General features: G+C 40.2%; 42 protein-coding genes and 1 pseudogene (1 of these 43 cut by a window edge). 19 read left to right on the plus strand and 24 right to left on the minus strand.

Annotated elements, in window-relative coordinates:
- The 3 genes from truC to cspD all read left to right on the plus strand — a co-directional run.
- Positions 1 to 7, plus strand: partial view of a tRNA pseudouridine(65) synthase TruC gene (gene truC, locus HEMROJRC1_RS10440; protein WP_226692849.1) — the end only. The gene continues 710 nt to the left of window position 1, outside the view; only the last 7 of its 717 coding nucleotides appear in the window; its start codon lies off the left edge, out of view; it ends in the stop codon at positions 5 to 7.
- A 3-nt stretch (positions 8 to 10) separates the two neighbouring features.
- Complete coding sequence (locus HEMROJRC1_RS10445) at positions 11 to 169, plus strand: YoaH family protein (RefSeq protein ID WP_226692850.1); 159 nt, start codon at positions 11 to 13, stop codon at positions 167 to 169.
- Between the two features lie 142 nt (positions 170 to 311).
- The gene (cspD, locus tag HEMROJRC1_RS10450; protein ID WP_194812021.1) at positions 312 to 521 is read left to right on the plus strand and encodes a cold shock domain-containing protein CspD; all 210 of its coding nucleotides are present in this window, start codon (positions 312 to 314) and stop codon (positions 519 to 521) included.
- 79 nt (positions 522 to 600) lie between these two features.
- Here cspD and matP read toward each other — a convergent pair whose 3' ends face one another.
- Positions 601 to 1,047 (minus strand): macrodomain Ter protein MatP, encoded by a 447-nt coding sequence (gene matP, locus HEMROJRC1_RS10455; protein ID WP_226692851.1) that lies wholly within the window; start codon positions 1,045 to 1,047, stop codon positions 601 to 603.
- A 127-nt stretch (positions 1,048 to 1,174) separates the two neighbouring features.
- Here matP and HEMROJRC1_RS10460 point away from each other — a divergent pair, with 127 nt between their 5' ends.
- Positions 1,175 to 2,938: a Lon protease family protein gene (locus tag HEMROJRC1_RS10460; RefSeq protein WP_226692852.1), complete on the plus strand. Its 1,764-nt coding sequence runs from the start codon at positions 1,175 to 1,177 to the stop codon at positions 2,936 to 2,938.
- 163 nt (positions 2,939 to 3,101) lie between these two features.
- Complete coding sequence (gene fabA, locus HEMROJRC1_RS10465) at positions 3,102 to 3,635, plus strand: 3-hydroxyacyl-[acyl-carrier-protein] dehydratase FabA (protein ID WP_226692853.1); 534 nt, start codon at positions 3,102 to 3,104, stop codon at positions 3,633 to 3,635.
- Between the two features lie 252 nt (positions 3,636 to 3,887).
- On the opposite strand, the gene ybaK is transcribed toward fabA, so the two are convergent.
- A complete protein-coding gene (gene ybaK / locus HEMROJRC1_RS10470; RefSeq protein WP_226692854.1) occupies positions 3,888 to 4,367 on the minus strand; it encodes a Cys-tRNA(Pro) deacylase in 480 nt (159 codons plus the stop codon).
- Between the two features lie 56 nt (positions 4,368 to 4,423).
- On the opposite strand from ybaK, the gene HEMROJRC1_RS10475 reads away from it, so the two are divergent.
- From HEMROJRC1_RS10475 to HEMROJRC1_RS10485, 3 genes are read left to right on the plus strand one after another with little or no spacing between them, the layout of a single operon-like run.
- A complete protein-coding gene (locus HEMROJRC1_RS10475; protein WP_226692855.1) occupies positions 4,424 to 5,377 on the plus strand; it encodes an oxidoreductase in 954 nt (317 codons plus the stop codon).
- A 14-nt stretch (positions 5,378 to 5,391) separates the two neighbouring features.
- Positions 5,392 to 6,687 carry an NCS2 family permease gene (locus tag HEMROJRC1_RS10480; protein WP_226692856.1) on the plus strand — a complete coding sequence of 432 codons (1,296 nt, stop codon included), beginning with the start codon at positions 5,392 to 5,394 and terminating at the stop codon, positions 6,685 to 6,687.
- Positions 6,688 to 6,741: 54 nt separating this feature from the next.
- The gene (locus HEMROJRC1_RS10485) at positions 6,742 to 7,098 is read left to right on the plus strand and encodes a DsrE/DsrF/TusD sulfur relay family protein (protein ID WP_226692857.1); all 357 of its coding nucleotides are present in this window, start codon (positions 6,742 to 6,744) and stop codon (positions 7,096 to 7,098) included.
- 172 nt (positions 7,099 to 7,270) lie between these two features.
- On the opposite strand, the gene HEMROJRC1_RS10490 is transcribed toward HEMROJRC1_RS10485, so the two are convergent.
- Both HEMROJRC1_RS10490 and HEMROJRC1_RS10495 read right to left on the minus strand, forming a co-directional pair.
- A complete protein-coding gene (locus HEMROJRC1_RS10490) occupies positions 7,271 to 7,474 on the minus strand; it encodes a YnbE family lipoprotein (RefSeq protein ID WP_226692858.1) in 204 nt (67 codons plus the stop codon).
- Complete coding sequence (locus HEMROJRC1_RS10495; protein ID WP_226692859.1) at positions 7,458 to 10,193, minus strand: YdbH family protein; 2,736 nt, start codon at positions 10,191 to 10,193, stop codon at positions 7,458 to 7,460. Before HEMROJRC1_RS10495 ends, HEMROJRC1_RS10490 begins: the two co-directional genes overlap by 17 nt.
- A 269-nt stretch (positions 10,194 to 10,462) precedes the next feature.
- Between HEMROJRC1_RS10495 and recB the strand changes: the two genes are divergently transcribed.
- Genes recB through grxB form a run of 3 tightly spaced genes read left to right on the plus strand, consistent with a single transcriptional unit; the run spans position 10,463 to position 16,675 of the window.
- The gene (recB, locus tag HEMROJRC1_RS10500) at positions 10,463 to 14,086 is read left to right on the plus strand and encodes an exodeoxyribonuclease V subunit beta (RefSeq protein ID WP_226692860.1); all 3,624 of its coding nucleotides are present in this window, start codon (positions 10,463 to 10,465) and stop codon (positions 14,084 to 14,086) included.
- Positions 14,086 to 16,026: an exodeoxyribonuclease V subunit alpha gene (gene recD / locus HEMROJRC1_RS10505; RefSeq protein ID WP_226692861.1), complete on the plus strand. Its 1,941-nt coding sequence runs from the start codon at positions 14,086 to 14,088 to the stop codon at positions 16,024 to 16,026. The genes recB and recD overlap by 1 nt, the downstream gene beginning before the upstream one ends.
- A gap of 1 nt (position 16,027) precedes the next feature.
- Complete coding sequence (gene grxB, locus HEMROJRC1_RS10510; protein ID WP_226692862.1) at positions 16,028 to 16,675, plus strand: glutaredoxin 2; 648 nt, start codon at positions 16,028 to 16,030, stop codon at positions 16,673 to 16,675.
- 47 nt (positions 16,676 to 16,722) lie between these two features.
- Here the strand turns inward: grxB and HEMROJRC1_RS10515 are convergent, their stop codons facing one another.
- Positions 16,723 to 17,205 (minus strand): Dps family protein, encoded by a 483-nt coding sequence (locus HEMROJRC1_RS10515; RefSeq protein ID WP_226692863.1) that lies wholly within the window; start codon positions 17,203 to 17,205, stop codon positions 16,723 to 16,725.
- 395 nt (positions 17,206 to 17,600) lie between these two features.
- Between HEMROJRC1_RS10515 and cdd the strand changes: the two genes are divergently transcribed.
- Positions 17,601 to 18,479 carry a cytidine deaminase gene (gene cdd / locus HEMROJRC1_RS10520; RefSeq protein WP_226692864.1) on the plus strand — a complete coding sequence of 293 codons (879 nt, stop codon included), beginning with the start codon at positions 17,601 to 17,603 and terminating at the stop codon, positions 18,477 to 18,479.
- Between the two features lie 25 nt (positions 18,480 to 18,504).
- Here cdd and HEMROJRC1_RS10525 read toward each other — a convergent pair whose 3' ends face one another.
- The 14 genes from HEMROJRC1_RS10525 to purE all read right to left on the minus strand — a co-directional run bounded on the left by HEMROJRC1_RS10525 (position 18,505) and on the right by purE (position 29,368).
- Positions 18,505 to 19,326, minus strand: a complete 822-nt coding sequence (locus HEMROJRC1_RS10525) for an urease accessory protein UreD (protein WP_226692865.1) — start codon at positions 19,324 to 19,326, stop codon at positions 18,505 to 18,507.
- Entirely contained in the window at positions 19,326 to 19,961 is a 636-nt protein-coding gene (ureG, locus tag HEMROJRC1_RS10530; protein ID WP_226692866.1) for an urease accessory protein UreG, read from the minus strand. Before ureG ends, HEMROJRC1_RS10525 begins: the two co-directional genes overlap by 1 nt.
- 3 nt (positions 19,962 to 19,964) lie before the next feature.
- Complete coding sequence (locus HEMROJRC1_RS10535; RefSeq protein ID WP_226692867.1) at positions 19,965 to 20,390, minus strand: type II toxin-antitoxin system VapC family toxin; 426 nt, start codon at positions 20,388 to 20,390, stop codon at positions 19,965 to 19,967.
- Positions 20,390 to 20,632 carry an antitoxin gene (locus HEMROJRC1_RS10540; RefSeq protein ID WP_226692868.1) on the minus strand — a complete coding sequence of 81 codons (243 nt, stop codon included), beginning with the start codon at positions 20,630 to 20,632 and terminating at the stop codon, positions 20,390 to 20,392. The genes HEMROJRC1_RS10535 and HEMROJRC1_RS10540 overlap by 1 nt, the downstream gene beginning before the upstream one ends.
- Positions 20,633 to 20,677: 45 nt before the next feature.
- Entirely contained in the window at positions 20,678 to 21,373 is a 696-nt protein-coding gene (locus HEMROJRC1_RS10545) for an urease accessory protein UreF (RefSeq protein WP_226692869.1), read from the minus strand.
- A complete protein-coding gene (gene ureE / locus HEMROJRC1_RS10550) occupies positions 21,358 to 21,915 on the minus strand; it encodes an urease accessory protein UreE (protein WP_226692870.1) in 558 nt (185 codons plus the stop codon). The genes HEMROJRC1_RS10545 and ureE overlap by 16 nt, the downstream gene beginning before the upstream one ends.
- Before the next feature lie 65 nt (positions 21,916 to 21,980).
- The gene (locus HEMROJRC1_RS10555; protein WP_226692871.1) at positions 21,981 to 22,463 is read right to left on the minus strand and encodes a pyridoxamine 5'-phosphate oxidase family protein; all 483 of its coding nucleotides are present in this window, start codon (positions 22,461 to 22,463) and stop codon (positions 21,981 to 21,983) included.
- A gap of 102 nt (positions 22,464 to 22,565) precedes the next feature.
- The gene (ureC, locus tag HEMROJRC1_RS10560; protein ID WP_226692872.1) at positions 22,566 to 24,284 is read right to left on the minus strand and encodes an urease subunit alpha; all 1,719 of its coding nucleotides are present in this window, start codon (positions 24,282 to 24,284) and stop codon (positions 22,566 to 22,568) included.
- 12 nt (positions 24,285 to 24,296) lie between these two features.
- Positions 24,297 to 24,602 carry an urease subunit beta gene (gene ureB / locus HEMROJRC1_RS10565; RefSeq protein WP_226692873.1) on the minus strand — a complete coding sequence of 102 codons (306 nt, stop codon included), beginning with the start codon at positions 24,600 to 24,602 and terminating at the stop codon, positions 24,297 to 24,299.
- A 142-nt stretch (positions 24,603 to 24,744) separates the two neighbouring features.
- Complete coding sequence (ureA, locus tag HEMROJRC1_RS10570; RefSeq protein WP_226692874.1) at positions 24,745 to 25,047, minus strand: urease subunit gamma; 303 nt, start codon at positions 25,045 to 25,047, stop codon at positions 24,745 to 24,747.
- A gap of 21 nt (positions 25,048 to 25,068) precedes the next feature.
- The gene (locus HEMROJRC1_RS10575) at positions 25,069 to 25,971 is read right to left on the minus strand and encodes an urea transporter (protein WP_226692875.1); all 903 of its coding nucleotides are present in this window, start codon (positions 25,969 to 25,971) and stop codon (positions 25,069 to 25,071) included.
- 184 nt (positions 25,972 to 26,155) lie between these two features.
- Positions 26,156 to 27,346 carry an amino acid aminotransferase gene (locus HEMROJRC1_RS10580; RefSeq protein ID WP_226692876.1) on the minus strand — a complete coding sequence of 397 codons (1,191 nt, stop codon included), beginning with the start codon at positions 27,344 to 27,346 and terminating at the stop codon, positions 26,156 to 26,158.
- 139 nt (positions 27,347 to 27,485) lie between these two features.
- A complete protein-coding gene (gene purK / locus HEMROJRC1_RS10585; protein ID WP_226692877.1) occupies positions 27,486 to 28,574 on the minus strand; it encodes a 5-(carboxyamino)imidazole ribonucleotide synthase in 1,089 nt (362 codons plus the stop codon).
- A 296-nt stretch (positions 28,575 to 28,870) separates the two neighbouring features.
- Complete coding sequence (gene purE / locus HEMROJRC1_RS10590) at positions 28,871 to 29,368, minus strand: 5-(carboxyamino)imidazole ribonucleotide mutase (protein WP_226692878.1); 498 nt, start codon at positions 29,366 to 29,368, stop codon at positions 28,871 to 28,873.
- 161 nt (positions 29,369 to 29,529) lie between these two features.
- Here purE and pepN point away from each other — a divergent pair, with 161 nt between their 5' ends.
- The 3 genes from pepN (at position 29,530) to HEMROJRC1_RS10605 (ending at position 34,065) form a co-directional block, all read left to right on the plus strand.
- The gene (gene pepN / locus HEMROJRC1_RS10595) at positions 29,530 to 32,139 is read left to right on the plus strand and encodes an aminopeptidase N (RefSeq protein ID WP_226692879.1); all 2,610 of its coding nucleotides are present in this window, start codon (positions 29,530 to 29,532) and stop codon (positions 32,137 to 32,139) included.
- An 82-nt stretch (positions 32,140 to 32,221) separates the two neighbouring features.
- Positions 32,222 to 33,241, plus strand: coding sequence for a quinone-dependent dihydroorotate dehydrogenase (gene pyrD / locus HEMROJRC1_RS10600; protein ID WP_226692880.1), 1,020 nt, complete (start codon positions 32,222 to 32,224; stop codon positions 33,239 to 33,241).
- Complete coding sequence (locus tag HEMROJRC1_RS10605) at positions 33,241 to 34,065, plus strand: PHP domain-containing protein (protein WP_226692881.1); 825 nt, start codon at positions 33,241 to 33,243, stop codon at positions 34,063 to 34,065. The genes pyrD and HEMROJRC1_RS10605 overlap by 1 nt, the downstream gene beginning before the upstream one ends.
- A 77-nt stretch (positions 34,066 to 34,142) precedes the next feature.
- On the opposite strand, the gene metE is transcribed toward HEMROJRC1_RS10605, so the two are convergent.
- From metE to HEMROJRC1_RS10950, 5 genes are all read right to left on the minus strand, one after another.
- Positions 34,143 to 36,413 (minus strand): 5-methyltetrahydropteroyltriglutamate--homocysteine S-methyltransferase, encoded by a 2,271-nt coding sequence (metE, locus tag HEMROJRC1_RS10610; RefSeq protein ID WP_226692882.1) that lies wholly within the window; start codon positions 36,411 to 36,413, stop codon positions 34,143 to 34,145.
- Between the two features lie 273 nt (positions 36,414 to 36,686).
- Entirely contained in the window at positions 36,687 to 39,560 is a 2,874-nt protein-coding gene (locus HEMROJRC1_RS10615) for an SNF2-related protein (RefSeq protein WP_226692883.1), read from the minus strand.
- 1 nt (position 39,561) lies between these two features.
- Positions 39,562 to 42,777: a DEAD/DEAH box helicase family protein gene (locus HEMROJRC1_RS10620; RefSeq protein ID WP_226692884.1), complete on the minus strand. Its 3,216-nt coding sequence runs from the start codon at positions 42,775 to 42,777 to the stop codon at positions 39,562 to 39,564.
- A 3-nt stretch (positions 42,778 to 42,780) separates the two neighbouring features.
- The gene (locus HEMROJRC1_RS10945) at positions 42,781 to 44,577 is read right to left on the minus strand and encodes a site-specific DNA-methyltransferase (RefSeq protein ID WP_374707296.1); all 1,797 of its coding nucleotides are present in this window, start codon (positions 44,575 to 44,577) and stop codon (positions 42,781 to 42,783) included.
- 26 nt (positions 44,578 to 44,603) lie between these two features.
- Entirely contained in the window at positions 44,604 to 45,773 is a 1,170-nt protein-coding gene (locus HEMROJRC1_RS10950) for a restriction endonuclease subunit M (RefSeq protein ID WP_374707297.1), read from the minus strand.
- Positions 45,774 to 46,015: 242 nt separating this feature from the next.
- Between HEMROJRC1_RS10950 and HEMROJRC1_RS10630 the strand changes: the two are divergent.
- The 4 genes and pseudogenes from HEMROJRC1_RS10630 to accD all read left to right on the plus strand — a co-directional run.
- Positions 46,016 to 46,463: pseudogene (locus HEMROJRC1_RS10630) on the plus strand (IS3 family transposase); the annotation flags it as partial.
- A gap of 94 nt (positions 46,464 to 46,557) precedes the next feature.
- The gene (locus HEMROJRC1_RS10955; protein ID WP_374707308.1) at positions 46,558 to 46,674 is read left to right on the plus strand and encodes an IS3 family transposase; all 117 of its coding nucleotides are present in this window, start codon (positions 46,558 to 46,560) and stop codon (positions 46,672 to 46,674) included.
- 308 nt (positions 46,675 to 46,982) lie between these two features.
- Positions 46,983 to 47,777 (plus strand): tRNA pseudouridine(38-40) synthase TruA, encoded by a 795-nt coding sequence (truA, locus tag HEMROJRC1_RS10635; RefSeq protein ID WP_226692885.1) that lies wholly within the window; start codon positions 46,983 to 46,985, stop codon positions 47,775 to 47,777.
- An 83-nt stretch (positions 47,778 to 47,860) separates the two neighbouring features.
- Positions 47,861 to 48,599 (plus strand): acetyl-CoA carboxylase, carboxyltransferase subunit beta (accD, locus tag HEMROJRC1_RS10640; RefSeq protein ID WP_226692886.1); only part of this gene is annotated, 739 nt, incomplete at its 3' end.

Raw genomic sequence — 48,599 nt, forward strand, 5'->3', positions numbered from 1 at the left:
TTGGTAAATTATGTTAGATATTCAATTGACACACGAAGAACAACAAAGAGCGGTTGAAAAAATCCAAGAATTGATGGCGCAAGGCGTTAATAGCGGGGAAGCTATCCAAATTGTGGTGAAAGAACTACGTGAATTATATGAAAAAGAAGATAAAAATAGCAAAAAATAAAATTTTTTGTGATCTCCATAACACTTTTTGATCTTGCTTGTTGCATAAGAAAAGAAAATGTTTGAACATAGCCACCAATTTGGTGATAAGGCATTAGTCTTATTTGATTTATAAATTATAGGCGAAGCCTAAGAGGTCTGTTATGGAAATTGGTGTTGTTAAGTGGTTCAATAATGCAAAGGGATTTGGTTTTATTTCCGCAGAAGGCGTGGATACTGATATTTTTGCACATTACTCCGTGATTGAAATGGATGGTTATCGTTCATTGAAAGCCGGGCAAAAAGTGCAATTTGAAGTTATTCACGGTGACAAAGGATCTCACGCCACAAAGATTATTCCGATTGCGGAATAAAATAAGAACTGATATTTGGTGTTCTTAAAGTTTCCTCTTTTTAGTTAAGTTAAAAGGCAAGGCTCATCACCTTGCTTTTTTATTTCAGTAAATTTCTTAGGCTGCTTTTCATTGCCGACATTTGGCTCTCGTACAAGGCTTTGCTTTCGCGTTCATCGATCATATAGCTGATGGTTTCGGAAAGAGTCATATTCATTTTGCGTGAATATTTTGAAAGACGTAGCCAAACCGCATATTCCAAATCAATAGATTTTTTCTTAGTGGATTGTTTTTCCGCATTAAAAAAACGCTTTCGGCGAGCACGAATTGCTTGGTCTAACTTAATGGGTAATGCAGTGGAAAGATGATGTTTGATCCAATTTTCGATTTTCTCCGGATAATGTTGACTTTCTAATAATTCGTTAACAACCGTCTCTTGTAGACTTTTTTCATTATAACGGGTGATATTTTCACCTTCGCGATGTTTACGAATAAGATAAATCCATTTCCAGTTTGCTTCTTGATTTTCGAGTTTTTGATATTTCATAACGATGATTTTTAGTGACGTGGTAACCATTTCAATATACGCATTTTAGTGTCATTTTTCCAGTTGATTTTTATAATATCCATAAATGTGAGATAATGCCCTCAATTTTACTAATGAGAAATCACCCGTGAGTTCATCTTTTTTTCAAAAACAATCTCTTGATTGGCAAGCCTTGCAGCCACAATTAATCCTTACCGAAAAACCGACACAACCTCTTGATTTTTGGGCATTACAACCGAACGTTAAAAATGCGCTTTCTTTATTTTTACGAAACGCAAACCGTTCTCTTATGCTGCTAAAAGCCGATGATCAAGCGGATTACGCAGATTTATTAATATCACTTATGCGTGAAATGTTACCCGAAGTGCGGTCGGTTTTCGGAGCGAATTATATGGTGGAACAAGGTGATTCTTTTTCCTTTCCGCATATCAAGGTAGAACCTGCACAATCTTTAGAAGATAATTTTGCTGCTTCAGGTGAAGTATTAAGTGCGCTTTATTGCGATCAATTTCAGCTTTTCGGGAGTGTGAAAGTGCATCCAAGCTCGCGAGACATTCAACTCACACCGGGGTTGGTGCATCGCGCAAATGGTGGCGTGTTGATTTTGGGCGCTTCTACATTGCTGAGCCAATTTGATTTATGGCAACGTTTAAAGCATATTTTACAAACCAAGCAATTTAATTGGTATTCTTCTCACCCTTTTAAAACTTTACCTTGCGATATTCCTGCTTATCTTATTGATGTAAAAGTGATTATTTTAGGTAATCGAACAGAGCTCGCCGCACTTGGCGAATTAGAGGAAAATTTATACGCTTTTGCCGATTATGCGGAGATTGAAAATTATCTTTCGGTTGCGAATGTAGAGGAGCAGAAAAGTTGGGTGTCTTATGTGCAGCAGATAGCGGAAAAACAAAGAATTGAACTTGATTTTTCCGCTTTTAATAAACTTTATCAACTTTTGGTTCGTGAAAGTGAAAATCGTTTTTTGATCAATGTTTCGCCCAACACGTTAAAAACGATGCTGCTAAATGCTTCGATTTCAGCGCAAAAAACAGGATTAAGTGCGGTCGATTTTGAGTATGTTTTTCAACAACAAGCCGCTCAACACGGATTTTTGAGAGAACAAACTTATTCGGATATTTTAAATGAGCAGGTTTATGTTGAAACCAAAGGTGAAATTGTAGGGCAAATCAATGGGTTGTCCGTTATTGAATATCCCGGTACTCCGGTAGCCTTTGGCGAACCTTCCCGAATTAGTTGTATTGTGCAATTCGGTGATGGAGAAGTGGTGGATGTTGAACGAAAAAATGAGCTTGCCGGTAATTTACACAGCAAAGGAATGATGATCGCACAAGCCTGTTTATCAAATATCCTAGAATTGCCCTCTCAGTTACCCTTTTCCGCATCGCTTGTCTTTGAACAATCTTATGGCGAAATTGATGGTGATAGTGCCTCTTTGGCGATTTTCTGCGTTCTTACCAGCGCATTGGCGGAGTTACCGTTGCCACAGCATATTGCCATCACAGGAGCCATCGATCAATTCGGTTTGGTACACGCCGTAGGGGGAGTAAATGATAAAATCGAAGGATTTTTCACGATTTGTCAACGTCGCGGTTTAACCGGCAATCAAGGCGTGATTATTCCTGCAACCACCATTCAGCAATTAAGCCTTTCTAATGAGGTGGTAAGTGCGGTCAAAAACGGCGAATTTTTTATCTTTCCGGTAGAAGACATTTACCAAACTTGTGATCTCATTTTTCAACGTGATTTATTGGAAGAAGATAAAATCTATGCTGACAATAAAACACCGATTTCCCGTTTGATTCAACAGCGCCTCGATTTTAAGGCGACACCGATAAAAAAAGGTTTGTTGGATTTTTTCCGGTTCTAAAATTTAAAAAGCGCGAACTTGGGTTCGCGTTTTTTTATACATCAAATCGACTGATTGGACAAGTTCAGCTAACAAGTGTTTTCTATTTACATTAAGTATTATTCCTTTTAGAATGCGGTATTATCAGTTATTTACTGAGATTAGATTTAATTAAGGAATAAAAATGCAAAACACTTGTTCACCAAATAAAAAAGAAAGTTACACCTACGAAGATTTACTCGCCTCCGGTCGTGGTGAATTATTTGGTGCAGAGGGCCCGCAGCTTCCGGCGCCGACAATGTTAATGATGGATCGCATTGTTAAAATGACAGAAAATGGCGGTGCATTTGATAAAGGTTATATTGAAGCGGAATTAGATATTCACCCTGATTTGCCTTTTTTTGGCTGTCATTTTATTGGTGATCCGGTAATGCCGGGGTGCTTAGGTTTGGATGCGATGTGGCAGTTAGTCGGTTTCTTCCTCGGCTGGGTAGGGGGCAAAGGAAAAGGACGTGCATTAGGTGTAGGTGAAGTGAAGTTTACCGGTCAAATTTTACCGACCGCAAAAAAAGTCATTTACCGCATTAATATGAAGCGGGTAATTAATCGTAAATTGGTGATGGGAATGGCTGATGGTGAAGTGGAAGTTGATGGGCGTGTGATCTATACCGCAACAGATTTGAAAGTCGGATTATTCCAAGATACCTCTAGTTTCTAAGATTATAGTGAATAAAACTAAGCGGTATTAAGTAGCATTTGCACAAAAAACTTGTAGGGTAGCGTTAGGCGAAGCCGTAACGCACCGTAATGAAATTTATTGATAAATTGATAGATCCCGCAGGGTGGGCAAATTTTTTGCCCACCTTTCTAATTACGATATTCAATGGTCGGCAACCGGTTGCTCCGCCCTCCCCCAAGAAATATCAAAACTCTTTGTGCACCTGATATATAATACTGTTTCGGTTATTTACTATTCCTCATCCACCACATCTACAAATGCCGCATTTAACAATTTCCCTAAATCTTCGGCGGTAAGTTCTACGCTTAGCCCGCGTTTTCCGCCGGAAACGTAAATGGTTTCAAAATCAAGTGCGGTCGAATTTATCACTGTTTTTACCCGTTTCTTTTGTCCGATTGGACTAATGCCTCCCACTAAATAGCCTGTGCTTTTTTGTGCCGAATCTTTCTCCGCCATTTCAACTTTTTTGGCACCGATCGCCTTTGCCGCTTTCTTCATATTGAGCATATTTGCGGTCGGTAGAACAAAGCAGGCGAGTTTCTTTTGATCGCCGTTTTCCGCAACAAGTAAGGTTTTAAAGGAGCGATGAGGAGCAATACCTAATTTTTCGGCGGCTTCATCACCAAAATGTGTGTTGTTCGGATCGTGATCATAAGTATGCAGAGTAAAAGGAATTTTTTGTTTTTTGAGCAAATCAATTGCGGGTGTCATTTTATTTTTTGTCCTTTTTTTGTAGAATGGCACGTTATTTTACAGCGGAGAAAAAAATGGACGCAAGCCTAAATATCGCCATTTCGGCAGAATTTGAATTATGCGAGAAAATTGCAGAAAGCCTTGAACAAAGTGCTTTAAATATCGGCAACATCTCAATTGTTGAGATTTATCCCTTTGAAGAAGAGCAAGGCGTGCGTTTTAACAATAAAAGTGTGATGCAATATTCACCGCAGGAAATGGATTGGTCGGCGGTGAATTATCTCTTTTTCGCTGGTGATATTGAACAAGCTTCACACATTGCCGCTGCCGCGGAAAGCGGTTGTATTGTTATTGATATGAAAGGGGTATGCGCAGCATTGTCCGATGTGCCGGTTGTGGTGCCAAGTGTGAATGAGGTGGATCTTGTTGAGTTAAGACAACGTAATATTGTCAGTTTGCCTGATCCACAAGTTAGCCAACTTGCTTTGGCAATTTATCCTTTATTACAAACGGCAAATTTCTCGCAAATTTTTATCACCTCTTTACTTCCGGCTTCTTATCAAAATACCGATACGGTAAATAAACTTGCCGGGCAGACTGCACGTCTGCTAAATGGTATTCCGTTAGAAGAAAAAGAACCCCGCTTTGCTTTTGATGTACACCCACAAACTACATTGTCATTATCGCAACAACTTCAAAAGATCTTTCCTCAATTAGATTCAGTGCTATTTCACGCTGTGCAAGTGCCGGTATTTTATGGAATGGCACAAAAAGTGACCGCACTTTCCGATTATGATGTCGATTTCCAGCCACAAGAAAACGACTTTTTGCAATATCATGATAACCTTATCACACCGGTTATTAACGGTGAAATGGAAAGTGGGGAATCGCAGGTGAGATTGCATATCAGCGGGCTAAGTGCGGTTGAAAACGGCATTGAATTTTGGAGCGTTGCCGATGAACAACGTTTTAATCTTGCCTATCTTTCGGTGAGATTATTAGAAGCGATTTATCATCAAGGTTATTAATTTAAGGAACAATTATGTTAGAACGACTTTTTAAATTACGTGAAAAAGGTTCAACCACAAAAACTGAAATTATTGCGGGTATCACCACTTTTTTCACCATGGTTTACATTGTGTTTGTGAACCCTTCTGTTCTTGGTGATGCAGGAATGGATAAGCAAGTGGTGTTTGTTACAACTTGCCTGATTGCTGGAATCGGAACGATTGCAATGGGATTATTTAGTAATCTTCCTATCGCACTGGCACCGGCAATGGGCTTAAATGCTTTCTTCGCTTATGTCGTTGTCGGAAAACTCGGTTATTCGTGGGAAATCGGGATGGGAACGATTTTTTGGGGATCGGTCGGTTTATTTATTCTAACCCTTTTTCAAATTCGTTATTGGTTAATGGCATCTATTCCTTTGGCGTTACGCGTAGGGATTGGGGCAGGGATCGGTTTTTTCATTGCGCTCATCGGATTTAAAAATATGGGAGTGGTGGTTGCCAATCCGGCAACTTTAGTTGCTCTCGGTGATTTACATGATCCGAAAATACTGCTCGGTGTATTAGGATTTTTCATCATTGTCGTATTGGCGGCACGTAATATTTTTTCCGGTGTGCTGATTTCTATCGCAGTGGTAACGGGTTTGGCATTATGGCTTGATGAATCCGTAGTGTTTCACGGGGTGATGTCTATGCCGCCTGCATTAGATGCCGTTGTGGGAAAAGTCGATCTCGCCGGCGCATTGGATACCGCTTTGCTGGGCATTATTTTTTCATTCTTATTGGTAAATCTATTTGATTCTTCAGGTACGTTATTGGGGGTTACCGACAAAGCAGGTATCAGCGATGAAAAAGGGCGTTTCCCGAAAATGAAACAAGCTTTATTCGTAGATAGTATAAGTGCGGTAGGCGGTTCTTATATCGGCACATCTGCGATTAGTACTTATATCGAAAGCGGAGCGGGAGTTTCTGTAGGCGGACGTACGGGACTAACGGCGGTAACCGTAGGCGTATTATTTTTATTGACGATTTTCTTCTCGCCGCTTGCGAGTGTGGTGCCGGCTTATGCCACGGCAGGCGCATTGGTTTATGTGGGAATTTTAATGGCATCCAGCCTTATTCGCGTGCAATGGGATAATTTAACGGAAGCTACACCGGCGTTTATTACTGCCGCGATGATGCCGTTTACCTATTCCATTACGGAAGGTATCGCTTTTGGTTTTATTAGCTATTGCATTATGAAAACTTGTACCGGTCGCATTAAAGAAGTCAATGCACCGGTTTGGGTAGTATCCATTTTATTTATTGCGAAATTTGTGTGGGTCGGTTAATTTGATGGGCGAGCGAAAAGTTCGCCCTTTTTATAACTAAACTGGGACTTAATTATGCAAAATATTCTTTTTATTATTCACTCTTCACCTTATGGTGATGAACATTTTTTCAGTGCATTACGCCTTGCGTTACAGATACAAGAACAGCATAAAAGTGCGGTCAATTTAAAACTATTTTTAATGTCTGATGCGGTTACAGGCGGTTTGGCGAAACAGAATCCGAGTGAAGGCTATCACTTACAGCAAATGCTGGAAATCTTAACGGCACAAGGTGCGGTTGTAAAACTTTGCAAAACTTGTACGAATGCGCGCGGCATTACAGAAGTGGCTTTAGCTGAAGGGGTGGAAATCGGAACGCTAATCGAACTTGCCGATTGGACGGTGGAGGCGGATAAGGTATTGAATTTTTAGTTGAGGTTTACGTAGCGTTCATTAGACGTATTAATTAAGAACGCCAAAGCACAAAAAGAATTTCATCATATTGGTAGGGTAGGCAACTTGTTGTCCACCATTTCAATCACAACATTTCAGGTGGGCAAAAAATTTGCCCACCCTACTTTTTGTGTCATGCTGCAGAATACTGTTATTTTTTCTTATTTTCTCCGGTCATTGCTTTTGCCTTTTCATCCATCGTAACATTTATATTATGATCAACCACCACATTCATATTGATGGTTATCCCCTCTTTGGGTGTATCAAGTTGAATAGTCGGAGTGCATGCCGTGAGTAGATTGAGGGCCAATAATTCGGCAAGAAAGTGCGGTTGATTTCTAAGGTGTTTTTTCATTGTCTAATTGCTTATAAAGTTGATATTGTAAATTTTGTTCAAATTGTGCTCCGTAGTCAATCATATCCCACAATTCAAAAATATTTTCTTGATGTGTGTAATTTAAGGTTATCGGGTGATGTGTCGGGTTATTGACATTGATCCCTTTAATACTTGTACGTAAATTCATTTGTCCATTTGGTGCGAGATCGATATTCGCATAAGAATTTTTAAGTTCCATTTCTTTTAGTAAATCAATCAAAATATTTTCAGTCCAACCACCTTTTTTCAGTCCTTTAACCACGTCACCATTTAGTTTGATGCGCATTTTTCCGACTTGCGTTAAGCTACCGTTACAAATTAAACAGGTATTATGTTTTAGCCAAAAAGGTAACGTCGCATTTACACGCCCTTCCAAATGAACTTGATTATATTGCGCCATTGTCATTATTCGTTCAAGATCGATATGATGAAACTTGAGTGTAGCGATTTCGGTTTGTGGGAAACTTAATTTATCAATCTTTAATTCACCATCAAATAGACCGATCCTAGCATTATTTAAGATCAGCGGTTTTTTCTTTGAATTAGGATAACTGCCGTATAAATCAAACTCGCCGTTATTTAGGAACAATGCCCCTTTTCGCATATTGCGAATCGAAACCTTGATCGGCATAGTCGGTTTATTATGTAACAGATTATTTTGATAATTAAGAGGAAAACGGATCGTTAAATTTTCAATTTCACCGTCGGGAAACGAAATATCCGCATTGTGTAAAGCTAAGTCTCCCCTCATGGCGATCCCTTTATTATTGATAGTGAAATCGCTCGCACCTTTAATATCGCCTTGATGAATCAGCCAACCCCATTGTTGCGGAAAAAGCGATTGGAAGACTTTTGCCGATTGCGTTTTCCAGCTTATTTTTCCTTTTAATGCTTGATTTTCATAACGGGCGAGTAAATCAATCGGGCCTAGCTGACCTGCTTTTAGATTGCCTGCAATATTAAAATTTTCAATACTCTCGCCGTCTAAACCGATACCTAAAATAGGGTTGATAAAATATCCGCCGTAATCAAATGCGATACGATCCGTTTTCGCCTGTATTAAACCGCGAATATGTTGTTTTTCATAATCCCAGTGTAAACGATCTTTTAATTCAATATAAAGCGGTGTCATAGTAACGCCATTGGTTTGTATTCTGTCGGAAGAGGCATTCAGTTGATTTAATTCTATATGATCGGCGTGCCAAAATCCGCTTCCTTTTAAGCGAATAGGGGTTTTCAGTGCATTCCAGCGGGCATTTCCTTCAATACTCCAATCCCAACGATTGTCTGCGTTGAGTTCGGCGTGGCGTAATTTTTGTTGCGGATCGCGCAGCTGAAATACCGTTTTAATACCGGCAATAAATTCATCGGCTTGTCCGTCAAGCTTTATGTCGATATCAGAAAATTGAGGAGTAAATCCTTGCAGTGAGGCTTGTAATCTTCCGTTTAAACCGTATTTGCCGATTTGTACGTTATCAAGCGGAAGACGAACCCGAATGTCGGTGCCTGCTTGTTGGTTATCCATTTTAAAAATGGAATTGGGGTGAAAGTGTAATATCGGATCGGAAAATGTACCGCTGAGCCGATAACTTAAATTGGTGTGGGCAACCGTGTTGTTATAGCGCAAATCACCACGGGTTTTTAGATCAAAATAGATTTGATCCAGTTTTTCACCGCTACCGATTTTGCCTTCTTTACCGGAAATTACGATTTCCCCTTTGCCCTTTTCGCCAAAGGTTTGCAAAATCACATCTAAATCAATATTAAAGGGCAGCCAGCCTTTTTCGGGGGTACGAACCGATAAACCAAGGAAGCCTTTAATCGGTTGATATCCGTCAAATACCCAATAAAAATTTCCCCAAGAAATTTCTAATCCCTGCGGAGTGAACACGAAAGGCACGTCCAATAAAGGAGAATGGCGGCTGAGATCTTGGGCTTTAATTAATCCGTTTTCCCCTTTCCAAGAAAGGGTAGCCTTACCTTGACTGACGGAAAAATCGGGGTGCTGCCAAGTTAATGTCGCATTACCTTCAGGTTGAGCTTGTAAGATTTCATCATTAAGCAATAGAGAGAAATCAAGGTGATAATGTTGTTTTTCTTCAGGTTGATAATCGGTCTCGCCCAGCCACTGAAAATGCCCGTTTTGCGGCTGTAATGTGGAATGATGCGTCATAATGGACGCATCATTATTTTTCGCAGAAAGTGTTAAGTTAAATTGATTGTTTTGATAATTAGCAATACCGGAAAGATCCGCATTTAATAAATGCTGAAAAAACGGTGGCACGATAGTCTCGGCATTGCGTAATTTTATATGATGAACGGCAAGTTCGGATTGCGGAAGAGAGGTGAAAAGTGCGGTCAATTTCAATGAAGTTTTTTCGGAATTATTCGGTAAGGTTTGAAGACAAGCGTAGTCCACCACGCCTTCTTCAATCGTTAAATGAGGTGTAAACCAACCTTGTAAATTGAGATCTTTAAATTCGCCTAAGGTGCATTGAGCGGTTTTAAGCCGTGCATAAGGAAGCGACAATCCTTTGGCATTTAACGTCCAATTTTCCGATAATTGCAATGAATATTCCGGTGTAAGGAAATAATTTGCCAAACGTTCCGTTTGTTTGGGTGAAAGCCACCAAGGCAGACTAATGATATTGATCAAAAACAAAGCACTAACCAAGGCAAAATATCTACCTTTTCGCATATTTCCTCAATGATTTTACTGATTTTCCAGCGGCATATTGTAGCGAAATCTTTACTCGGAAAAAATCAATTTTATTTACTATCATACATAGCCAAAGCCGTTATTAGTCCCTAAAATATCCACATTCGATTTTTTCCATATTATGTAGCATTTGCACAAATCTTTGTAGGGTGCCGTTAGGCGAAGCCGTAACGCACCAATAAAATATTGGGTATAAAACTCTCTTTGTGCAATTGCGCCATAATAATGAATCTTTTATTTATAAAACTATGAAAAAAGCAACGCCGCTAAACCCTGTCACATTGCCTTTAAATCAAGTCAATCTTATTGAAGCTTCAGCCGGTACGGGAAAAACTTATACTATCGGCTCATTATACCTCCGACTTTTGTTACAAGCTGGTAAGCAAAATTTTTCCCGTCCATTGAATGTGGAAGAAATTCTTGTCGTGACCTTTACGGAAATGGCAACGGAAGAATTAAAGCAAAAAATCCGTGAACGTATTACGGATGCCATACAAAAATTATCGGAATATGTGGAAACGAAAGCAATCACCGCCTTTAAAAATGATGAATTTCTGACCGCACTTTGCGTAAGCATTGAGAATTTACCCCTTGCCATTCAACGTTTAAAACTTGCCGAACAAAATATGGATCTTGCCGCCATTTTCACTATTCACGGTTTCTGTCGGCGAATGTTAATGCAATATGCGTTTAATTCCGGTGTTCACTTCAACTTAGAATTGATAAAGGATCAATCGGATTTACTAAAACAATTTGCCAATGAATTTTGGCGTGAACATTTTTACCCATTGCCCTTTGATGAAGCGAATTTTATTGCAAATGAATTGGGTTCTCCTGATGAGGTGTTGGCGATTTTACAATCCGATTTGGGTAAAGATGTACAGGTGGAAATAGATAATCCTTGCTCTTTATCTTTACCGGTTGGTGAGTTTTTACAGAGAAACCTTAGCGGATATTTGCAGGCGGTTAATGAATTAAAAGCGTTTTGGTTACAAAATGCAGATAAAGTGAGTGAACTTATCACCGAAGAAATTTCTAAAACCTACCCGAAAAGTTTGCCTAAAAAGTTAAGTCGAAAAGTATATCAAGCTAGCCGATTAAAAAATTGGATTACTCAGATTAATGAATGGGCAACTTATCCACGGGATTATTATGTGCATAAAACCTTAAAGGATTATTTTCTACAATCCGTTTTGGAACAAAAAGGTGAAGAAGGTGCAGAGCCTTTTCATCATTCAATTTTTGTGGAATTGGAACATCGGGTGCAGGAATTAGTTGATCCCGCATTGCTCAAAAAAATTACCCTTTATCATTACCGTCAAGGCATTTGGCAGAAACTCCTCGAATATAAACAAAATCATCAGGAAAAATCTTTTGATGATTTATTGCGGTTGCTTTGCGAAGCCTTGCACAACGAGCAGGGCAATCAACTGGCGGAAATGATCCGCTTTCAATATCCCTTTGCGATGATTGATGAGTTTCAAGATACGGATGCGCAACAGTATCGCATTTTCTCAAAAATATATCGGGATCATCAGGCGGAAAATAGCGGTTTTATTATGATAGGTGATCCTAAACAGGCGATTTATCGTTTCCGTGGTGCGGATATTTTCACTTATTTAAAAGCAGCACAGCAGGCGGATGAACGCTTTAATTTAACCCGAAATTACCGCTCGCAAAAGCAAGTGGTGGAAGGGGTAAACGCCTTATTTGACTTTGATAAATCGCCGTTTATTTACGATAACATCGAATTTTCGCCCGTTGACGCACTTGAGGATCATTATCGCTTTTATTTGAAGGGAGAATGCGAGCCGGCTTACCGTTTTTATTTGACGAAAAATGACGGCAAAAATTTAGATAAAACCGCTTTGGCACGCACTTGTGCCGTTTCAATTCAACATTGGCTAAAAAGTGCGGTTGAAAATCAGGCGGTTTTTAAAGATGAAAAGGACGGAAAAACGCTACAAGCTGCGGATATTGCCGTGTTAGTGCGTGATAAAAATGAAGCCGAATTAGTCAAAAATGAATTGCAGCAATTGGGCATCGCTTCCGTTTATCTTTCCGATCAAAACTCGGTATTTGATAGCCGTGTGGCAAAAGAGTTGGTGCTTGTGTTAAAAGCTTGTTTGAATGTGGCGGAACGCCCGATTTTAAATGCGATTGCGACCGCACTTTTCGGCTTAAATGCAGCGGAAATTCACCAAATTCATCATAATGAAGCGGATTGGCAACGCTGGGCGGATAGTTTTGCGCAATATCAACAAATGTGGAAACGACAAGGAGTGTTGCCGATGTTGCATCAACTTTTGTTGGAGCAAGGCATTGCAGAGCGATTATTAAGTTTGCCTAAGGGGGAGAGGGATTTAACGGATTTCTTGCATTTGGCTGAAATTCTTCAACAAGCGGCAACCCTAAATGAAAGCGAAGCGGCATTACTGAGTTGGTTTGAAAAACAAATTCAAGGCGAGGGTAGACAAGAAGCGCAAATTCGTTTGGAAAGCGAGCGTCAGCTGGTAAAAATCGTGACTATCCATAAATCCAAAGGGTTGGAGTATGATTTGGTTTGGTTGCCGTTTTTAGCCGTGCCAAGCCGTGATCCAAGTAAATCGGGTAAAGTGGCAAAAGATATTAACCTTTATTATTCCAAAGAACGGGATACGATGATATGGGATATGCAAAATCGCCATCTAGACGCATTGAACCAAGAAACTTTTGCGGAAGAATTACGCTTGCTTTATGTGGCGCTGACAAGGGCAAAATACCAAATGGCGTTTGCCTTGCCCGCACAATTCGATAAAAAATGGAATCCGTTGCTTTATGTGCTTACCCAAGGTGAAATCGGTGAAAAGCTGGAATTATCCGATACTTATGAAACAACACCATTGCTTAATCAATTTAAAGATAAAACCAAAAGCGTGCAAATTGAATCGGCAGAGACATTAATTAAATTGCCGCCTTTGTCTTTTGGTAGAGCGGAAGAGGGGCTTTCTGCAGCTGAATTTAGCGGAGAGATCGAGCAAGATTGGCGTATTACCAGTTTCACCGGGATTGAACAAGCGCACCGTCGGGCGCATTATTTGAGCGAAAGTGCGGTAAAAAAATCCTTGGTTTTTGATGAAGCGAAAGATTATGACATTTCTTCCGAAATATTGACCGCACTTTCGGAACAAAAAAACGAAGATATTTTAGGGCTTCCCCGTGGTACGCAAGTCGGAACGGTGCTACATCGTTATTTAGAAAAAAACGATTTTAATCTGTTAAGCGATGAAGCGGCTATCATAAAGCTATGCCAAGAGTTACAACTTGATGATGCTTTTATCAAACCCTTACAACAATGGTTTGAGCAAATTTCGCAAACACCATTATGCGAGACAGTGCCACTAAAACTTGTCGAACTGGCGAAAACGGATTGCATTAAAGAAATGTCATTTTATTTATCGATCCGTGATCATTTTAATGTAGAAACCTTTAATCGGGTTCTGCAGAGCTATCATCGACTACCGAGTGAAAGACTGGAATTTGAAGATATTCAAGGAATGGTACGGGGGACGATTGACTTAGTATTCCGACACAAAGGTAAATATTATTTGTTGGATTATAAATCGAATTTCCTTGGCGAAACGCAAGCGGATTATTCACCTGAAGCGCTTGAAAAGGTGATGTTACATCATCACTATGATTGGCAATATTTGATTTACACCTTGGCATTACATCGTTATTTAAAAACCGTGGATCGTGATTATGATTACGAACGTCATTTTGGCGGCGTGTTTTATCTTTTCTTGCGAGGAATGAATGGTGAAACGCAATCCGGCGTGTTTTTTGATCGCCCGACTAAGCAACTCATTGATGAATTAGAGGAGGCGTTTTAATGCTAAGCCTATTACAAGAGCTAAATGAGCAAGGCATAATCAGCCATAGCGATTATTATTTTGCGAAATTGATTGCAGATAAACAACCGATCGATTTACCTGAGAATATAAAAAATTTGGCGATATTACTTGCTGCGCTTTGTAGCTGGTACTATGCACAAGGGAATACGTGCGTTGAGTTAGATAACCAATTGGAACAAAATTTGTTCGGCTTAAGCTATCGTTCGGCAGAAAAAAATTATCTTGCGGAGATTCAACAAAAAATAGATTTTCTGCCTGTGGCACAATGGCAAGTTGCTTTGCGTGATCATATCGCTTTTACACAAGATCCTATTTCACAAATCTCACCGCTGGTATTTCAATTTAGCGCATTGTATTTTTACCGAATTTGGCACGATGAATATCGCGTGGCGAACTATATAAAAAATACGTTGAAAAATAACCGCACTTTAGCCTTTTCGGATGAAGACATTCGGGAAAAGTTAGCGGCATATTTCCCTCAAAGAACAGATGAAATCGATTGGCAAAAAGTGGCCGTTGCGATAGCGATAAAAAGTCCTTTCACCGTGATTACGGGCGGTCCCGGCACCGGAAAAACCACAACCGTGACCCGTTTATTATTAGTGTTGCAAGAATTATACGAACATCGATTGCATATCAAGTTAGTTGCACCAACAGGGAAAGCCGCTTCACGTTTGGAAGAATCTATTAAATATGCTTTAGGCTTTTTACAGCAATCTATGGAACTATCCGATGATTTGCTCCAATCTATTCCGAAAAAAGCAGAAACCTTGCATAGTTTGCTTGGTGTCAATGCTTTTAATGATAATACCCGCCACAACGCGCACAATCCTTTAACATTAGATGTGCTTGTAGTGGACGAAACATCAATGATCGATTTGCCTTTAATGGCGAAGCTAATTAACGCCTTAAAACCTGAAACCCGCTTGATTTTATTAGGTGATCCGGCGCAACTTGCTTCTGTTGAAGCGGGTGCTGTACTTGGTGAGTTGGCGCAATGGCGGGATTTGCCTTACAGTAATGAAACGGCGGATTATTTACGCCGAACCACCGGTTATGAAGTGCCAAATGCACAGGTCTCTAGTCTAATGCGTGATTGTTTATGCCATCTCATCTTCAGCCGACGTTTTGATAAGGATTCGGCTGTCGGTCGGCTTGCGGAACGAATTCAGCAGGGCAGAGCGGAGGAAAGTCTTACATTATTCAACGAATATCCGCAAGAATTGCAATTTAATGCGTTCAATTTAGTTCAAAATGAAGCTGATTTTGTGCGACAAGTGGTGAAAAGTGCGGTCGAAAATTACCGTATTTATTTAACGGAACTGCGTGCATTACAAAAGCAAGGCATTGATTTTAACGCACTGAACGAACGTGGCAAAACTTATGCGGAAAGTATTCAGGCATGCTTTAATTCAACCGGATTTTTGACCGCACTTCGCACCTCCGCATTAGGTGTCGAAAACCTAAATAAAGAAATTGCCTTGGCATTACGCCGAGAGAATTTGCTTTGGTTTCGACACGAGCAAGATTGGTATATCGGTAAGCCGATTATGATTACGGAAAATGATCATAACGTACGTCTTTATAATGGCGATATCGGTTTGTGTCTGGAAAAGGGGAAAGTATGGTTTGGCAATCGGGAAGTGCTTACCAGTCGCATTCCGGCACACGAACCGGCATTTATGATGACGATTCATAAATCACAAGGATCGGAGTTTGATCACACACTTATGGTGCTTCCGACCGAACCTAATCCAGTGCTTTCTCGTGAATTGGTATTTACCGGAGTAACACGTGCAAAAAAAATGTTAACTATATTTGCAGAGGAAAAAATATGGAAAATGGCGGTTCGCCAAACGGTGAAACGTCAGAGTAGATTAGGGAAATTATTCGAAAGTGTAATACAAACAGGAGACTAGTATGAAATTATATGCTTATGATCACTGTCCGTTTTGTGTGCGGGCAAGAATGGTTTTCGGCTTAAAAAACCTGCCTTTTGAATTGGCTGTATTGGCAAACGATGATGAAGCGACACCAATCGGTTTAGTGGGTAAAAAAGTCGTGCCGATCTTAATCAAAGAAGACGGCACGGCGATGTCGGAAAGTTTAGATATTGTTCGTTATGTGGACGCACATTTCGGCGAAAAATTGCTCTCTGAACAGGTTCGCCCAGAAATTGAGAATTGGATTAAGAAAGTAGGAAGTTACTACAACCATTTATTGATACCACGCTTTGTGAAGATGGAGTTAGCTGAATTTGAAACACAAAGTGCGGTTGATTATTTCGTTAAAAAGAAAACGGAATCTATCGGGGATTTCCAACAAAATTTAGATGACACGGCAACTTATCTTGTTCGCTTACAGCAAGATCTTGAAGCACTTGTCCCACTGGTTAAATCGGCTTCAGCCTTGAATAAAGGGCTTTCTTTGGAAGATATTATGGTTTTCCCAATGCTACGCAATTTAACCTGCGTGAGTGATGTGCAATTTCCGCCGAAGATATTGGCTTATCTTGAAAAAATGTCGGCACAAAGTGGCGTGGCACTATATTTTAATAAAGCTATTTAAAACAAAAAAACCTGCCGATTGGCAGGTTTTTTTTAAGTTATTTCAAATTAAGCATGGCAAGTTTGGCAAGCCGCTTGGAACATCCATACAAGTTTTTCTTGTTCTTTGATGTAATCGCTCATTTGAGAAGCCGTACCTTCATCATTCGCTTCACCGGCAACTTCAAGAATTTCACGTTGTTGTTCGAGTAATACTTTTAAGCCTGATAATGTACCTGATAAGCAGTCTTGTGCACTACTTACTGCGATATCTTCCTTAATACGGGATACTTTTAAGTATTGACTGTAACCATTGTTCGGGGTGTAACCTAAAGTGAGGATACGTTCCGCCACTTCATCTACTTTGGTGACTAAATCATTGTAGATTTCTTCAAATTTTGCGTGTAATTCAAAGAAATTTACGCCTTTAATATTCCAGTGATAGCCACGCACATTGGTGTAAAAAACTTGGTAGGTTGCAAGTAGGTCGTTTAATTTGCTTGCTAATTCTGCGGATTGTTCTTTGTCTAGTCCGATAGATGTTTTTGACATAGTATTTTCCTCTTTGTATTGTGAATTCATTCTTCTCTAAGCAACTCTGCATTAGATGGGCTTATTATACACAGAAAATATAGGGAATAAAGTGACTTTACATAGATAGGATTAATAGGGAATATATATTGAATCTTTATTTAAAAAAGCATTTAGCGATTAATCTATCTAACTACTGATTTTTCCATTGATTTAATAAATCATCGCCTTGTTAATAGTATTTTTAAGTGCGGTTAAATTTTAAAGTGTTTTTCGGTATTATGTATCAGTTGCACAAAGAGAATTTTATATTCAATATTTATTGGGGGTAGGGTGCGTTACGGCTTCGCCTAACAGCACTCTACAAAGATTTGTGCAAGTGCTACATAATAGCGGTGTTTTTTCAAGGAGGGACTATGCTAGAGTTAATTAAACACGTATTACCACAGGATGTTGCATTAAACCAAGCTATCACGGAAGAACTTGAACAGAGACAATATGCCGGTTTCTTGAATTACCGACAGGTAGAGAAACTTTGCCAAAAGTTTGAAATCACACCGGTAAAACTAGCACTGCATTTGCTACCGGTTGCCGCTTGTTACAGCCATACGGCAGTATCTCATTTTAATGTCGGTGCGATTGCGATTGGGGAGGCGGGCGATTTTTATTTCGGTGCAAATCAAGAATTTGCCGACACGGCGATTCAGCAAACCATCCATGCGGAGCAAAGTGCAATTAGCCATGCCTGGCTACGGGGCGAAAAGTGCGTGACGGATGTGGTGGTAAACTACACGCCTTGCGGACATTGCCGCCAATTTATGAATGAACTCCATAAGGCAGAACATTTAAAAATCCATCTTCCGCATAGTATGAATAACCCTTTACACAATTATTTACCGGATGCTTTTGGGCCGAAAGATTTAGGTATTGCCGTGCATTTGTTAGCGAAAGAACCCCATTATTTGAATATCAATAATGCGGATGAATTGATTAATCAAGCCGTTTTCGCCGCAAGTCAGGCGCATTGCCCCTATTCTGAAAGCCCTCACGGTGTGGCGATTCAATTTAGTGATGGTGCAATTATAACCGGACGATATGCCGAAAATGCGGCGTTTAACCCGAGTTTGCCTGCATTACAAACCGCCTTGAATTTTGTTTATTTGAATAATAAAAAAACGGAGGAGATTCAGCGTATAGTGATGGCGGAACGACCGGTAAAATTAAGTCATAAAACGATGGCGGAACAGCTTTTATGCGCGCTGAACTTGCCGCCATTAGAATATGTAAAAGTGTAAAATGGAGGGAAGAGTGATCTTCCCATTATTTATTTGTTACTTGAAAGCGTTCTGCAAGGATTTGAAAAAGCGTTTGGAGCAGCTCGGCACGATGACCCAGCACTCGCACTATTATTCCCGATTCATTCAGGAGTGATGCACCGACCAACATATTTTTTTGTTCGGAAATCAGGGCGTGAATATCTTGTAAAATCCCTTTTAATTCGACCGCACTTTTACTCAAGTTTAAGTAAATCAGTGATCCTTGATGTGAATAATCTTCCATTTGGCTTAGAGCGGTCAGATTCATTTGAGCAGGCAGCCATTGGATACAATCGGATACCAGAGGACGTTTTTTTCCCTCATTTTGTAAGGCATAAATTTTTAAATGTGAAGAGAACTGACGAAATGTAAAACGCTCCTCGTTTAACACCCGCCCGATAGCAATAATTTCACCGTAAATCAGCTCGCTATTCTCCCGCATTTCTATTGTGGTTTTTTGTTTGAATGCCGAATCTTTATGCAGCACTAAAGGGTGGGGCAAATAAAATAAACGGCTTTGTTCGGCAAGCTGAATGTGGGTGATTTGCTCGGCACTATCGCCTTCATTCATCGCTTGTACACGGGTGAAAGCTTGCGTGTTGAGCGAAAGTGCGGTCAATTTTGCCAAAGAAATTTGAATATCCAGCAGATCGCCCGCCAACACGCCGGGAGAGGAGGACATCTGCATCGCATTTAATCCGTTCAACCAAGTGGCGGAATAATTCGGCAAGGTCATTACTTTAAAGGGAGGTGTTGCAAAGTATTCCGCAAGTTGAGTCGTGCCATTGGAAGACAGTTTTGTGGAAAGTTTAAGTTTACTATTCATTAGCGTACCAAACTTTGTGGGTCATCGATATTTTTCAATAAAGCATATTTTTCAATCCAACCAATCACGCCGTCTAGGTTTTCATTTTTCATTAGGTTAGTGAAAATAAAGGGTTGTCCGTTTCGCATACGGCGTGCGTCTCGTTCCATCACACCAAGATCTGCTCCAACAAAGGGCGCAAGGTCGGTTTTGTTGATCACTAATAAGTCTGATCGGGTAATACCCGGCCCCCCTTTACGAGGAATTTTCTCGCCTTGAGCCACGTCAATAACGAAAATCGTTACATCGGCTAAATCGGGGCTAAAGGTGGCAGAAAGATTATCACCGCCTGATTCAATAAAGACGATTTCTAAATCAGGGAAACGTGCGACCATTTCATCGACCGCTTCTAAATTCATCGAAGCATCTTCACGGATTGCCGTGTGCGGACAACCGCCTGTTTCAACGCCCATAATCCGTTCCGCTGGAAGCAAACTGTTCTTGGTTAAAAATTCCGCGTCTTCTTGGGTGTAAATGTCGTTAGTGATAACGGCTACGCTATATTTGTTAGCAATTTCCCGAGTTAAACGTTCGATTAAAGCGGTTTTTCCCGCCCCCACAGGGCCTGCTACTCCGATTTTAATGTAGTTACGCATTTTTTATTCCTCTTTAGATTCATTATGTTCTGCCCAATTTTCCAACAATAAGCCATCAATTCGCTGAAATTCCGTATCATTGCTGACTAGAATCGCCTTTAAAGATAAGGCGTGAGCCGCAATCCATAAATCATTCGCTCCAATCATTTTGCCCGAACGTTCCAAAATATGACGTTGCTCGGCATAATGAGGAATGATCATTTTGTCAGGGCATAACACAGGTACAACTTGTGTTAATGCTTCAAGGCGTGCTATCGCTTGCTGTGGTTTACTGCTCTTATACGTACCAAAAAGTAACTCTGCATAGGTGATATAACTCATTGCAATGTGATCACTTTTTGGAATGCTTGCCACTTTTTGAGCAATATGTATAGGCTTATTTTTGATGATATAGATACAAATATTGGTATCTAGTAGATAAGTCGTCATCAAAAAGCCTCACGTTCTTGAATGGGTAAATTTTCTCGTTTTTCTACCGCTTCGATAAATGCTTCATCAAAGCCCGAAAAGGCTTCTAAAAAAGCCGTGCCATTGTGACAAGCAGGTTTGGGACTTAATAGTAAACTACCGTCTGCCATTGGTGTGATTTCAACCGTATCCGTATCCAAACGATAAATCGCAGGAATACGCACCGCTTGAGAATTACCACTTTGAAAAACTTTGGTTAGCATTTTTTCCCCCTTGATGTATAAACAAAATCATTCTTTGTATATATTCTAAGACATATACAACCGACTATAAAGGGTTTCGTGTTGCATTGAGCGAATATCGCTTGCCAATGTTGCTGCTCCGAGCCATTGCGGATCAGGATTAAGACTATTTTCGACCGCACTTGCAATCGGCTCTCGCAAGCCAAACAGGATATCCTGCCCGTCCATTTGGCTTAATGGCACAAGTTTCACCCCGTTAGTGATTACACCGACTGCCGCATTATAGTAAAAGGCATAGAGTGTTTCCGCCTTATCAAGTTTCATCGCTTGCGCCACCATTGCAAAGACGATGGGAAAGAAGCCTTTCGCTTGATTTTGGCTGATGGCTTGTTGAAATTTTACCAGTAACGGGTTGGTTTCATAGCGGATAAAAATCTTGAGCAATCGAACGCCTAATTTATAACTGCCCTCACGGCTTTCTCGGGCAATTTTTGTGGCGGCTAAATCTTGATCCAATTCAATCAAACGGGCTAAATTGTCCGTAGCCATTGCCTCAAAGGCAAGGGATAAATATGCCCCGTCATTGTAAATCCAATTTTGCAACAGTTGAGTTTGAACATATTCTTTAAGGTTTGCTTTACTGTTTATTACCCCTTGTTGAACAAAGGTTTCCAAACCATTGGAATGGTTGAAACCACCGATAGGCAAGGTGGGATCAACAAGATGCAATAACGCACCGAGCTGTGTTAATGCTTGTGCCACAATCCATCTCCGTGGTGGTGATAGTCGTGATGATCATGTGAGTGGCTATGGGAATGCCCGTGTCCCTGTGCCGAATTGGCGCGCAAGGCTTGGCTTAAACGGCGTTCTGCTTTTTGCGGCTCAAATCCTGCAGCTTGTAACCATTCAAACATCGGTTTGTCATAGGGCAGGGTGATTTCATCACCGTCTAAAAACAGAGGTGAATGTTTATTGCCGATTTCATAGCACGCCCGAGCCATTTCGGGCAAGGTTTTAGGCGAGAGAACAATCACCTCACTTGGCAAGATTTCAATCGCAATCACAAGTTTATCACTGATAAACACCACGTCATCGTGCTTTAAACGTTGTCCTTCTTTAAGCAGACGAAAAGCGACTTCACGCCCTGTATTTGTCGTTTTACGTAGAATATTTCGCTCGCTTTCATACCAATGTAATGCCACGTGTTCTATTGTTTGATGGGTAATTTTCCCTTCTGTGCGGAGCTCGGCTAAATTGCCTAGAATGGTATCCATTATAGGAAGAATCGGGTTGATGATTTTCATATTTTTTCGTTATTCTGGGATCTAAAATTGAATTGATTTAAAACTTGTTGGAAATTGACCGCACTTTAGTGCTCTTTACAAGACCATTCGGTTACAACTAATTTGATTACTACAATTTTTTGTAACTCCTGCTTTTCAAATTGCCAGTTGCTTTTCTGAGTGTAATTTGCCATTAAGCATTGCAAAGCAGCGATTTTTTCTTCCTCATTGTCAATAATGGAAATTTCACCTTTCCCCATAATACTTTGATATAAAAAGGAATAATGGCAAGCGATATCTGCTTTTACAATGCTGTGTTTGCGATCCATTTCAAAGGCGGCAATAGGAGTTTGTTGAATTAAATCTATTTTTTTACCTTTTACAAAGCCGTGGAAATAGAGTGTAAGTTTCTCATTCTCAGTTGTAAAACCAAAGTTTAATGGCACGATATAAACACTTTCATTATCACGCAAACCTAAACGACAAACATCACATTGCGCCATAATTTCCAACATTTGGTTGTAGTCGGTTATAGCTCGATCTCGGCGACGAATTTTGGGATTCTTCATCTTTATTTCCTTGTTATCACTAAGCAGCTAAATTAGTAATTTTTAAATTTAGCCGCTTTTAGTCGGCGGAATTTATTGAATTTTTAAGGCTAACCGGTCAACTTAGAACATAAAATACCTTTGCGCCAACGGGACTTTTTCTGCCGGTTCGCAGGTGATTAATTCACCGTCCACACGTACTTCATAACGTTCCGGATCTACGGTGATTTCAGGGGTTGCATTGTTATGCACTAAATCTTTTTTCCCGATATTGCGGCAGTTTTTGACGGCAATCAGTTCTTTGTGTAAGCCGTATTTTGTTTGAATATCGGCTTGTTTTGCCGCTTCTGAAACGAATAATACGGCAGTTTGGGCTGTTGCCGCCCCTTGGTTGCCGAACATTGGGCGATAGAATACGGGCTGCGGTGTAGGAATTGAGGCGTTCGGATCGCCCATTTTGGCGTAACTGATAAGCCCTTTTTTGATAATGGTCTCTGGTTTTACCCCAAAGAACATAGGTTTCCATAATACGATATCGGCAATTTTTCCCACTTCAAGTGAACCGATGTGCTCGGAAATACCATGCGCGATGGCGGGATTAATAGTGTATTTGGCGATATAACGTTTAATGCGGAAATTATCATTCCCTTCTGAGCCTAATTTACCACGTTGTGCTTTCATTTTATCTGCGGTTTGCCATGTTCGCGTAACCACTTCGCCGATACGTCCCATTGCTTGTGAGTCGGAACTCATTATTGAGAATACACCCATATCGTGCAAAATATCTTCTGCTGCAATGGTTTCAGGGCGAATGCGGCTATCGGCAAATGCTACATCTTCCGGTACGCATTTATCCAAATGATGGCAAACCATTAGCATATCCAAATGTTCGTCAATGGTATTCACGGTGAACGGACGGGTTGGATTAGTGGAAGCGGGGAGCACATTGGCATACATTGCCGCTTTGATAATATCGGGTGCGTGTCCACCGCCTGCACCTTCGGTGTGGAAGGTATGAATAACGCGTCCGTCAATGGCTTTCATCGTGTCTTCTAAAAAACCGCTTTCGTTAAGGGTATCGGTGTGGATTGCCACTTGTACGTCCATTTCGTCCGCCACTTTTAGGGCTGCATCAATTACTGCCGGTGTTGCGCCCCAGTCCTCGTGGATCTTTAAGCCTAATGCGCCGGCACGGATTTGTTCTCTTAAGGGTTCTCGGGTAGAACAGTTACCTTTGCCGAAAAAGCCCACATTTACAGGTAATGCTTCCGCCGCTTGGAACATACGTTGTAAGTTCCAAGCACCGGGAGTACAAGTGGTGGCGTGTGTGCCGTCTGCCGGTCCTGTACCGCCACCGATAAGTGTCGTTGTACCGCTTTCAATGGCGTGCTGTGCCTGTTGCGGACAGATAAAGTGAATATGCGTGTCGATTGCGCCGGCGGTGGCAATTAAATTTGTGCCGTTATGAACCTCAGTGCTTGCACCGATAACCATATTTGGCGTTACTCCGTCCATTGTGTCCGGATTACCCGCTTGACCGATGCCGACGATACGACCGTCACGAACACCAATATCTGCTTTAATAATGCCGAGTTTTGCGTCAATAATCATCACGTTGGTGATCGCAAGATCCAATACGTTCGGATTATCGCGGGTTGCCGTGCCGGATTGCGCCATTCCGTCACGCACCGATTTGCCGCCACCGAATTTGCATTCATCACCTTTGGTTAATAAATCTTGTTCAATCGTCGCCCATAAATCGGTATCTCCTAAACGAACACTATCGCCGACTGTCGGGCCATAAGTTGCAACATACTGGGCTCTTGGAATTACTAATGCCATTTTTTCCCCTTATTATAATTTTCCGTCAATTTTGTTATGGAAACCATAAATCACTTGTTCTCCGCCAAATGCTACCAGCTCTATCGTTTTGGCTTCACCCGGTTCAAAACGTACTGCATTGCCGGAAGGCACATTTAAACGCATACCGCGTGCTAAAGTGCGGTCAAATTCAAGGGCATTATTGGTTTCAAAAAAGTGATAGTGTGAACCGACTTGAATCGGTCGATCGCCTTTGTTCACTACGTCAATTTTCACGGTTTTTCGCCCCACATTGGCGTGAATATCACCGTTTGCTAATTTGTATTCTCCGGGGATCATTATTTAAATCCTTATGTTTAAGCTTTTTCTTTTTTCTTTCGTCCTGCAGGAGCGGAGAAAGAGCTGTTTTTCTCAATGCGTTATCAATTTTACCCTTCCCTTTAAACTCCTCTTACAAAAATAAGGGAGAATAGGGAACATTTTATCTAATCGGATGATGTACGGTAACTAATTTTGTACCGTCCGGAAAGGTCGCTTCAATTTGCACTTCGTGCACCATTTCAGGTATGCCTTCCATCACGTCATCAACGGTTAAAAGCGTTGCTCCATATTGCATCACTTCTGCCACGGTCATTCCATCGCGCGCTGCTTCTTGCAGATGACTGGCGATATAGGCGATTGCTTCCGGATAATTGAGTTTTACACCGCGCGCTTTACGTTTTGTAGCTAATTCACCGGCGAGGAAAAGCATCAATTTTTCTTGTTCTCTTGAGGTTAAGTGCATATTTACCTTCTTTTATTAGTATTATTTGGGATTAAATAGGTGAGTGAATGTTTTAGAGCTTAATTTGCTACGTTCGATTTTGTTTTTAAACCATAAAACAAACCAAGCAGAAATAATGAAGCCGATAGTATAAGTCGCAAGACCTGTTTGCGCTATAGTAAATTGAACAAAAATAGCGAGGATAATTCCGATAACGACATACATAAAATCGCGTAGTCGGTTACCGGCAAAGGCACAGGCTATTAGAATGGCGGAGAAACTATAAATACCGTTTGCGAGTTGATTCGGTTCTATTTTAAATAAACAAGCGGCGATAAACGGGCTGATAATGGTTGCTGTCATTCCCCAAATTGCTGCGATAGGAGAGCTAATCACAATGGCAATAAATAACAATAAGCCGGTGATTAAGCTTGATCCAAAGTTAACTTCTGCCCAAGCATAAAATGGTTGATTAATAGAATCCAATGTCGCAGTGTGATCGACAAGATTTGGTGTAGTTTGCGATAATCCAAATAATCCGATTTGTGCTACGCCCCAACAAAAAATCCAACAAGTCAGAACAAAAGGAAAAGTGTAAGCAATCCGATTTCTTTTGGTAAATTCACGCATAGTGAGTGTCGCAACAGTGGAATTCATCGCACCGAGAAAGAAGATAAGCGGAGAAGTACCGTTTAATCCGAATGTGAACATTGTGCACATAAAAGCAAGTGCGGCATTGAAACCATATAAACCTTGTTTAATTTCATTTTCCGGATAGTGGCGTATGATGGCAATTACTGTGCCGATAATTGAACCCAGTAAGCAGCCGACAGCAAGTGTCCAATGACTAAAAAACATCGCAATAAAAATAATAAGCCCCGATAATCCGTTTTCTTGTAAAAAAATTTGCCCGATTCCGACGAGAACAATTTTTATAAATTGCATAAAGCCTCCCTCTGAAAAGACAAGCCGAATATAAAAAGATAAATTCTAAAATAGTTTAGATTTGATTGGATAATGTTTGAATATCTATTCATCTACTCAATTATTTCTAAAATTAACCTCATTTATTGTGAAAAATAAAAGCGCATATACGATGCGCTTTTAATAGTGAGAATGAAGTTAAGCATTAAAGCACTTTTACAATGCTTTCACAGAGATAACGAATGTTGTCTTCTGTTATCCCTGCCACATTAATACGACCTGAGCGCACTGCGTAAATTGCAAATTCTTCTTTTAAGCGATCAACCTGTTCACCGGTTAAACCACTAAAGGAGAACATGCCGTTTTGTTCAATGATGAAGCCGAAATCCTGCTGCGCACCGTATTCTTTAAGAAGTTGTACAAATAAATGACGCATTTTTTTGATGCGTTCACGCATTTCAGTGAGTTCATCTTCCCAAGATTGACGAAGTGTCGCATCGCTTAATACCTGAACGACAGTTGCCGCACCATGTGATGCCGGATTGGAGTAAAGCGTGCGAATAATGGATTTCACTTGCGTTAATGCGGTTGTTGCAATATCGGAATCAGCGGCAACTAAAGTAAACGCACCCACACGTTCATTATATAAGCCGAAGTTTTTTGAGAATGAACTTGCGACTAACAATTCTTTATGATTTTCCGCAAAGGTACGCAAACCGATCGCATCTTCATTTAAACCGTTTGCTAAACCTTGATAAGCAAAGTCGAATAACGGCAACCAACCGTTTTGTGCAGAAAGCTCGGCAAGTTGTTTCCACTGTTCCGGTGTCGGGTCAATACCTGTCGGGTTATGGCAACAACCGTGAAGTAACACAACATCCCCTTCACCGGCATTGCTTAAATCAGCGATAAGGTTATCCCAATCAAGAGCTTTGTTTTCCGCATCATAATAACGGTATTCACGAATTGTCATTCCCACGGCATTGAAGATAGCATTGTGGTTTGGCCAAGTCGGTGTGCTAATCCACACATTTTGCGCTTTAGTTTGACGCTTTATAAATTCCGCCGCAATACGTAAAGCACCTGTTCCGCCAAGGCTTTGTACGGTTTTCGCACGGTGATTTTTCACGATTTCACTACTTGCGCCGAATAACAATTCTTGAGTTAAGCGATTGTATTCGGCAATGCCGTCAATCGTGAGGTAATTTTTGGTATTTTCTTTATCAAGTAAGCGTTTTTCCGCCTCTTTGACTGCTCGCATAATCGGCGTTGCACCTTGGGCATCTTTATAAACCCCGATACCGAGGTTGATTTTATTCACACGGGTTTCAGATTTGAATGCTTCGCCTAAGCCGAGAATCGGATCGGCAGGGGCGGCTTTAATGTTTTCAAACATAGCGTTTTCCTTTTTTGATGTGTGTAAGTCGGCTAATTTATACTGCAAGCATTTATGTTTAGCAAGTAAAAACACTGTAAAAATGAACCGCACTTTAGCGTTTTATAAATTACATCAAAAAGTGCGGTTAAAAATGAATTTATTTTAATTTATCGCCCACCCAGTGTAATCCTGATTGATAATCTGTCGGCAATTCATTACTCAGTTTTTCTAGTTGTTGAACGAGTACGGATTTATCCGGATGGGAAAGATTAATATGCCCGACTTTGCGTCCTGCTCTTACTTCTTTACCATACCAGTGAAGTTGTGCGAAAGGCGTGTTGAGCCATTTCTCATTGTGCTCCGTACCGATTAAGTTCACCATCACACTTGGTGCAACGATGTTTAACTCCGGTGTCGGCAAGTCAAGTAAGGCTCGCAAATGGAGTTCAAATTGACTGACTGTGCAGCCGAGTTGGGTCCAGTGTCCGCTGTTGTGTACGCGTGGTGCGAGTTCGTTAATCAACAGTTGTTCTCCTACGACAAAACATTCCATTGCCATTACACCCACATAGCCGAGTTTATCCATAATTTTCCCCAACATTGTCTCAGCTTGTTTTTGTAGTACGGACTGTTGCGGAAAATCGGTATCTACCACGCTATAGCGCAAAATACCGTTTTGTTGGAGGTTATGCGTAACCGGATAAAAACGTTTTTCACCATTTCTAAAACGTGCACCGACGATGGAGACTTCATAATCAAAGGGGATGAATTTTTCGGCAATCACTTCTCCAAACAAATCATTGGCAATATCTTCTTTATTATCGTTGTTAATGATCCATTGACCCCGTCCGTCATAACCCCCTGTACGGCGTTTTACGACAACTTTCTCTCCCACATTTTGGAATACTTGCTGCCATTGCGCTTTATCTTCCAATAAACACCAAGGTGATGTGGAAAGTTTCAGTTCATCTAACAAGGATTTTTGTGTAAAGCGATCCGCCAGTAAGCCGAAAATAGCTTGATTGGCGAAATTTTTGTGATGACCGAGTAATTCAGTTAAAGGCGTTTTTTCCCAACGCTCGATTTCAGCGGTAATCACCGCATTTTGCGGTAAATCGAATACAGGCGCATTGAAGGCTAAAGGTTCAACTTGAATATCTAAAGGCGCACCGGCATAGCGAAGCATTCTGCCTAATTGACCATTGCCGAGTACATAAACGGTAGGGTAGAGAGACGATTTTTGCATGGGATTTCTCATAAAAAATAATCGAAAAAATAACGGTATCATGTATCAGTTGCACAAAGAGAATTTTATATCCGATATTTCTCGGGGGGAGGGGCGTATTGCATACGCCCTGATAAGCCCTCTTACGGAATTGGGCGTATGCAATATGGCCCTACAATCCATTTCATCATTAAACCCGCTATCGGTGCGTTACGGCTTCGCCTAACGACACCCTACGATGATTTGTGCAACCGCTACATAATACTGAAAAACAACCGCACTTTTACTTTTAAAGTGCGGTCAGATTTGAAAAGGTTTTATATCCTCGGATCGGGGTTATCCAGTACGCTTTTGGTTTGTTTTTCACGGAAAGTTTGCAAACGTGAAAGCAATTCGTGATCCCAAGCGGCCAGAATTTGTGCCGCAAGCAATCCGGCATTGGCAGCACCGGCAGGGCCAATCGCCAATGTGCCGACCGGAATCCCTTTCGGCATTTGCACGATAGAATAGAGGCTATCCACACCGCTTAGCATAGAACTTTTCACCGGAACGCCAAGTACCGGTACAAGGGTTTTTGCTGCAATCATACCCGGTAAATGTGCTGCTCCGCCTGCGCCGGCAATAATCACTTTATAACCGTTTTGCTGTGCATTTTCGGCAAAAGTAAAGAGTTTATCCGGTGTGCGATGGGCGGAAACGACTTCAACGTGATAAGACACGTTGAGTTCATCTAAAATTTGAGTTGCCTCTTGCATGGTTGTCCAATCGCTTTTTGAACCCATAACAATGGCAATTTTTGCTTGTGTTGCAGACATTTTTTGCTCTCACATAAAACTAAAAAACGCTGCGTAGAATAGCATAATTCGGCAAAGTTAAGCAAACGTTTGCTCAATTGTTTTAATGGAAAATATCATTGCAAGTTTCACCGTAAAATCATATCCTAAGCGCAGTTTTTTCCTGAGACAAAGGGCAAGTTATGTTAGCCAAGGCAAAGTATAGAAAAGATTATAAACAACCCGATTTTACCGTAACGGATATTTATTTGGACGTTCACTTAGATCCGCAACGTACGGTGGTGACGGCAACCACACAATTTAAGCGTTTAAACAACGAAGCGACACACTTACGTTTAGACGGTCATAGTTTTCAATTTTCTTCCATTAAATTTAACGGTGAACCTTTCACTGCCTATCAACAAGATAGCGAAGGCTTAACTTTAGATTTAACAGCCAAAAGTGCGGTTGAATTTTCACTTGAAATTGTGACGATTTTAATTCCCGCAGAAAACACCTCATTACAAGGTTTATATCAATCCGGCGAAGGTGTTTGCACGCAATGTGAGGCGGAGGGATTTCGTCAAATCACCTATATGTTGGATCGTCCCGATGTTTTGGCGCGTTACACCACCAAAATCACGGCGGATAAAGCCAAATATCCGTATTTACTTTCTAACGGCAACCGTATTGCCGAAGGAGATTTAGAAGACGGTCGTCATTGGGTTGAATGGAATGATCCTTTCCCGAAACCGAGCTACTTATTTGCATTAGTCGCAGGCGATTTTGATCTTTTACAAGATAAATTCATCACCAAGAGCGGAAAGGAAGTCGCCTTAGAACTTTATGTGGATCGTGGCAACTTGGATCGTGCCGGTTGGGCGATGGAAAGTTTGAAAAAAGCGATGAAATGGGATGAAGATCGGTTTAATCTCGAATACGATTTAGATATTTATATGATCGTTGCCGTAGATTTTTTCAATATGGGAGCAATGGAAAATAAAGGATTGAATATTTTTAATTCTAAATTTGTATTGGCTAATCCGCAAACGGCAACCGATGATGATTATCATGCCATTGAAAGCGTGATTGCGCACGAATATTTTCACAACTGGACGGGTAATCGCATAACCTGTCGGGATTGGTTTCAATTAAGTTTAAAAGAAGGCTTAACCGTATTCCGTGATCAAGAATTTTCATCAGATACCGGCTCACGTGCGGTGAATCGTATCAACAATGTAAAATTTTTGCGTACGACTCAATTTGCTGAAGACGCAGGCCCAATGGCACACCCGATTCGCCCGGAAAAAGTGATTGAAATGAATAATTTCTATACCGTGACCGTGTATGAAAAAGGGGCGGAAGTGATCCGTATGTTGCATACTTTATTGGGGGAACAAGGTTTCCAAAAAGGAATGGCATTGTATATCGCGGAAAATGATGGAAAAGCGGCAACTTGTGAAGATTTTGTTTCAGCAATGGAACGGGCGAATGATCTTGATTTAACCCAATTCCGCCGTTGGTATAGCCAATCCGGCACGCCGGAACTGCTGATTAGTGATGCTTATGACGAGCAAACCCGCACTTATCGCCTCACCGTTTCACAATCTACACCGCCGACTGCAGATCAAATGGAAAAAGTGAATTTACACATTCCGCTTAAAATAGCGTTATATGCGCAAGACGGCACAAAACAAATGTTACAGCATAATGGTGAGCCTTTAAGCTGCGTGTTGAATATCACGGAAAAAGATCAAGAATTTGAGTTTCATGGCATTTACGGTCGTCCGGTTCCGGCATTATTGGCAGATTTTTCTGCACCGGTAAAATTAGATTATGATTACACCACCGAACAACTTCTCACATTGTTAAAGTTTGCCGAAAATGCCTTTGTGCGTTGGGATGCGGCACAAACATTATTTACTAATGAATTACGGCGCAACGTGAGCCATTTCCAGCAAGGTGAGGAATTTGAAATTTCACCGCAAATTTTAACCGCACTTTCACAAGTTTTGGAAAACTATGAAAGCGATATTGAACTTTCAACATTAATTCTCACCTTACCTCGTGATATTGAATTTGCCGAAAATTTCAAAACCATCGATCCGGACGGCATTGTGGTAGCTCGTGAATTTATGTTGCGCACTATTGCGGAATTTTTAAAAGATCAATTGCTTAAAACTTATAACCATATCCGTTTGGAAGATTATCGTGTAACTCAACAAGATATCGCCTTACGTGCAATGCGCAACCTTTGTTTGAGCTATCTGGCTTACACATCGCTTGGTAATAATATGGTACATAAGCACTACAATGCGGCGCATAATATGACGGATACACTTGCCGCTCTGACTGCCGCAACAAAAGCCGCATTACCGTGCCGTGATACTTTACTCGCCGATTTTGAACAAAAATGGCAACAAGACGGTTTGGTGATGGACAAGTGGTTTGCTTTACAAGCGACACGCCCTGATGAGAATGTGTTGGAGATCGTGAATCAGCTTATGGATCACCCAAGTTTCAATTTCAACAATCCGAACAGGTTGCGTTCACTGGTGGGGAGCTTTGCAAACCAAAATCTTAAAGCTTTCCATGAAATCAGTGGCTCGGGTTATCGTTTTTTAACGGATGTATTAATTCGCTTAAACGATAGCAACCCGCAAGTTGCTGCACGATTGATCGAACCTTTAATTCGCTTCGCCCGCTATGATGCTCAACGCCAAACCTTAATGAAACGGGCATTAGAACGTTTGACTGCCGTTGAAAATCTTTCCAAAGATTTATTTGAGAAAATCGATAAGGCACTGCGGTAGGAAAGTAATAGAAAACCACACAAAGTGCGGTTGATTTTGACCGAACTTTTTTACAGTCAACTATCCTGAGAGATAAACGAGTATGTATAAATTATTCCGTCAATGTATTTTCCAAATGGATGCGGAAAATGCACATAATTTCACCATTCAATGTTTAAAATTTGCCGGTCATCCTTTGTTTCAGCCGCTTTTGAGATCGTTGCTTTCTCCCCCTAAAGGTGTGGAAAAAACCGTGATGGGGGTGCATTTTCCGAATCCGATCGGGCTAGCGGCAGGTGCAGATAAAAACGGTGATGCCATTGATGGCTTTGGCGCACTTGGTTTTGGCTTTGTGGAAGTGGGAACGGTAACGCCTTTGGCGCAGGACGGCAATGCGAGACCTCGTCAATTTCGATTAATTGAAGCGGAGGGGATTATTAATCGGAATGGGTTTAATAATAACGGCATTGATTATTTGATCGAAAATGTGAAGAAAGCGCGTTATCGCGGTGTGATTGGCATTAATATCGGTAAAAATAAGCAAACACCGTTAGAACACGGCAAAGACGATTATATTTTCTGTTTGAATAAGGCGTACAACTATGCCGGTTATATTACGGTGAATATTTCATCACCGAATACGCCGGATTTACGCCGTTTGCAATATGGCGATTATTTTGACGATCTGTTGCAAAGCATTAAAGCCCGTCAGGCGATTTTGGCGGATCAATATAATAAATATGTGCCGATAGCGGTGAAGATTGCACCCGATTTGTCTGAGGAAGAATTAGTGCAAATTGCCGATGCTTTGGTTCGTCATAAAATGGACGGTGTGATTGCAACCAATACTACCATTTCCCGTGATACGGTTGCCGGTTTAAAAAATGCGGAGCAGCAGGGGGGATTAAGCGGTAAGCCGTTGCAACACAAAAGTACGGCAATTATCAAACGTTTATATGAAGAATTGAAGGGACAAATTCCGATTATTGGCAGCGGCGGCATTGACGGCGTGCAAAATGCACAAGAAAAAATAGCAGCAGGAGCGGAATTATTACAGGTTTATTCGGGTTTGATTTATCACGGGCCGAAATTAGTCAAAGAATTAGTAAAACAGATTAAATAATGACAAAAATATACGATTTACATTGTCACAGCAGTGCCTCAGACGGCATTCTTAGTCCAAGGGAAGTGGTGCAGCGTGCGGCAGAGCAGGGTGTGAATGTGTTGGCATTATGCGATCACGATACGGTTGCCGGCATTGATGAAGCCAAAATCGCCGCAGATGAATTAGGGGTTGAATTGATTGTCGGCGTGGAAATTTCGACCGATTGGGAAGGACGAGGCATTCATATTGTGGGGTTAAATTTCGATAAAACCCACCCGGAAATGACCGCACTTTTAGCCAACCAAAAAGCCTTGCGTGAGAAAAGAGCGGTCGAAATCGGCAAAAAATTAGAGAAAGCCGGTGTGCCGAATGCTTATGAGGGAGCAAAGTCATTGGCTGATGGTGAGGTAACCCGCGCCCATTATGCTCGCTATTTGGTGCAAATCGGCAAAGTATCCAATGACGGGCAAGCATTTAAACGCTATTTAGGGCAAGGGAAATCCGCATTTGTAAAAGCCGAATGGACAGATATTCCCACCGCCATTGATACCATTCATAAAGCAGGCGGCATTGCCCTGATTGCCCACCCGCTACGTTATAATATGACGGGAAAATGGGTGCGCAGACTAATGACGGATTTCAAAAATTGGGGCGGTGATGGAATGGAAGTCGCCGACTGCGGACAAACGAAAGATCAACGCCAACTACTTGCCCGCTGGGCGAGAGAGTTTGAATTTGTCGGCTCGGTCGGATCGGATTTTCATTTCCCTTGCGGTTGGGTTGAATTAGGAAAAAATTTAGTGTTACCGGACGATGTAAAAGCGGTTTGGGAATTGTTTTAGATCGTTTTTTGTTTATTTTGTGATAATGCTGGAAAAAAAGGGGGGAATTTTACTTCCCCTTTTAAATTGACTAAGATTTATTGAAATTCCGCACGCAGTTTTTTCGTTACTTCAATCATTACTTTTAATTGCTCAATGGTTTCTGACCAACCACGGGTTTTTAAACCGCAATCAGGGTTTACCCATAAGCGTTCTTTCGGTACGACTTTTAGTGCTTTGCGAAGTAAATGTTCGATTTCTTCTGCTTTTGGCACACGTGGGCTATGAATGTCATACACGCCCGGTCCAATGTCGTTCGGGTAATTGAAATCGGCAAAGGCAGTGAGTAATTCCATATCCGAACGAGAAGTTTCAATGGTAATCACATCTGCATCTAAGCTTGCAATCGCCGGTAAAATGTCGTTGAATTCCGAATAGCACATATGGGTGTGAATTTGTGTGTCATCTTGTATGCCCATATAACTTAAGCGGAATGCTTCGCCCGCCCATTGTAAGTAATTTTCCCAATCTGCCCGTTTTAGCGGTAAACCTTCGCGGATAGCAGGTTCATCAATTTGAATGATTTTAATGCCTGCGGCTTCAAGATCTAATACTTCGTCAGAAAGTGCTACACCGATTTGTTTACACACGGTTGAGCGTGGAATATCATTCCGTACAAAAGACCATTGAAGAATGGTAACGGGGCCTGTGAGCATTCCTTTCATCGGCTTTGGAGTGAGTCTTTGGGCGTATTGCGACCAACGAACCGTCATTGGTTCAGGTCGTACGACATCACCATAAATGATAGGCGGTTTCACGCAGCGTGAACCGTAACTTTGTACCCATCCGAATTTTGTGAATGCAAACCCTTCTAGTAACTCGCCGAAATATTCCACCATATCGTTGCGCTCGGCTTCGCCGTGTACCAATACGTCAAGATCAAGTTTTTCTTGTTCGCGAACCACAAATTCGATCTCTTTTTTCATTGCATTTTCGTAGTCTTCGACACTTAAATCACCTTTTTTAAATGCAGCGCGTGCCAAGCGAATTTCTTTGGTTTGCGGAAATGAACCGATATTGGTAGTTGGGAAGAGTGGCAGATTTAACCACGCATTTTGTTTGGCAATACGTTCTGCAAACGGCGATTTACGTTGATCGGCGTTTGCTGGTAAATTCGCTAATCGTGCTGCGACTTCAGGACGATGAATATCCGTGCTATTTGTGCGACTTTCTACCGCTTGTAGATTGGCGGCCAATTCTGCTTGGATTGCAGAGCGACCTTGTTCAAGTGCGGTTTTAATCAGGCGCAATTCTTCCACTTTTTGTAATGTGAATGCTAACCAGTTATAAAGCTCGGGTTTATTGGTTTGGAGTTGTGTTTCTATTGCTAAATCGTAAGGGGTATGGAGCAAGGAGCAGCTCGGCGCAATCCATAAACGCTCGCCCAATGTTGTTTTTAGTGGTTCAAGTATATCAAGCACTTGGGTTAAATTCGCCCGCCAAATATTGCGACCGTCAATAATACCGGCAGAAATCACTTTGGCGTAATCTTGAAATGCGGCAATTTGCTCCGGAGCACGTACAAGATCCAAGTGTAAACCGTCAACAGGCAAGGATTTTAATAAGTCGGCGTGTTCTGTCACAGAACCGAAATAGGTTGCAAGCAAGATTTTCGCACTGACTTTGCTTAATTCGGTATAGACGCTGTGATAAGCCTCAATCCATTCTGTTGGTAAATCTACCGCAAGTGCAGGTTCATCAATTTGAATCCATTCAACGCCTTCTGCGGCAAGTGAATTTAAAATATCGACATAAACAGGGATTAATTTCGCCAATAAATCGAAGCGGTTAAAAGATTGCCCTTTTTCTTTTCCTAACCAAAGGAATGTTAATGGGCCGACAATCGTCAGTTTCACATTTAAACCTAATGCTTTCGCTTCACGAATTTGTCGCACATAGTGGGTCGGATTGGCTTTAAATTCGGTGTTGATTTGGAATTCCGGCACCAAGTAGTGATAGTTGGTATCAAACCATTTGGTCATTTCAATCGCAAATTGGGATTGGTTACCGCGTGCCAGTTGGAAATATTGATCTAATGTTAAATTTTGGCTATCAAATCCAAAACGACTTGGAATTGCCCCTGTCGCCACTTGCAAATCCAAGATGTGATCGTAGAAAGTAAAATCGCCTACCGCCACATAATCCGCATTTGCTTCTGCTTGATGTTTCCAGTTTTTTTCACGCAATGCTTTTGCTAAATCCAGCAAATCTTGTTCTGCTAACTCGCCACGCCAATAACGTTCTTGAGCAAATTTTAGTTCGCGCTTTGCGCCGATACGTGGAAAACCTAAAAGGTGGAATGTTGTCATGTATTATACTCCTATGCTTTTTTAAAGTAGACGGCTAAGCGTCTGAGGTAAAAGCATAATGCCGATATTCTTTTTATTATGCAAGGTCATAAAATTCAGATTAATTATGAATTAAATTAATGTTATATTGGAATTTGACCGCACTTTTAATCAAAGTGCGGTTAGAAATGCAACTAATCTTAAGATAAAATCTAGTGAATGGTAGGTAATCTAAAGAAAGTTATTAATTGAACTGTGGGTTGTATAATTTTGAGAATTAGAGACTTTGATATTTTATCTGGAAGTAATAACCCACCTCACCACAAACAATTCCTGAACCGAGCTTTGCTGTGTTAGACGATTTTTCATTTTTTGTAATAAAATGCAGTGTTCGTTTTCTAATTCATCTTCTTTATCTTCTCGCTCATTGCGTAAACGGCGGAGTCTGCGGTTGATTTTGCCAATTTTTTCTTCCCATTCAATTTGTTCTTGCACCGATTGAACCTGATTCGCTTGGTTTTCGGCTTGGCGTTTTTCGATTTTTGCATTGTCAATTTCTTCACCGAGTGCCTCAATCAAATCATCAAAGTAAGCACGCAGTCGGATCATTTCTTGTTTAAGTAGCAGATCATTTTTCGTAGTGGCTTGATGAATAGCACTGTCAATACGGACTTGTGAATTTTCGGATAAAGTAAGCGGGGGCATTTTTTCACTATGTTGCACATTTGCGGGCAATTCAAATAATTTCACACAAAATGCTTGATCGAGCCATTCCCCTTGGTCGGTACAAGCAGTAAAAATCAACTGTTCTTGAGTTTGGCTTTCTGATTGAATAATCAATTTATCTAATTTTAGCCAACCGGTTTGTCCTACCCGTTCTTCCACCAGACTTAATTTGCCTTGCTTTTGGCTTAAGTTAAAATGCAAAGTCTGAATAGGCGTATGTAAATCTAGCCCTTGTTTGATACACCATTCACCCAAAGGACTGTTTAAACGGTGTCGGTGGTAATGCTCACCTTCTTTTTCGCTTAAGCGATAGCGTCCCATCACTGCATCAGAAATCGGGGATTGTTTTAAGATAAAGCGGTAATCCTGTTCATCAAATTGAGCATAATCAGCCAGTATAACTCGGCTAAGTTGCCAAAAATAACGCTGGATTAAGCTTAAACGTTGCTTAACTTCGTTTTCACATAACTTTAAACGTTCCCGCACTTCTTCATCAAAATGGTTAAATAATTTTTCTTGGGTTTCGGCAAGGGTATGTTTAATTTCACTTTCCAGTTCCACTTGTAATTGATTAAAGGCATTTTCAATTTCTTTTGCAGTACGACATCGATCATAAATCGTCAAAATACGGCTTTCAAAATCAACTCCTGATTCAATTCGGCCTAAAATTTCGTCTGATGCCCCAAATACATCATTGAACAGTCTAAATTTTTCGGTAAGCAGTTGTAGCACTCGTTGATCAGCCAGATTACGTTGATTAAGCATATTGATCACCACGACATCAAATTTTTGTCCGTAGCGATGGCAACGCCCAATTCTCTGTTCAATCCGTTGTGGATTCCAAGGTAAATCATAGTTAATAAGTAATGAGCAAAATTGCAGGTTTACCCCTTCAGCTCCGGCTTCTGTGGCGACCATAATTTGTGCATTATCCCGAAAATGCTCAATTAAGGCAGTACGTTTATCCACTTGGGCAGAACCTGTGATTTTGTTGCTTCCTTGATTTTCTTTAAGCCATTGTTGATAAATCTGGTTGGTAAGTTCACCCGTGTTTGAACCATTGAAGCCGACCACATTTTCGGCATAACCGTTTTGTGTTAAAAAATCGAGCAAATATTGCTGGGTACGAACTGATTCAGTAAAAATAATCGCTTTTTGTGAAGCTCCTAACTCTTTCATTTTGGCAAAGCCTTGTTCTAAGGCAGTCAATAACGCCAAAATTTTGCTGTCTTTTTGTAGGGCATTGGCTTGCTTAATAAAGCGATCTAATTCCTTAATTTCTGATTGAAGGGCGGTTATATCTAGGTTATCTGCTTTTTCTTGCTCAAAATCTTCCTCAAATTCCTCCGTCAGATAATCTTCAAATTCCTCATCGGCTAGCCAGTTTTTATCAAGTGAAATAGGTTGATGACTTTGTTGCATTTTCACTAAGCGAGCTTTAATCGTTTCCAACGTTCCTATGATAGCAAGCGGGCTAGATGCTAATAATTTTCGCAAAATTAAGCCGGTCAAATGTCGTTGCTGTTTTGGCAACGCATAAGAGTGAGGGCGAGATAAAAAGGCGGAAACTGCATTATACAAATCTTGTTCTGCCTGTGTTGGCTCGAAGGATTGGGTAATGGTTTGTCGCTTAGTGTATTTAATATATTCCAACACATCTTGACGTAAAGTACGTTGTACAAAGGGGGTTAAGCGTGTTTTAAGTTCAGGAATATCGCCATTTTTGTTGAAATACTTGTTAAATTGTTTTTTATCTCCGAATAAATGTTCGTCAAGTAAGAGCGAAATTCCAAATAAATCTAAAGGGGAATTTTGTAATGGGGTGGCAGAAAGCAGTAATTTTTTTCGCCCATTAAATGCTTTTCGCAAGGCTTGCCCGATTTTATTGCTTTTTTGATGTGTGTTACGAAGATTATGTACCTCGTCAATCACCAAGCAATCCCATACTTCCCCCGTGAATAAGCTCTCGTATTGCCTAATAAATTGATAAGAAACGACAAAAATCTGTTTGTTACGATATTCGTTGAAAAAGAGCGCTGGAGATAAGCGGGTATTTTTGATTACTTTTTTATCCACCACCATTGCAGGCAAGTTAAATTTATCCGCTAACTCATTTGCCCATTGTTTACGCAATGCCGCAGGGCAAACCACCAATAACTGGCGTTTACGTTCCGCCCAAAGTTGGCACAGTACCAATGATGCTTCAATGGTTTTTCCTAATCCCACCTCATCGGCTAGTAGCACTCCCTGTTGGAGAGGATTTTTTAAGGCAAATAATGCAGCTTCAATTTGGTGTGGATTAAGCTCTACTTTGGCATCCAGCAAGGCTTGTGATAAACGGCTCGGATCGTCCGAGCCACTGTGGCAGCTAAGTTCATTAGCAAAATATTTAGCGTGATGAGCCGTGTAACAAGCGGTTAAATTTGATGAATAATTTGCCATTTTATCCCTCCAAAATCCCTTCAAATAATTGGGCTAAATAATCATCATTTTCCATAAACAAAATATGTTTTTCGCTTAACTCTTCCTCTGTGTAATATTTGCTTTCTAGCCAGTCTGATTTTTGAGTTATGGCTAAAATAAAAGTATTCAGCACAAAGTTAGGCTGATTGATTTTTTGCTCAAGGACTTTAATTTCCGAACTTAATTGCAATTTTTCATCATCAATGGATAAATGGCGTAAGCCTTTCGGATCGACAAAGGTCAGCCATTGCTTGCCCGATTTATCCACCAACCACAAGAGAAAATCAGGATAGAAATTGCCTGCTAAAGCGAAGCCAACTCCTTTTGATTTGTGTGCGGCATTTCGCATTAAAAATAGCTGTTTATCGCCAATCCATTGATAAAGATTGCCCGATTTTTCCGCCTCAATTAAATCTTGCACAAAGTGAATTTCACTTTCGTCATTGATCAATAGTGGCGTAAGAGTAAAAGGCAATTCGCCCATTTCTTTGTTAAAGACAAATAACGGGTTGTATAAATGTTGCTCTAAACTCAAGGTAATTAACGCATTATGCACAAAATAGCCATTTAATGCTTGGACATTGCTTGTTTTTTCTACTAACTGCTTTAGGTGCTCTAAACGTTTGAAAACTTCATCGCCTTCATCGGTCGGCTCAATGTTAAACACATAATTGTCAATGATTGAGCCGTCTTGCTCGGTTAAATCCACCGCCTCTAAATGCTCACCCTCATAGGCATTTTGCATCGCTTGATAAAATTTCTCGGTGTATTTTTTTAGCAGTTCGATCAAAATCGCCTGTTGCTTTTCCACCGCTGCAAAATTGGTGAGAGCTAATTCCGAGGCGGGAATATAAAGTTGATACCAATCTTGATGTTGTTCGACAAATTGGCGTAATTGAGCCTTGTTTAAGCGTAAATTAAACAAGCGATTTTCCGCTTTATATTGTTGCAAGCTCAAATAAATATTATCCCAATCAAATAAAGGGAAAAGTTGAGCATTAAGATTGTGAAATTCACGCTGATCCACGAAGGTTTTCGTCATTTTTTGGCTCGTTAAGGCTTCTACTCTCGGGTATAAATCGTGCTTAATTTGAATAGGTTTGATTTTGCCTCGATATTTTTCTGGCACATCATAGAGATTTAACGGCATTTTTTGTTTAAAGCCGTTTTTTTGGTAGGCTCTATAGCCGTCTTTCAAGCGAAGTGTTTTGAGCTTTGCCGAATGAGGGAAAGGCTTATAAGTGGGGAAGTCTAACGTGATTAAATCATCATTGGTGGTGATTCCTTCCTCGCTTAAATAGTCTTTGAACTGTTGCATATAATTGGCACGGATACCAAAAATATTCAAAGTTTCGAGTTTATCTAGGAATAATCCCCGAGAAGAGCGGTCATTTTTTGCCGTTCTTTGCAAGCTGAAATCTCGTCCTTTCAAACGCACGCCCCGCCCGAATAGCTGAATAATCTGCGAGCCTTCCGATTTCCCCATATTGAGCAAGCCCATTGTGGAAACCCGCCAGCTTGACCAACCTTCGGTAAATTTGCGTGAACCGATCAATAAATTGATTTTGCTGCTTGGCTGATTGATTTGAGCGAATAATCCTTCTCCATAATCATCGTTTTGGCTATCAAACACTTTTTGATTTTCGGCTAATTTAAAAAAGCCCGCATCATTGCCAATATTGATTACTGCAAAATAAGGCTGATCCCCCACTTGTAATGCCAATTCCCCACCGGATTTTTTTAGATTAGCAAGTTGCAAACGCTTCGCTACCTTGGCGTTAAACACTTTTTGCAAAATATCTTCAAAAAGCGACCGCTCTTTTCCCTTAAAATCCTGCAATGGCACAAATTGATTGAGAAAAATACTATTGCCTTTTGTGTCTAACAGGCTGGCTTGATCGCTTAATAATTCATTCAGCCATAATAAAATTTGAGCTTGATTTTCAGGATCTAAGAAAAACGCCAATAACTGCAAAACGTGCAAAATATCAGAGGTTTCTTGTTTATCGCTACCTGAAACGGTATTCCCCACAAACACCCAGAGCGGTTTTTCTAAATTAAAGGGCATTAATTTCTCCCCGCCTCGTGCAAATAGATACAGTTGCTGATAAAAGGTAAGTACACAGGCAACAAAATATTTTCTCTCTGTTTGAGCAGTAAATTCCTTTAAATTAAAAATGCGATGTTCTTTGCCGTAACCGTCCGCATAGAAAAATTTATAGGAATAATCAAATAATACCGATTTGGCATAAATTGCGTAAATCGACTTTTCTATCGGTTTTTTCACTTCAAAGCGGTTACGCTTTTTAGCAAATGTTACCTCTTTTGCCAAAGCTTGTCCGAAGGTGGCGGAATATTCAAAGGCAAAGCCAACATCAATCATTTGCTCACGCAAATTAAGCCATTCTGTTCCTTTTGCTCCTCGATGTCCTTCGTCCACTAGCACTAATTTATCGCCTGCAAAACAGCTCACAGCCACTTTTTGTACGCTTTCTTTCTCAGCGAGTTTGCTAATTTCTAATATCTGAATATCGCCAAAAGCGGTATTTTTATTAAAAATCCCCGCAGAAAATCCCGATAATTCCAAGTCGATATAGTGCTGCTGTGAAAGTCCCTCGTTAGGCGTTAAGAGATAAATGGGCAAGCGGTCTTTTTTACAATAATGTAAATATTGCAGGATATTCACATGCATTAACAGGGTTTTGCCCGAACCCGTTGCATTCCAAAACGCCAATTTATTTAAATTTTCTTCGGTGTAAGGGCTAAATTCAGGGGCGTTTTCATCGGCTTCAAAATGAATTAAACGTTGCTGATTTAAAACGGAAATCAATTCTGCTTTTTTATTAAAATACCAATCTAAATAAATTTCGGTAAACAACAGCGATAAATATTGAAAATATTTCATCTTCAATATTTTGTTTTCCTTAATATTTCGTTCAGCCGTAATTTGTTGCCAATAGCGAGCGATATTTAAATCATAACGGCATAAATCGGCTTCGGGGATTAAATCGCTATAAAATAAACTCGATTGCATTTCCTTAAAAAATAAGGTTTGCCCATCGCTGTCAATTCCCTCAAAACGATCACCACTCAAACGCTGTTTAAATTGAGCGAGATTTTCCTGATTAAATAGTGATAAAATCCATTGATTTAAAATTAAATCTTGATGAAAAGTGCGGTTAATTTTGCTTGCCATTTTTTATTCCTCAAACATTAAACGTAAAAATGTTTCTTCAATGGAACGCAAATTCAGGCTTTGTACTAATTCCCCGTCTGTTGCCAAAGTTTGGGTCTGGCTGGCAATGCTGTGGTCGCCATTGAGATAGATAAGATCAAACTCGTTATCATTCGGATTGATGTCTAACTTATCAAACAGTTGCGAAATTTCAGCATAATTTAACCGCTTGCAATCTCGCCAAATAATCAGCACCTTTTTGCCGTTAAGCTGTTCACCTTTCACAAGCACCCAGCCCCGTTTTTCCCGCTGATCATCAACAAAATGCACCTTTAAGCCAATTAAATAGTTAAAGGTTTCCACCAAATCAATGGTTTGCGGTTGATATGCTCCTGCACTGTCGCTGGCGATATTGAGTTGATAATTAAAGGGATCGATAAAGTGATCAGTATTGAGCAAGCTGCCACGGCTTTCTACTTCTAACAGATAATTTAGCAAATAATCTGACCGCACTTCTTCGGGCATATTCACCCAGTCTTTTTGTCCCTCGGCATTTTTAAGTACAAGGTTATTGAGCGTGTCTTCATAGCTTTCCAGTTTTAGCACTTTGACTAATTGGGAAATACCGTTGAGATTATCAGGATTTTCAGGCTTGCCCGCTTTCCAGTCTTTGGCATACACCACTTTTTGAATACGAGGTTTTAGTACCGTATCAAAATATTCCCCTTGCTCTACCAAAATATATTTGCGTTTACCTTGATCTTCACGATTAAGGTTAATGACAGCGTGGGCAGTAGTGCCGGAACCGGCGAAGTAGTCGAGGATTAAATCTGATTTATGCTCATAAGTTACACTTTTAATTAAATAACTAACCAACTTCACTGGTTTTGGATTTTTAAATTCTTCTTTATTAAATAAATCAATAATTTGTTTTGATGCATCTTCATTTGTTTCCATTTCATAGTGATTAGGAGAAAATATATTTTTCATTTTCTTTATTTCTCCACCAGACTTTATATGGTTTGGTCTGAATGGTAATTTGCTAATATATAATTCTTCATTGTTAGCAATTATTTCATTTAGTTTTTGTTGAGAATACCTAAATTCTCCCTTAAGAGTAAATTCATTTTCATTTGAACCATTCTTTATTATTACGTGGTTTAATAGCTCAGTTTTAATACTTCCTTCTGACATATCTTGTGGTTCTATAATACAATTAGGAATATTAAATTTAACACTATAAGCTGGAAATTTTAAAGTGGATAAATTATTTCCAGAATTATTGAGAGGTGTTTTTTTTCCTTCAGTAGTCATTTCAACTGAGAAAGGAAATGTCTTTTTATAGTCTTTAACAAAAGTAATGATATAGTCGTTTAGTTTACCTACATTTTTATGTAAAAAGGATGGTTTTTTCTTTTTTTCCCAAATAAAATCAGTAGCAAAATTTTTTTCTCCAAATATTTCTTTAAATACTTCCCAAGATTTTGATACTTCCACTTCATCAATGCTAAAAGAAATAACCCCTATTGTTTTCATTAAATTTCTAGCATAGATTGCTCTATCATACATTAGGCTTAACCAAGTGGAATGAGGATAATTATCCTTATAAATAAATTTCCCTTCAGATCGATCTTTCTCAGTATTATACGGTGGATCAATATAAATACATTTCACCTGTTCTTGATAACGGGCTTGGAGTAAATTTAGGGCTTGGAAATTATCGGAATGAATAATCACGCCATCGGTTTGGTTATCTAAATCATCAATCAGCGATAATAATTGGGCTTGGAAGGTGGCTGGGTAGAGTGAGGTATCAATCACCAAATGGGGATTTTGCGTGATAAAGGTTAAAAAATCATCAAAATGCGGGGGGGGGGGGTAACAGACTTGCCGAACAAATGCAACCAGTTTTCACGCTGTTTTGCATTGTTTAATACCTGATTGAGCAGATTTTCCACCGCACTTTTTTGATCTTTTAAGGCTGGTAACAGTTTATCAAGAGTGATTAAATAATGGCAGTTGGCGACAAATTTCTTTTTAAGCCACAAGCGTTTTTGGAAGTTTTCTAATTGAGCCAAAAAGGCAATCAGATCTTTTGCCACTGATCGCAGGGTTTGAATAAGGCTTAAATTACGTTCAATATCAGCAAAATCTTCGGCATTTTGCAGATTATCTAAATTCATCACTTCATTTTTAATATAAAAATCTAGCTCACGGCTTAAAAATTCGCCCAAGTTTTTATGGATAAAATAATCTGCCGTATTTTTGGTGGTGTAATCGCTAAGATGTTTTTCAAATAAAGTGCGATCTTTATTTTTCTCGGTCGAAGCAGGGGAGAGCAGTAATATCCATTGCTCAGTAAAAGCAGAAAATCTAAAATTTTCCACCGCTTGTTTGATGAGTTCGGGCTGTTTGGCAGATTTTGGCATTGCTTTATATTCAAAACGGATTTCCAGCTCGCCTTGTTCGTTCACGGAAAATGGCTCGATTTGACGTTCGAGTTCATTATTTTCTTCATCAAAACCAATTTGCATGCGAGGCTCGGCAAGCACAAATAAGCGGTTTTTGTCTTCTTCCTTGCGGTTGTCTTTGGCGGTGTCCGCTTCAATCAGGCGAAAATGCACCTTGCGACCGTCTTCAAGGGCAAAACGATAATGGCTAAAATTTTCGCCTGATTTGGTATAATACTGATCCTTATTTGCCCAGTGTAATACGACTTCTTCGCCATTATAAGGGATTGCGTAGGTTTCGCCTTTGTAACGGCGTTGGCTGATAAAATCACCATTGTCGTAATAACGAGCGAAAAAAGTGAGCAGATGGTTGTAAACAGCATTTTCTTGTTCCTCGTTGCCTTTGAGTTTTTCTCGGACTTTTTGAGGTAGGGTATTTTCTAAAAAATAAGCAATTTGCTCTGAACGTGTATTTAAAATGCGATAAATACCAAAATCAAGCTCTTGTTTGTCGATTTGAAAAATCTCTTTTAATTTTTGGGTTAATGAATCTAATTTTGAGTTCATGGTGCTCTCTTTACTTAGTTATTGAGTGCTATAGTTTAGCATTATAAAAAAGAATTGGGGAGGGATTATTATTTTATGGGATATATAAGTGTATAAATTTTCTGTAATATTTCTTTTAGTGCTTTAATTTCATACCTATAGCCATAGCCTAAAAAATTTCGATAACGATAAAAAGTGTTGAGTGCAATGATCTACCCCAAAAAAGTTGAATTAAATCCTTAACAAATTAAGATGCCGATTTTCTGACAAAATACAACCAATCTTTTAAACAACAAGTCATCGAGTTTTATCTTCAGAATGGAAGAAGTCAATCATTAACTCGTCAGCATTTTTAGTTGAAAGAAACCTCACTTCGCTGTTGACTTTTCCAATATAATAATAGAGGAATCAAGGGGTTATTACCCAAGCCTAAGGGGCGCCCTCCTGTGAAACCAAAATATCCGAAAATGCCACTGAAACCCTAAACTGAGGAAGAATGCTTGCGTTATCGCATTTTGGAGTTAGAAGCGGATAAAGTTGCATGAATTCAGTCAAACAAAAATACGGAAAAAGCCGCTATAGTAAAATCTTTATTCCCGAAGGATCTTCTACGACTTTTTATTGCGACTTATCGGCTTAAAACGTAGTACGTTCTTTTATCATCTTATGGAAAATATAGATACTGGGAAATGTGTCGGAAAAGCGGTATTAGGGTAAGTATGTCAAGAAAGGGGAATTGCTTAGATCTTAGATAATGGGGCGGTGGAAATTTTTGCACAGTTAAAGGCGGAATGGCAGACAGTTCATCAGTTTTGCTGAGCTTGAGCAAACCTTTCACGACTATGTTCGTTACTATAATAATGGGCGTATTCAAGTGAAATTAAAAGGATTGAGTCTGTACAGTACAGAACCCACTCCTTGAATTAAATCAGTCTAAGTTTTTGGGAGTGGAGCACTTCTCGCTTTTTTGTTTTCTTGGAACGAGTAAAGTGCGGTAGTTTTTCGGCGTTTTATTTTTTATAAACAACCCTGCCATTTTTAGAATTTCGGAAAAATTAATCTAGTTTCAGAAATGAATAACTTTATATTGTTTTAACTATTTGATATTATTAGAATAATTTTGGTGAGTTTAAATTTGGACACATATTTTAGAAACGTGCTTAATTTTTAACCTTGATGAAAAACACCAAAAAAAGCTCTTTGGTGTTTTTTTGTGGAAGAGAGGTGAGGATGAAAATTGCTTTAGGTATTGAATATAACGGGCAGCATTATTTTGGTTGGCAACGACAAGACAGAGTGAAGAGCGTACAAGGTGAATTGGAAAAGGCGTTATCTTTTGTTGCAAATGAAAGGATTGATATTTTTTGCGCAGGGAGAACCGATTCCGGTGTGCATGGTACAGGGCAAGTCGTTCATTTTGAAACGAATGTAGTCCGTCCTGAAAAAGCATGGGAGTTCGGCACGAATGCCAATTTGCCTGATGATATTGCGGTGAAATGGGCGAAAGTTGTTGATGATGAATTTCATGCTCGTTTTTCTGCAACGGCTCGTCGTTATCGCTACCTTTTATATTGCAATAAGTTACGTTCCGCTATCTTGCCGGCAGGTATAACCCATTGTCATTTAGAATTGGATGATAAAAAAATGCATCAAGCAGGACAATTTTTACTCGGGGAACATGATTTTTCCGCTTTCCGAGCGGCACAATGTCAATCCAATACACCTTGGAGAAATATTCATCACTTAAATGTGGTGCGAAAAGGAGAATATATTATCGTTGATATTCAGGCGAATGCTTTTGTGCACCATATGGTGCGTAATATTGTGGGGAGTCTGATTGAAGTCGGTGCAGGTAATCAACCTGTTGAATGGCTAAAATGGTTATTGGAACAAAAGGATCGTAAACTTGCCGCACCAACGGCAAAACCTGATGGATTGTATTTGGTGAACGTGATTTATCCTAAAAAATTTGCTATTCCTCAATCTAAATTAGGGCCGCTTTTCCTTGAGGATGCGCTTATTTAACGTAATGAGCTTGTCTGACTAGCAACGAACTTGGAATTATGGTTTAATACGCCGAATTTTCTAGTGGATAAATAGGTAAAAAAATGAGCTGGATCGACCGAATTTTTAGCAAAAGCCCATCTCCTTCAACACGTAAAGCAAATGTACCTGAAGGTGTTTGGACAAAATGTACTTCATGCGAACAGGTGCTTTATAGTGAAGAATTAAAACGCAATCTTTATGTGTGTCCAAAGTGCGAACATCATATGCGTATTGATGCACGTGAACGTCTGTTGCGTTTATTAGATGAAGGCTCAAGCCAAGAAATCGCCGCTGATTTAGAGCCGAAAGATATTTTAAAATTTAAGGATTTAAAGAAATATAAAGATCGTATCAGTGCGGCACAAAAAGAAACCGGTGAGAAAGATGCACTGATTACTATGACGGGAACACTTTATAATATGCCGATTGTGGTGGCTGCATCTAATTTTGCTTTTATGGGCGGTTCAATGGGGTCGGTTGTCGGTGCGAAATTTGTGAAGGCTGCGGAAAAAGCAATGGAATTAAATTGCCCGTTCGTTTGTTTTTCCGCCAGTGGTGGTGCCCGTATGCAAGAGGCGTTATTTTCACTTATGCAAATGGCGAAAACCAGTGCCGTACTTGCACAAATGCGTGAAAAGGGTGTGCCGTTTATTTCCGTACTGACCGATCCTACTTTAGGAGGCGTTTCAGCCAGTTTTGCAATGTTAGGCGATTTAAATATTGCCGAACCAAAAGCGTTAATTGGTTTTGCCGGTCCACGTGTGATTGAACAAACCGTTCGTGAAAAATTACCGGAAGGTT

This window comes from Rodentibacter sp. JRC1 (assembly GCF_020521555.1).
In the GTDB taxonomy this organism is placed as follows: domain Bacteria; phylum Pseudomonadota; class Gammaproteobacteria; order Enterobacterales; family Pasteurellaceae; genus Rodentibacter; species Rodentibacter abscessus.

Bases quoted from the DNA above. Each gene is read 5' to 3' on its own strand.
- HEMROJRC1_RS10515 (WP_226692863.1), bottom strand. From the start codon at position 17,205: ATGTCAAAAACATCTATCGGACTAGACAAAGAACAATCCGCAGAATTA.
- recB (WP_226692860.1), top strand. From the start codon at position 10,463: ATGAAAAAAGCAACGCCGCTAAACCCTGTCACATTGCCTTTAAATCAA.
- ureC (WP_226692872.1), bottom strand. From the start codon at position 24,284: ATGGCATTAGTAATTCCAAGAGCCCAGTATGTTGCAACTTATGGCCCG.
- HEMROJRC1_RS10495 (WP_226692859.1), bottom strand. From the start codon at position 10,193: ATGCGAAAAGGTAGATATTTTGCCTTGGTTAGTGCTTTGTTTTTGATC.
- cdd (WP_226692864.1), top strand. From the start codon at position 17,601: ATGCTAGAGTTAATTAAACACGTATTACCACAGGATGTTGCATTAAAC.
- HEMROJRC1_RS10490 (WP_226692858.1), bottom strand. From the start codon at position 7,474: ATGAAAAAACACCTTAGAAATCAACCGCACTTTCTTGCCGAATTATTG.
- HEMROJRC1_RS10580 (WP_226692876.1), bottom strand. From the start codon at position 27,346: ATGTTTGAAAACATTAAAGCCGCCCCTGCCGATCCGATTCTCGGCTTA.
- ureG (WP_226692866.1), bottom strand. From the start codon at position 19,961: ATGCGTAACTACATTAAAATCGGAGTAGCAGGCCCTGTGGGGGCGGGA.
- HEMROJRC1_RS10525 (WP_226692865.1), bottom strand. From the start codon at position 19,326: ATGAATAGTAAACTTAAACTTTCCACAAAACTGTCTTCCAATGGCACG.
- HEMROJRC1_RS10575 (WP_226692875.1), bottom strand. From the start codon at position 25,971: ATGCAATTTATAAAAATTGTTCTCGTCGGAATCGGGCAAATTTTTTTA.
- pyrD (WP_226692880.1), top strand. From the start codon at position 32,222: ATGTATAAATTATTCCGTCAATGTATTTTCCAAATGGATGCGGAAAAT.
- ureB (WP_226692873.1), bottom strand. From the start codon at position 24,602: ATGATCCCCGGAGAATACAAATTAGCAAACGGTGATATTCACGCCAAT.
- HEMROJRC1_RS10535 (WP_226692867.1), bottom strand. From the start codon at position 20,390: ATGACGACTTATCTACTAGATACCAATATTTGTATCTATATCATCAAA.
- HEMROJRC1_RS10615 (WP_226692883.1), bottom strand. From the start codon at position 39,560: ATGGCAAATTATTCATCAAATTTAACCGCTTGTTACACGGCTCATCAC.
- HEMROJRC1_RS10555 (WP_226692871.1), bottom strand. From the start codon at position 22,463: ATGAAGAATCCCAAAATTCGTCGCCGAGATCGAGCTATAACCGACTAC.
- HEMROJRC1_RS10620 (WP_226692884.1), bottom strand. From the start codon at position 42,777: ATGGCAAGCAAAATTAACCGCACTTTTCATCAAGATTTAATTTTAAAT.
- purK (WP_226692877.1), bottom strand. From the start codon at position 28,574: ATGCAAAAATCGTCTCTCTACCCTACCGTTTATGTACTCGGCAATGGT.
- pepN (WP_226692879.1), top strand. From the start codon at position 29,530: ATGTTAGCCAAGGCAAAGTATAGAAAAGATTATAAACAACCCGATTTT.
- HEMROJRC1_RS10950 (WP_374707297.1), bottom strand. From the start codon at position 45,773: ATGAACTCAAAATTAGATTCATTAACCCAAAAATTAAAAGAGATTTTT.
- ureE (WP_226692870.1), bottom strand. From the start codon at position 21,915: ATGAAAATCATCAACCCGATTCTTCCTATAATGGATACCATTCTAGGC.
- HEMROJRC1_RS10475 (WP_226692855.1), top strand. From the start codon at position 4,424: ATGGACGCAAGCCTAAATATCGCCATTTCGGCAGAATTTGAATTATGC.
- ybaK (WP_226692854.1), bottom strand. From the start codon at position 4,367: ATGACACCCGCAATTGATTTGCTCAAAAAACAAAAAATTCCTTTTACT.
- ureA (WP_226692874.1), bottom strand. From the start codon at position 25,047: ATGCACTTAACCTCAAGAGAACAAGAAAAATTGATGCTTTTCCTCGCC.
- matP (WP_226692851.1), bottom strand. From the start codon at position 1,047: ATGAAATATCAAAAACTCGAAAATCAAGAAGCAAACTGGAAATGGATT.
- HEMROJRC1_RS10485 (WP_226692857.1), top strand. From the start codon at position 6,742: ATGCAAAATATTCTTTTTATTATTCACTCTTCACCTTATGGTGATGAA.
- HEMROJRC1_RS10605 (WP_226692881.1), top strand. From the start codon at position 33,241: ATGACAAAAATATACGATTTACATTGTCACAGCAGTGCCTCAGACGGC.
- purE (WP_226692878.1), bottom strand. From the start codon at position 29,368: ATGTCTGCAACACAAGCAAAAATTGCCATTGTTATGGGTTCAAAAAGC.
- cspD (WP_194812021.1), top strand. From the start codon at position 312: ATGGAAATTGGTGTTGTTAAGTGGTTCAATAATGCAAAGGGATTTGGT.
- metE (WP_226692882.1), bottom strand. From the start codon at position 36,413: ATGACAACATTCCACCTTTTAGGTTTTCCACGTATCGGCGCAAAGCGC.
- HEMROJRC1_RS10445 (WP_226692850.1), top strand. From the start codon at position 11: ATGTTAGATATTCAATTGACACACGAAGAACAACAAAGAGCGGTTGAA.
- truA (WP_226692885.1), top strand. From the start codon at position 46,983: ATGAAAATTGCTTTAGGTATTGAATATAACGGGCAGCATTATTTTGGT.
- HEMROJRC1_RS10540 (WP_226692868.1), bottom strand. From the start codon at position 20,632: ATGCTAACCAAAGTTTTTCAAAGTGGTAATTCTCAAGCGGTGCGTATT.
- recD (WP_226692861.1), top strand. From the start codon at position 14,086: ATGCTAAGCCTATTACAAGAGCTAAATGAGCAAGGCATAATCAGCCAT.
- HEMROJRC1_RS10480 (WP_226692856.1), top strand. From the start codon at position 5,392: ATGTTAGAACGACTTTTTAAATTACGTGAAAAAGGTTCAACCACAAAA.
- grxB (WP_226692862.1), top strand. From the start codon at position 16,028: ATGAAATTATATGCTTATGATCACTGTCCGTTTTGTGTGCGGGCAAGA.
- fabA (WP_226692853.1), top strand. From the start codon at position 3,102: ATGCAAAACACTTGTTCACCAAATAAAAAAGAAAGTTACACCTACGAA.